At 72.5% G+C, this 57671-nt stretch carries 52 protein-coding genes, 2 tRNA genes and 1 pseudogene (2 of these 55 only partly in view); 35 read left to right on the forward strand and 20 right to left on the reverse strand.

The genetic code is table 11. The annotated features are described in order from the left end of the window. From ES689_RS10375 to ES689_RS10390, 4 genes are all read right to left on the reverse strand, one after another. Window positions 1-420: the 5' portion of a DUF2064 domain-containing protein gene (locus tag ES689_RS10375; protein WP_146903936.1), read on the reverse strand. It extends 252 nt beyond the left edge of the window; the window shows 420 of its 672 coding nt (coding positions 1-420); the start codon lies at window positions 418-420; its stop codon lies beyond the left edge, outside the window. Continuing rightward, window positions 417-1085 carry a glycosyltransferase family 2 protein gene (locus ES689_RS10380; RefSeq protein ID WP_146903939.1) on the reverse strand — a complete coding sequence of 223 codons (669 nt, stop codon included), beginning with the start codon at window positions 1083-1085 and terminating at the stop codon, window positions 417-419. Before ES689_RS10380 ends, ES689_RS10375 begins: the two co-directional genes overlap by 4 nt. 181 nt (window positions 1086-1266) lie before the next feature. Continuing rightward, complete coding sequence (locus ES689_RS10385) at window positions 1267-2322, reverse strand: NAD(P)-dependent oxidoreductase (protein WP_146904857.1); 1056 nt, start codon at window positions 2320-2322, stop codon at window positions 1267-1269. A gap of 68 nt (window positions 2323-2390) precedes the next feature. Continuing rightward, window positions 2391-3278: an MTAP family purine nucleoside phosphorylase gene (locus ES689_RS10390; RefSeq protein WP_146903941.1), complete on the reverse strand. Its 888-nt coding sequence runs from the start codon at window positions 3276-3278 to the stop codon at window positions 2391-2393. 38 nt (window positions 3279-3316) lie between these two features. On the opposite strand from ES689_RS10390, the gene glp reads away from it, so the two are divergent. The 5 genes from glp (at window position 3317) to ES689_RS10415 (ending at window position 7914) form a co-directional block, all read left to right on the forward strand. Then, complete coding sequence (glp, locus tag ES689_RS10395; RefSeq protein WP_146903944.1) at window positions 3317-4567, forward strand: gephyrin-like molybdotransferase Glp; 1251 nt, start codon at window positions 3317-3319, stop codon at window positions 4565-4567. After that, entirely contained in the window at window positions 4560-5090 is a 531-nt protein-coding gene (moaC, locus tag ES689_RS10400) for a cyclic pyranopterin monophosphate synthase MoaC (protein WP_146903947.1), read from the forward strand. Before glp ends, moaC begins: the two co-directional genes overlap by 8 nt. Continuing rightward, complete coding sequence (locus tag ES689_RS10405) at window positions 5087-5578, forward strand: molybdenum cofactor biosynthesis protein B (protein ID WP_146903949.1); 492 nt, start codon at window positions 5087-5089, stop codon at window positions 5576-5578. Before moaC ends, ES689_RS10405 begins: the two co-directional genes overlap by 4 nt. Beyond that, window positions 5571-6035 carry a molybdenum cofactor biosynthesis protein MoaE gene (locus ES689_RS10410; protein ID WP_146903952.1) on the forward strand — a complete coding sequence of 155 codons (465 nt, stop codon included), beginning with the start codon at window positions 5571-5573 and terminating at the stop codon, window positions 6033-6035. The genes ES689_RS10405 and ES689_RS10410 overlap by 8 nt, the downstream gene beginning before the upstream one ends. A 64-nt stretch (window positions 6036-6099) precedes the next feature. After that, the gene (locus ES689_RS10415) at window positions 6100-7914 is read left to right on the forward strand and encodes an ABC-F family ATP-binding cassette domain-containing protein (protein WP_146903955.1); all 1815 of its coding nucleotides are present in this window, start codon (window positions 6100-6102) and stop codon (window positions 7912-7914) included. Window positions 7915-8010: 96 nt separating this feature from the next. On the opposite strand, the gene ES689_RS10420 is transcribed toward ES689_RS10415, so the two are convergent. After that, a complete protein-coding gene (locus tag ES689_RS10420) occupies window positions 8011-8550 on the reverse strand; it encodes a MarR family winged helix-turn-helix transcriptional regulator (RefSeq protein ID WP_146903958.1) in 540 nt (179 codons plus the stop codon). 205 nt (window positions 8551-8755) lie between these two features. Here ES689_RS10420 and ES689_RS10425 point away from each other — a divergent pair. From ES689_RS10425 to ES689_RS15895, 5 genes and pseudogenes are all read left to right on the forward strand, one after another. Then, window positions 8756-8827 (forward strand) — tRNA-Gln (locus tag ES689_RS10425). A gap of 69 nt (window positions 8828-8896) precedes the next feature. Further along, window positions 8897-9391 (forward strand): DUF4126 domain-containing protein, encoded by a 495-nt coding sequence (locus tag ES689_RS10430; RefSeq protein ID WP_146903960.1) that lies wholly within the window; start codon window positions 8897-8899, stop codon window positions 9389-9391. A 127-nt stretch (window positions 9392-9518) separates the two neighbouring features. Next, window positions 9519-10952 (forward strand): bifunctional UDP-N-acetylglucosamine diphosphorylase/glucosamine-1-phosphate N-acetyltransferase GlmU, encoded by a 1434-nt coding sequence (glmU, locus tag ES689_RS10435; RefSeq protein WP_146903963.1) that lies wholly within the window; start codon window positions 9519-9521, stop codon window positions 10950-10952. Window positions 10953-10994: 42 nt separating this feature from the next. Then, window positions 10995-11972: a ribose-phosphate diphosphokinase gene (locus tag ES689_RS10440; protein ID WP_146903966.1), complete on the forward strand. Its 978-nt coding sequence runs from the start codon at window positions 10995-10997 to the stop codon at window positions 11970-11972. Window positions 11973-12024: 52 nt separating this feature from the next. After that, window positions 12025-12132, forward strand: a pseudogene (locus ES689_RS15895) (SRPBCC family protein); the annotation flags it as partial. 129 nt (window positions 12133-12261) lie between these two features. On the opposite strand, the gene gndA reads toward ES689_RS15895, so the two are convergent. Beyond that, window positions 12262-13665 carry an NADP-dependent phosphogluconate dehydrogenase gene (gene gndA / locus ES689_RS10450; RefSeq protein ID WP_370512364.1) on the reverse strand — a complete coding sequence of 468 codons (1404 nt, stop codon included), beginning with the start codon at window positions 13663-13665 and terminating at the stop codon, window positions 12262-12264. A 220-nt stretch (window positions 13666-13885) separates the two neighbouring features. On the opposite strand from gndA, the gene ES689_RS10455 reads away from it, so the two are divergent. The 12 genes from ES689_RS10455 to ES689_RS10510 all read left to right on the forward strand — a co-directional run bounded on the left by ES689_RS10455 (window position 13886) and on the right by ES689_RS10510 (window position 28005). Beyond that, a complete protein-coding gene (locus tag ES689_RS10455; protein ID WP_223269535.1) occupies window positions 13886-14419 on the forward strand; it encodes a gluconokinase in 534 nt (177 codons plus the stop codon). Between the two features lie 262 nt (window positions 14420-14681). Continuing rightward, the gene (locus tag ES689_RS10460) at window positions 14682-15317 is read left to right on the forward strand and encodes a 50S ribosomal protein L25/general stress protein Ctc (RefSeq protein WP_146903971.1); all 636 of its coding nucleotides are present in this window, start codon (window positions 14682-14684) and stop codon (window positions 15315-15317) included. Window positions 15318-15453: 136 nt separating this feature from the next. After that, window positions 15454-16041: an aminoacyl-tRNA hydrolase gene (gene pth, locus ES689_RS10465; protein WP_146903974.1), complete on the forward strand. Its 588-nt coding sequence runs from the start codon at window positions 15454-15456 to the stop codon at window positions 16039-16041. 95 nt (window positions 16042-16136) lie between these two features. After that, entirely contained in the window at window positions 16137-19784 is a 3648-nt protein-coding gene (gene mfd, locus ES689_RS10470; RefSeq protein ID WP_146903977.1) for a transcription-repair coupling factor, read from the forward strand. Window positions 19785-19847: 63 nt separating this feature from the next. Then, complete coding sequence (locus tag ES689_RS10475; protein WP_146903980.1) at window positions 19848-20555, forward strand: MazG nucleotide pyrophosphohydrolase domain-containing protein; 708 nt, start codon at window positions 19848-19850, stop codon at window positions 20553-20555. A gap of 523 nt (window positions 20556-21078) precedes the next feature. After that, window positions 21079-22323 carry a histidine--tRNA ligase gene (hisS, locus tag ES689_RS10480; protein WP_146903983.1) on the forward strand — a complete coding sequence of 415 codons (1245 nt, stop codon included), beginning with the start codon at window positions 21079-21081 and terminating at the stop codon, window positions 22321-22323. Between the two features lie 112 nt (window positions 22324-22435). Further along, the gene (eno, locus tag ES689_RS10485; protein ID WP_146903986.1) at window positions 22436-23716 is read left to right on the forward strand and encodes a phosphopyruvate hydratase; all 1281 of its coding nucleotides are present in this window, start codon (window positions 22436-22438) and stop codon (window positions 23714-23716) included. Window positions 23717-23850: 134 nt separating this feature from the next. Then, window positions 23851-24387, forward strand: a complete 537-nt coding sequence (locus ES689_RS10490; RefSeq protein ID WP_146903989.1) for a septum formation initiator family protein — start codon at window positions 23851-23853, stop codon at window positions 24385-24387. Then, complete coding sequence (locus ES689_RS10495) at window positions 24384-24971, forward strand: DUF501 domain-containing protein (protein WP_146903992.1); 588 nt, start codon at window positions 24384-24386, stop codon at window positions 24969-24971. The genes ES689_RS10490 and ES689_RS10495 overlap by 4 nt, the downstream gene beginning before the upstream one ends. Window positions 24972-24976: 5 nt before the next feature. Beyond that, a complete protein-coding gene (locus ES689_RS10500) occupies window positions 24977-26251 on the forward strand; it encodes a S8 family serine peptidase (protein WP_146903995.1) in 1275 nt (424 codons plus the stop codon). Window positions 26252-26291: 40 nt separating this feature from the next. Next, window positions 26292-27845: an NAD(P)/FAD-dependent oxidoreductase gene (locus ES689_RS10505; RefSeq protein WP_146904863.1), complete on the forward strand. Its 1554-nt coding sequence runs from the start codon at window positions 26292-26294 to the stop codon at window positions 27843-27845. Between the two features lie 86 nt (window positions 27846-27931). Further along, a tRNA-Leu gene (locus ES689_RS10510) sits at window positions 27932-28005 on the forward strand. A 104-nt stretch (window positions 28006-28109) separates the two neighbouring features. Here ES689_RS10510 and ES689_RS10515 read toward each other — a convergent pair. Further along, on the reverse strand, window positions 28110-30374 hold the full coding sequence (locus tag ES689_RS10515) for a hypothetical protein (protein WP_146903998.1): 2265 nt from the start codon (window positions 30372-30374) through the stop codon (window positions 28110-28112). Window positions 30375-30624: 250 nt separating this feature from the next. Here ES689_RS10515 and ES689_RS10520 point away from each other — a divergent pair, with 250 nt between their 5' ends. Beyond that, a complete protein-coding gene (locus ES689_RS10520; RefSeq protein WP_197980644.1) occupies window positions 30625-31206 on the forward strand; it encodes a LemA family protein in 582 nt (193 codons plus the stop codon). Between the two features lie 27 nt (window positions 31207-31233). Continuing rightward, window positions 31234-32142, forward strand: coding sequence for a M48 family metalloprotease (locus ES689_RS10525; protein WP_146904001.1), 909 nt, complete (start codon window positions 31234-31236; stop codon window positions 32140-32142). Here ES689_RS10525 and ES689_RS10530 read toward each other — a convergent pair. After that, window positions 32139-33395: a winged helix-turn-helix domain-containing protein gene (locus tag ES689_RS10530; protein ID WP_146904004.1), complete on the reverse strand. Its 1257-nt coding sequence runs from the start codon at window positions 33393-33395 to the stop codon at window positions 32139-32141. The two genes, ES689_RS10525 and ES689_RS10530, sit on opposite strands and share 4 nt — an antisense overlap. Before the next feature lie 127 nt (window positions 33396-33522). On the opposite strand from ES689_RS10530, the gene ES689_RS10535 reads away from it, so the two are divergent. Together ES689_RS10535 and ilvA are read left to right on the forward strand one after the other, a co-directional pair. Continuing rightward, a complete protein-coding gene (locus ES689_RS10535; RefSeq protein ID WP_146904007.1) occupies window positions 33523-34701 on the forward strand; it encodes an AI-2E family transporter in 1179 nt (392 codons plus the stop codon). Beyond that, window positions 34694-35932: a threonine ammonia-lyase gene (gene ilvA / locus ES689_RS10540; RefSeq protein ID WP_146904010.1), complete on the forward strand. Its 1239-nt coding sequence runs from the start codon at window positions 34694-34696 to the stop codon at window positions 35930-35932. Before ES689_RS10535 ends, ilvA begins: the two co-directional genes overlap by 8 nt. Window positions 35933-36033: 101 nt before the next feature. On the opposite strand, the gene greA is transcribed toward ilvA, so the two are convergent. Together greA and ES689_RS10550 are read right to left on the reverse strand one after the other, a co-directional pair. Further along, the gene (gene greA, locus ES689_RS10545; RefSeq protein WP_146904013.1) at window positions 36034-36528 is read right to left on the reverse strand and encodes a transcription elongation factor GreA; all 495 of its coding nucleotides are present in this window, start codon (window positions 36526-36528) and stop codon (window positions 36034-36036) included. A 136-nt stretch (window positions 36529-36664) separates the two neighbouring features. Next, window positions 36665-37135: a DUF4307 domain-containing protein gene (locus tag ES689_RS10550; protein ID WP_146904016.1), complete on the reverse strand. Its 471-nt coding sequence runs from the start codon at window positions 37133-37135 to the stop codon at window positions 36665-36667. Between the two features lie 78 nt (window positions 37136-37213). Here ES689_RS10550 and mca point away from each other — a divergent pair, with 78 nt between their 5' ends. Both mca and ES689_RS15630 read left to right on the forward strand, forming a co-directional pair. Next, entirely contained in the window at window positions 37214-38107 is an 894-nt protein-coding gene (gene mca / locus ES689_RS10555) for a mycothiol conjugate amidase Mca (RefSeq protein ID WP_191330362.1), read from the forward strand. Continuing rightward, window positions 38104-38454, forward strand: a complete 351-nt coding sequence (locus ES689_RS15630) for a hypothetical protein (protein WP_191330364.1) — start codon at window positions 38104-38106, stop codon at window positions 38452-38454. The genes mca and ES689_RS15630 overlap by 4 nt, the downstream gene beginning before the upstream one ends. Window positions 38455-38514: 60 nt before the next feature. Here ES689_RS15630 and ES689_RS10565 read toward each other — a convergent pair whose 3' ends face one another. Next, the gene (locus ES689_RS10565) at window positions 38515-39252 is read right to left on the reverse strand and encodes a hemolysin III family protein (RefSeq protein WP_146904019.1); all 738 of its coding nucleotides are present in this window, start codon (window positions 39250-39252) and stop codon (window positions 38515-38517) included. 66 nt (window positions 39253-39318) lie between these two features. On the opposite strand from ES689_RS10565, the gene ES689_RS10570 reads away from it, so the two are divergent. The 4 genes from ES689_RS10570 to ES689_RS10585 all read left to right on the forward strand — a co-directional run bounded on the left by ES689_RS10570 (window position 39319) and on the right by ES689_RS10585 (window position 43815). Continuing rightward, entirely contained in the window at window positions 39319-40107 is a 789-nt protein-coding gene (locus tag ES689_RS10570) for an isoprenyl transferase (RefSeq protein WP_223269536.1), read from the forward strand. An 80-nt stretch (window positions 40108-40187) separates the two neighbouring features. Beyond that, entirely contained in the window at window positions 40188-41315 is a 1128-nt protein-coding gene (locus tag ES689_RS10575; protein ID WP_146904022.1) for an aminotransferase class V-fold PLP-dependent enzyme, read from the forward strand. 227 nt (window positions 41316-41542) lie between these two features. Then, window positions 41543-42907, forward strand: a complete 1365-nt coding sequence (locus ES689_RS10580; RefSeq protein WP_146904025.1) for a PhoH family protein — start codon at window positions 41543-41545, stop codon at window positions 42905-42907. A 119-nt stretch (window positions 42908-43026) separates the two neighbouring features. After that, entirely contained in the window at window positions 43027-43815 is a 789-nt protein-coding gene (locus tag ES689_RS10585) for a prepilin peptidase (RefSeq protein WP_146904028.1), read from the forward strand. Between the two features lie 150 nt (window positions 43816-43965). Here the strand turns inward: ES689_RS10585 and ES689_RS10590 are convergent, their stop codons facing one another. The 5 genes from ES689_RS10590 to xseA form a co-directional block, all read right to left on the reverse strand. Continuing rightward, the gene (locus tag ES689_RS10590; RefSeq protein WP_191330366.1) at window positions 43966-45360 is read right to left on the reverse strand and encodes a class II fumarate hydratase; all 1395 of its coding nucleotides are present in this window, start codon (window positions 45358-45360) and stop codon (window positions 43966-43968) included. Between the two features lie 66 nt (window positions 45361-45426). Next, entirely contained in the window at window positions 45427-46056 is a 630-nt protein-coding gene (locus ES689_RS10595) for a carbonic anhydrase (protein WP_305038354.1), read from the reverse strand. Next, a complete protein-coding gene (locus tag ES689_RS10600) occupies window positions 46053-46748 on the reverse strand; it encodes a DUF4245 domain-containing protein (protein ID WP_146904032.1) in 696 nt (231 codons plus the stop codon). The genes ES689_RS10595 and ES689_RS10600 overlap by 4 nt, the downstream gene beginning before the upstream one ends. Then, window positions 46745-46990 carry an exodeoxyribonuclease VII small subunit gene (locus ES689_RS10605; RefSeq protein ID WP_146904035.1) on the reverse strand — a complete coding sequence of 82 codons (246 nt, stop codon included), beginning with the start codon at window positions 46988-46990 and terminating at the stop codon, window positions 46745-46747. Before ES689_RS10605 ends, ES689_RS10600 begins: the two co-directional genes overlap by 4 nt. Before the next feature lie 9 nt (window positions 46991-46999). After that, window positions 47000-48289, reverse strand: coding sequence for an exodeoxyribonuclease VII large subunit (gene xseA, locus ES689_RS10610; protein ID WP_146904038.1), 1290 nt, complete (start codon window positions 48287-48289; stop codon window positions 47000-47002). A 105-nt stretch (window positions 48290-48394) separates the two neighbouring features. On the opposite strand from xseA, the gene ES689_RS10615 reads away from it, so the two are divergent. Then, window positions 48395-49471 (forward strand): 4-hydroxy-3-methylbut-2-enyl diphosphate reductase, encoded by a 1077-nt coding sequence (locus tag ES689_RS10615; protein WP_191330368.1) that lies wholly within the window; start codon window positions 48395-48397, stop codon window positions 49469-49471. Further along, complete coding sequence (locus ES689_RS10620; RefSeq protein ID WP_146904041.1) at window positions 49468-50181, forward strand: DUF6264 family protein; 714 nt, start codon at window positions 49468-49470, stop codon at window positions 50179-50181. The genes ES689_RS10615 and ES689_RS10620 overlap by 4 nt, the downstream gene beginning before the upstream one ends. 99 nt (window positions 50182-50280) lie before the next feature. On the opposite strand, the gene fbaA is transcribed toward ES689_RS10620, so the two are convergent. Both fbaA and ES689_RS10630 read right to left on the reverse strand, forming a co-directional pair. Then, window positions 50281-51309 (reverse strand): class II fructose-bisphosphate aldolase, encoded by a 1029-nt coding sequence (fbaA, locus tag ES689_RS10625; RefSeq protein ID WP_146904044.1) that lies wholly within the window; start codon window positions 51307-51309, stop codon window positions 50281-50283. A 128-nt stretch (window positions 51310-51437) separates the two neighbouring features. Then, a complete protein-coding gene (locus tag ES689_RS10630; RefSeq protein WP_146904047.1) occupies window positions 51438-54806 on the reverse strand; it encodes an SdrD B-like domain-containing protein in 3369 nt (1122 codons plus the stop codon). Window positions 54807-54900: 94 nt separating this feature from the next. Between ES689_RS10630 and glpX the strand changes: the two genes are divergently transcribed. Next, on the forward strand, window positions 54901-55899 hold the full coding sequence (gene glpX / locus ES689_RS10635) for a class II fructose-bisphosphatase (RefSeq protein ID WP_146904050.1): 999 nt from the start codon (window positions 54901-54903) through the stop codon (window positions 55897-55899). A gap of 6 nt (window positions 55900-55905) precedes the next feature. On the opposite strand, the gene ES689_RS10640 is transcribed toward glpX, so the two are convergent. Further along, window positions 55906-57234, reverse strand: a complete 1329-nt coding sequence (locus ES689_RS10640; protein ID WP_146904053.1) for a DNA recombination protein RmuC — start codon at window positions 57232-57234, stop codon at window positions 55906-55908. 203 nt (window positions 57235-57437) lie between these two features. Continuing rightward, window positions 57438-57671: the 3' end of an exonuclease domain-containing protein gene (locus ES689_RS10645; RefSeq protein ID WP_146904055.1), read on the reverse strand. 399 nt of this gene lie beyond the right edge of the window; the window shows 234 of its 633 coding nt (coding positions 400-633); the start codon falls outside the window, past its right edge — the gene reads right to left on this strand; its stop codon occupies window positions 57438-57440.

Below are 57671 nucleotides of genomic sequence, written 5' to 3' on the forward strand. Positions count from 1 at the left end.
CGTGGGTCGCTCGAGTCCCAGAGCCCAGAAGCCCCCGTCGTTGGCCGGGCCGAACCAGGCGTCGACGTCGTCGGAAGGGTCGTCGAAGGCCGGGGCGAGGTCGGCGACGGTGAGCTGGGGCGTGTCCATGCCGACGAGCACGGTGCGCCCGTCGACCTCGTCGAAGAGGGCTCCGAGCCGTGCGTCGAGGCCGCCGCCGATCTGGTGGATCACATCGAAGTCTTCGGAGCCGGGGGGCGTTCGGTTGCCGTCGAAGAGCAGGACGCGTCGGCTCGCGGGCAGCTGCCGCACCACGGCGAGGGTGTCCTGGATCGCCGCGGCCGCAACCTCGGCGGCCTGCTCGAGGGTCAGGGGAGGGTGCAGGCGCGTCTTGACCTTGCCCGGCAGGGTCTCCTTGCAGATCACCACGACGGTCGTCATCGGCCTGCCTCCCTGAGCAGGCGCGACATGTCCTCGACGGCCCGTGCGGTGCCGCGGATCGTGCCGGTCACCTTGCTGCGGCCGACGCGCGGCGAGTACGGCACGTCGAGCTCGTGGATGCGCCAGCCCGCCTCGGAGGCGCGCAGCACCATCTCGAGCGGGTAGCCGCTGCGTCGGTCGAGGAGGCCGAGGCCGAGCAGCCCCTCGCGGCTGGCGACGCGCATCGGGCCGAGGTCGTGCAGGGCGACGCCGGAGGCGCGGCGCATCAGGTGCGCGAGCACGCGGTTCGCGACGCGGGCGTGGAACGGCCAGGCCCCTCGGACGGTGGGTCGTCGGCGGCCCAGCACCAGCTCCGCCTCGCCCGCGAGCACGGGTCCGGCGAGCGTCGGCAGGTCGGCGGGGTCCATCGACGCGTCGGCGTCGCAGAAGGCCACGAACGGTGCCGTGGCGGCCTCGAGACCGGCATGGGCGGCTGCTCCGAAGCCACGACGCGCCTCCTCGACGACCAGGGCGCCGTGCTGACGGGCGACGTCGGCCGAGCCGTCGGTCGAGCCGTTGTCGACGACGATGGCTCGCCAGCCCTCGGGCAGTCGTCCGAGCACCCAGGGCAGCGCCCCGGCCTCGTCGAGACAGGGGAGCACGACGTCGACCTGGGAACTGCTCATCCTGGTGATATTACGGTCCCGCCCCTGGGAGGGGCCAGGGTCGGCCCGGACGGGGGGTCGTCGGCCCTGCTCGGTCTGCCCGGGCAGGGAACTCGGGCGGGTCCGTCCAGCACGGTCCGTGTCGCCGGACCGTCGGCGACGAACTGGACCGTGCTGCCCCTCAGGATCTGCAGGTGCGGCCTCAGCCGCCGACGGCAGCCCTCAGCGGCGCAGTCGCGAACTCGCGCATGCCCGCCTCGAACGACACAGCCGGTCTCCAGCCCAGCTCGTCGCGCAGCCGGGCTGACGAAGCGGTGACGTGGCGCACGTCGCCCGCGCGGTACTGGCCGGTGACCACGGGAGCGGGCCCGCCGGCCTCGCGGGCCAGCGCCTCCGCCATCTCGCCGATCGTGTGCACGGTGCCGCTGCCGACGTTGAACGCCCGGAACGAGTCGGGCTCCTGCTCGCCCGTCCAGTCGAGCGCCGCCAGGTTGGCGGACGCGATGTCGCGCACGTGCACGAAGTCGCGCCGCTGGGCGCCGTCCTCGTAGACGCGGGGCGCCTCGCCGCGCTCGAGCGCGGAGCGGAACAGCGACGCCACCCCGGCGTAGGGGGTGTTCTGCGGCATGCCCGGCCCGTAGACGTTGTGGTAGCGCAGGGCGGCGGCGCGGCCGCCGGTGCTGCGGGCCCACGAGGTCGACAGGTGCTCCTGCGTGAGCTTCGTGATCGCGTACACGTTGCGGGGGTCGAGGGGGGCGTCCTCCGCGATCAGCTGCGGCTCGAGGAGCTCGCCCTCGGCGTCGCGCGGGTCGAAGACGCCGGCGTCGAGGTCGGCGATGCGACGGGGGGCCGGCCGCTCGGTCTCGCCCGCGCTCGTGCGGTAGCTGCCCTCGCCGTAGACGACCATCGACGAGGCGACGACGAGCCGGTCGATCCCCGCCCTGTCCATCGCGGCGAGCAGCACGGCCGTGCCGTGCTCGTTGCTGTCGACGTAGTCAGGCGCGTCCTGGAAGTCGACGCCGAGGCCGACCTTGGCCGCCTGGTGACAGACTGCGTCGACGCCCGCGAGCGCCGCGTCGACGACCGCCGCGTCGCGCACGTCGCCGTGGACGAAGTCGACCCGCGGGTCGAGCGTCGGGGGGCCGCCGTGCACGTCGGGTCGCAGCGAGTCGAGCACGCGCACGGACCAGCCACGGCCCAGCGCCTGCTCGACGACGGCCGAGCCGATGAAGCCGGCGCCGCCCGTCACGAGCAGCAGCCCGGGCGACGAGGAGGCGCGGGCTGCGTCGGCGGGGCCCGTCGCGGAGGAGGCGCCCGTCGTGTCGGTCACGAGGTCGCCGACCGCACGGGGCGCGCGAGCACCGCCGCCGTCGCCGCCGACGAGACGAGCTCGCGCGGCGCGTAGTCCGCAGGCAGCCCCGCGACGATCGCCTCGATGGCGGCGACGATGCGCGGCTGGGCCGCGGCGAGGCGGTCCATCACGAGCTGGTGGCTGACGGCGTCGTCGTCGGTGCCTGCCTGGCCCTCCTCGGGGGCGAGGCCTGCGTCGCTGTCCGTGACGAACGAGATGTTCACGGCGCCCATGCCGAGCTCGAGCGTGAGGGGCACCTCCGGGTACATCGTCATGTTGATCGTGTGCGCACCGGCGGCGCGGAACCAGAGCGACTCGGCCCGGGTCGAGAACCGGGGGCCCTGGATGACGACGCAGGTGCCGGTCGGGGCGAACGGCTCGCCCTGGGCCTCGAGGGCCGAGACGGCGGCGGCCCGCAGCACCGGGTCGAACGGGTCGGCGGCGACGAGGTGCTGCACCCCGCCCTCGACGTCGAAGAAGGTGTCGGGGCGGCCCCAGGTGCGGTCGATGAACTGGTCGGTGACGACCATGGTGCCCGGCGGGTACTCGGGGCTGACCCCGCCCACGGCGGACGACGAGACGACCGCCTTCGCGCCGAGCGAGGCGAGCGCCCAGACGTTCGCGCGGAAGTCGATGCGGTGCGGCGGCACGGAGTGGCCCTTGCCGTGCCGGGTGAGGAACGCGACGGTCTTGCCGCCCATCTCGCCGATCGTCACCTCGCTCGACGTCGGCCCGTAGGGCGTCTCGACGACGTGGCTCGTCGCCGTGCCGGGTGCGAAGAGGGAGTACAGGCCGGAGCCGCCGATGACGGCGACGTCGACGCGGGGGAGGGCGGGGGACGAGGAGGAGGAGGTGTCGGTCACGCTCGCTACGCTATCGACGACCGCCGTGAGAGGAACCCGTGCGCACAGTCGAGCAGCACCAGATCGCCGTCCGGGCGCTGGTGGAGGAGGCGTTGGCGCGGCGTCCTGTGGAGGCCCTCCTCGTCGACCCGGTCCGCATCGCGGCCGAGCCCGACCGGCACCGCCGCCGGGTGCTCGCGGCCGACGTCGTCGCGCCGCTCGACCTCCCTCCCTTCGCCAACTCGCAGATGGACGGCTACGCCCTGACCGCTGCCGACGCCGCGCGCGACGGCGGAGTCGACCTGGTGGTCGTCGACCCGATCCCGGCCGGCCACGTGGGCCCGGCGCTCCGACAGGGCACCGCCGCGCCGATCATGACGGGTGCAGCGGTCCCGGCGGGCGCCGTCGCGGTCGTGCCGATCGAGCGCGCCGCCCCGCCCGCGTTCCCCGTCGCGGGCGCCGACGCCCGTGTCGTCCTCCCCGGCCCCGTGGCCGAGGGCACCTTCGTCCGCGCCGCCGGCAGCGACGTCTCCGCAGGCAGCGTCCTGCTGCGCGCCGGCACGGTGCTCACCCCGGCGCGCTGGGGGGTGCTGGCCGCCTCCGGGCTCGTGACCGTCGAGGTCGTCCGCCGCCCGCGCCTCCTGCTGGTCTCGACCGGGGAGGAGCTGAGCGCCCCCGGTGCCGCCCTCGCCCCCGGCCTCATCCACGACGCCAACGGCTCGGGCCTCGCTGCGGCCCTCGTCGACGTCGGCGTCGACGTGGTCGTCGAGCGCGTCCCCGACGACGCGGACGCACTGCTCGGCGTCGTGGCCCGGCACGCCGGGTCGGTCGACCTCGTGCTCACCACGGGGGGCGTCAGCGCCGGTGCCTACGAGGTGGTCCGCGACGCTTTCGAGACGGCGGGCGTCGTCTTCGGGCACGTGGCGATGCAGCCCGGCGGGCCGCAGGGCTGGGGCTCCCTCACCGTGCACGACCGCCGGCTGCCCGTCGTCTGCTTCCCGGGGAACCCGGTCAGCGCGCTCGTCTCGTTCGAGGCGTTCCTGCGGCCTGTGCTGCACGACGCGACGGGCGTCGGCACGCCTCGCCTGCACCGCACGGTGCCGATGGGCGAGGCGGCCGACTCTCCCGTGGGCAAGCACCAGCTGCGACGCGGACGCCTCGACGTCGACGGGCGGGTCGTGCTCGTCGGCGGCCCGAGCTCGCACCTCCTGGCCTCGTACGCCGAGGCGACCGTGCTCGTGCACGTCCCGGTCGGCGTCGACCGGCTCGACGACGGCGACGAGGTCGTAGTCTGGACGCTCGATGAGTGACGACGCGCACGGCGCCCCGCCCGCGTCGGCCGGGCAGCAGCCGGTCGGCGACCTGACCCACGTCCGGCCCGACGGGTCGGCCCACATGGTCGACGTGACGGGCAAGGCCGAGACGAGCCGCGAGGCCGCCGCCCAGGCGGTGCTCACGACCCGGCCCGACGTGGTCGCCCGGCTCGTCGACGGCACCCTGCCCAAGGGCGAGGCGCTCGGCACAGCCCGGATCGCCGGCATCATGGCCGCGAAGCAGACCCCGGCCCTCATCCCGCTCTGCCACCCCCTGCCGCTCGGCGCGATCACGGTCGACTTCGAGACCCACACCGGCGCCGAGGAGGCGTCGGTCACCGTCGTCGCCCGCGTCCGGACCCGAGGCGTCACGGGCGTCGAGATGGAGGCGCTGACCGCGGCGACCGTCGCGGCGCTCACCCTCTTCGACATGATCAAGGCCGTCGACCACCTCGCCGTGATCGGCGACGTCAAGGTGCTCGAGAAGAGCGGCGGCAAGAGCGGGGAGTGGGCGAGATGACGACGTCACCTGCCGCCCGGCGCGCGGTCGTGGTCGTCGCCTCCACCCGAGCCGCGGCCGGGACGTCGCCCGACCTCACCGGCCCGGTGATCCGCGACTGGTTCACGGCACGCGGCTGGCTCGCCGGCGAGCCGGTCGTGGTCGCCGACGGTGCCCCCGTGGGCGAGGCGCTCGCCGCGGCCCTGGCGCAGGGCGTCGACGTCGTGCTCACCACCGGCGGCACCGGCCTCACGCCGACCGACCGCACTCCGGAGCAGACCGCTCCGCTGCTCGAGCGCGAGATCCCCGGCATCGCCGAGGAGCTGAGGAGGCGCGGCGCGGCCGCCGTCCCCACGGCCGTGCTCTCGAGGGGGCTGGCGGGAGTCGCGGGCCGCACCGTCGTCGTCAACCTGCCCGGCTCCCGCGGGGGAGTGCGCGACGGCCTCGCCGTCCTCGACCCCCTGATCGACCACCTGCTCGACCAGCTCTCCGGAGGCGCTCATGACTGACGACGACGACGTGGCCCGGGCGAGCGGCCCCAGCGGGCGCGTGCTTTTGGCCGAGGTGGTCGAGACCGTGCTGTCGGCGGCCGAGTGCTCCGTGATCGTGGCGAGCCGCGCCTCCGGGGCGGTCGTGACGTTCGAGGGGGTCGTGCGCGACCACGACGAAGGGCGCGACGTCGTCGCGCTGCACTACGAGCAGCACCCGTCGGCCGGCGACGTCATGGGCTCCGTGGCCGAGCAGATCGCGGCGGAGCACCCCGCGGTCACGATCGCGGTGCAGCACCGTGTCGGCGACCTCGAGATCGGCGACGTGGCGCTCGCCTGCGCCGTCGCCTCGCCCCACCGTGCCGAGGCCTTCGCCGCCTGCTCGGCGCTCGTCGACCTCGTCAAGCAGAGGCTGCCGATCTGGAAGCGCCAGGCGTTCACGGACGGCCCCGACGAGTGGACGGCGTCGCTGGGCTGAGCGCAGCCGGGCGGCGCCGCGGATGCGGTCCGCTCGGTCAGCCGCCGTCGCCTACCCTTCTGAGGTGGCACATCTCCTCGGCGCAGAAAACCTGAAGCTCGAATTCCCGACCAAGGTCGTCCTCGACGGGGTGACCCTCGGCATCGACGAGGGCTCCCGCATCGGCGTCGTCGGCCGCAACGGCGACGGCAAGTCGACCCTCATGTCCGTGCTCGCCGGTCGCCTCGAGCCCGACGACGGCCGGGTCACCACCCGTCGCGGCCTCACGATCGGCATGCTCGACCAGCGCGACGTGCTGCCCGACGACGACACGGTCGGCCGCATGATCGTCGGTGACCGCGACGAGCACGAGTGGGCAGGCGACGCCCGCATCCGCGACGTCATCTCCGGCCTCGCGACCGACATCCCGTGGGAGGCGCGGCTCGGCGACCTGTCGGGCGGCCAGCGCCGTCGGGTGGCCCTCGCGCGCCTCCTCGTCGGCGACTGGGACGTGCTGTTCCTCGACGAGCCCACCAACCACCTCGACGTCGAGGGCGTGGCCTGGCTGGCCGAGCACCTCCGTCGCCGCTGGTCGCCCTCGTCGGGCGCGCTCGTCGTCGTGACCCACGACCGGTGGTTCCTCGACGAGGTCTCGACCGACACGTGGGAGGTGCACGACGGCATCGTCGAGCCCTTCGAGGGCGGCTACGCGGCCTACGTGCTGCAGCGCGTCGAGCGCGACCGCTCGGCCGCGGCGTCCGAGTCGAAGCGCCAGAACCTGATGCGCAAGGAGCTGGCGTGGCTGCGTCGCGGCGCCCCGGCGCGGTCGACCAAGCCCAAGTTCCGCATCGACGCGGCGAACGAGCTGATCGCCGACGAGCCGCCCGCCCGCGACACCGTCGCGCTGTCGCAGATGGCCACCGCGCGGCTCGGCAAGGACGTCGTCGACCTCGTCGAGGTCGGCGTCACGTTCGGCGACAAGCGCGTGCTGCACGGCGTCGAGTGGCGCATCGCCCCCGGCGAGCGCACCGGCGTGCTGGGCGTCAACGGGGCCGGCAAGTCGACGCTGCTCAAGGTCGTCACGGGCGAGCTGCAGCCGACGGAGGGGCGGGTCAAGCAGGGCAAGACGGTCAAGTTCGCCATCCTCGACCAGCAGCTCGCTGACCTGCACGAGGTCGCGAACGAGAAGGTGAACGACCTGATCGGCCGGCAGCGCACCTCCTACGTCACGGCCGGCAAGGAGATGACGCCCGGGCAGCTGCTCGAGCGCCTCGGCTTCACCAGCGCGCAGCTGCAGACGCCGATCAAGGACCTGTCGGGCGGGCAGAAGCGCCGCCTGCAGTTCTTGCTCATCCTCCTGAACGAGCCGAACGTGCTCATCCTCGACGAGCCCACGAACGACCTCGACACCGACATGCTCGCCGCCATGGAGGACCTGCTCGACGGCTGGCCCGGCACCCTGCTCGTCGTCTCGCACGACCGGTACCTGCTCGAGCGCGTCACCGACCAGCAGTACGCGGTGCTCGAGGGGCAGTTCCGTCACCTGCCGGGCGGCGTCGACCAGTACCTCGCACTGCGCAAGCAGGCCACCGACACCCAGGGCGGGGCGACCGACCGGCCGACCGCGGTGCAGGGCGCCCAGTCGTCCGTCGCCGCCGCCGCGGCCGCGTCGGGCCTGTCGGGCGCGGAGAAGCGCAACGCCGAGAAGGAGCTGGGCTCGATCGACCGCAAGCTCGCCAAGTCGGCGACCGAGCGCAGCAGCCTGCTCGAGCAGTTCGCGGGCTTCGACCAGACCGACCTCGACGGCCTCGCGGCGCTCCAGGCGAAGCTGACCGCGCTCGACCACAAGACGGCCGAGCTCGAGGTGCGCTGGCTCGAGCTCAGCGAGCTGCTCGCCTAGCGCGCTGGCTGGGGGTCTGGCCGGCCGAGTGGTCAGGTCCGGTCCCTCGCGAGGCGCGGAACGACAGGAACCGACCACTCGTCGCCGGGGGCAGGGTCAGTCGCCGAGGGTGAGGCTGAGGCGGCGCAGCAGGTCGCCGAGACGCTGCTCGTCGACCGGACCCAGGTCGGCGAGGAGGCGGCGCTCGGCAGCGAGGAGGCGCTCGATGGCCGCGTCGACCGCGTCGCCCCCTGCCTGGGTCAGCCGTGCCCGCACGCCGCGGCCGTCGTTCGGGTCGGTGCGACGCTCGACGAGGCCGCGCGCGACGAGCCGGTCGATGCGGTTGGTCATGGCGCCGCTCGAGACGAGCGTCTGCTGCAGCAGGGCCTTCGGGCTCAGCTCGTAGGGGCCGCCGGCGCGGCGCAGCGCGGAGAGGACGTCGAACTCCCACTGCTCGAGGTCGCTGGCGACGAAGGCGTCGCGGCGGGCACGGTCGAGGTGCTTCGCGAGGCGGCCGACGCGTGAGAGGACGTGCAACGGCGCGAAGTCGAGGTCGGGCCGCTCGTAAGACCACGCCGCGACGATCCGGTCGACCTCGTCGCGCGGCGCGGTCCCGCCCTGCGGCTCGCGCTCGTCGTGCTGATCGGCCTCGGGCATCTGCACATCATGGCAGCGCGCCCGTCCCGAGTCCGTCGACGGCGGGCTTTCCGGGTCGAGGGCGGGTCAGCGTGGCCGAGGGCGGGTTCGCATCGACCCGCCCTCGATGACGATGACCCGCCCTCGAGCAGAAGAGGGGCGACAGCGGGCGGCAGCGACGACGGAGGCGGCGTCTGACAGAATCGACCCTGCGCCGAGAGCGCGGTCCGCCATGGTGTAACGGCAGCACGACAGCCTTTGGAGCTGTTAGGTCCAGGTTCGAATCCTGGTGGCGGAGCCGAGAGCAGCCGAGGAGGCGCTGGTCCCGATCCGGACCGGCGGCCGCCGCCCTCGATAGCCTGCGGCCATGTCGACCACCACGCTCTCCCCGCTCGCCCGTGCCGCCCTGCTCGGCGTCCTCACCGGCTCCCGCTCGGCTACCCCGCTCGCGGCGCTCGCCCTCAGCCGCGACAGCCGCACCCTCACGGGCAGCTGGCAGGAGTGGGCGGTCTTCCGCTCGCCGATCGGCCGTGCCGTCTTCGTGGCCGCCGGCGCGGGCGAGCTCGTCGGCGACAAGCTGCCCTCGACGCCCAGCCGCATCTCGGGCGGCGCGATCTCCGGACGCATCGCCGCCGGTGCCGTCGTCGGCTTCGCCATGGGCACCACCGATCTGCGTGCCGACCGCGGGGTGCAGGGCGCCCTGCTCGGCGCCGCCGGGGCGGTCGTCGGCAGCTTCGCGGGCTACCTCGGCCGCAAGGTCCTCGTCGAGAAGACCGGCCTGCCCGACGTGCTCGTCGCCCTGCTCGAGGACGCCGTCGCAGTCGGCGGCACCGCCGCCGTGGTGCGCGCCGCCCGCAGCTGACGTCTCCCCTCCACCGCCACCGCCCCGCTCGCCCGCGGCAGCGGACACGCGGGGCCCACCGGCGGCTGCTCCGACGCCCGTGGGAGGATCGCCGGTGATCGCCGCACGCCCCACCTCTAGGAGTCCCATGCCCGAACGCAGCCTCGCCGTCGTCGTCCTCGCCGCAGGACAGGGCACGCGCATGAAGTCCTCGACGCCCAAGGTCCTGCACCGCCTGGCCGGCCTGCCGCTGGTCCAGCACGTGCTCGAGACCGCGGGGGCGCTGCAGCCAGAGCACCTCGTCGCCGTCGTGCGCCACGAGCGCGACCTGGTCGTGACGAGCATCGTCGAGACGACGCCCGGCGCGGTGATCGTCGACCAGGACGAGGTGCCGGGCACGGGCCGGGCCGTCGAGCAGGCCGTCGAGGCGCTGCCCGCCGACTTCGACGGCGACGTCGTCGTCGTGAGCGCCGACGTGCCGTTCCTCGACCACGTGACCCTCACGGCTCTCCTCGCCCAGCACCGCGAGGAGGCGGCGGCGGCGACGCTGCTGTCGGCCGTCCTCCCCGACGCCCACGGCTACGGCCGCGTGGTGCGGCGCTCGTCGGGCGACGTCGACCGCATCGTCGAGCACAAGGACGCCACCGAGGAGGAGCGGCAGCTGCGCGAGATCAACTCCGGCACCTACGCGTTCACCGTCGCCGCCCTGCGGACCCACCTGCCCCGCGTCGGCTCGGCCAACGCACAGAACGAGAAGTACGTCACCGACGTCGTCGGGCTGCTCACCGCCGCCGGCGAGCGCGTCTCCGCCCGCGCGGTCGACGAGACGTGGCGTCTCGAGGGCATCAACGACCGTGTGCAGCTCGCTGCTGCGGCGCGCCGCCTGAACGACCGGATCGTCGAGCACTGGCAGCGCGAGGGCGTGAGCATCGTCGACCCGCAGACCACCTGGATCGACCGCGACGTCGCGCTCAGCCCCGACGTCGAGCTGCTTCCCGGCACGCAGCTGAAGGGCGCCACGTACGTCGCGGCGGGTGCCGTTGTCGGTCCCGACACGACGCTCGTCGACACCGAGGTCGGAGAAAGGGCGGTCGTGAAGCGCACCGACGCGACCCTCGCCGTCATCGGTGCCCGCGCCTCCGTGGGGCCGTTCTCGTACCTGCGTCCCGGCACCGTGCTCGGCGAGGGCGGCAAGATCGGCACCTTCGTCGAGACGAAGAACGCCGAGATCGGCGCGGGCTCGAAGGTGCCCCACCTCAGCTACATCGGCGACACGGAGGTCGGCACCGACAGCAACATCGGCGCCGGCACCATCACGGCGAACTACGACGGGGTGCACAAGCACCGCACCGAGGTCGGGTCGAACGTGCGCACCGGGTCGCACAACGTCTTCGTCGCCCCCGTTAGGATTGGCGACGGAGCGTACTCAGGCGCAGGGACGGTCGTCCGCAAGGACGTGCCGGCCGGCGCGCTGGCGCTGAGCATCGCCCCACAGCGCAATGCGAGCGGATGGGTCGAGGCGAACCGCCCCGGCTCAGCGGCGGCCGAGGCCGCCGCCCGCGCCGAACGAACGACCGACTGACCCCCTGTCGGGTTGGCCCTCCGGGGCCGGAGAGCGAGTGACGTGTCCGGAATCAAGATCACCGGCGAGAACCGACTCGTTCTGGTCTCGGGGCGTGCGCACCCCGAGCTGGCGAACCAGATCGCGTCGGAGCTCGGCTCCGAGCTGATCCCGACCGACGCCCGCACCTTCGCCAACGGCGAGCTGTACGCCCGGTACGACGAGAGCGTGCGCGGCGCCGACGCGTTCGTCATCCAGTCGCACTCGGCCCCGATCAACGAGTGGCTCATGGAGCAGCTGATCATGGTCGACGCCCTCAAGCGCGCCTCGGCGAAGCGCATCACGGTGGTCGCACCGTTCTACCCTTACGCCCGCCAGGACAAGAAGGGGCGCGGTCGCGAGCCGATCTCGGCCCGTCTCGTCGCCGACCTGTTCAAGGCCGCGGGCGCGCACCGCATCATGAGCGTCGATCTGCACGCCCCGCAGATCCAGGGCTTCTTCGACGGCCCGGTCGACCACCTCTTCGCCATGCCGGTGCTGCTCGAGCACTTCCGCACCAAGCTCGACAACAGCACCCTGACCGTGGTCTCGCCCGACATGGGCCGCGTCCGCGTCGCCGACATCTGGAGCGAGAAGCTCGACGCGCCCCTCGCCATCATCCACAAGCGCCGCGACCCGCTGGTGCCGAACCAGGTCACGGTGCACGAGATCGTCGGCGAGGTCGAGGGCCGCGTCTGCCTGCTGGTCGACGACCTGATCGACACGGGCCGCACCATCGTCAAGGCCGCTGAGGCGCTCAAGGCGGCCGGTGCGATCGGCGTCGTCGTCGCGGCCACCCACGCGGTCTTCAGCGACCCGGCGCCCGAGATCCTCAGCAGCGATTTCATCGACTCGGTCGTCGTCACGGACACCCTGCCGCTGACCGACCACCAGAAGTTCGACAAGCTCGAGATCCTGCCGATCGCCCCCCTCATCGCCCGCGCGATCCACGAGGTCTTCGACAACGGCTCGGTCACGTCGATGTTCGACGGCGCGGCGTAGCGGAGTCGGCGAACCCGTCGGCGCTGCCGACGCCCGGCGTAGGCAGCATCTCGTGCCCGTCGTCGAGTCCCGCTGCGTCGTCCCCGTCAGCCCCGAGCTCGCCTTCGCCGTGTCGCAGACGACGGGAGAGGCGCGCCTCCGCTGGGACCCGTTCATCCGGCCCCGCACCGGCAGCGCCTGCAACGCCGGCCGCTCCGACAGCGAGAAGGGACGAGGCAGGCGCGGGACCGCGCCTGCCTCGTCCCTTCTCGCCTGCGACACCGCGACCCGGCGTCGAGTCGCGCCGACGTCAGTGCGTCGACGGCTCCGTCTCGATCTCCGAGCGGTCGCCCGACCACAGCGTGTGGAACACGCCGTCCTCGCCGACCCGCTCGTAGGTGTGCGCGCCGAAGAAGTCACGCTGGCCCTGGATGAGGGCGGCCGGGAGGCGCTCCGACGCGAGCGAGTCGTAGTACGACAGCGCCGACGCGAACCCGGGCACGGGGATGCCCGACAGGGCCGCCTTGGCGACGATGCGGCGCCAGGCCTGCTCGCCGTCGCGGACGGCTGCGGCGAAGTAGTCGTCCTCGAGCAGCGTCGCGATGGTCGAGTCCTTCTCGTACGCCTCGACGATGCGGTTGAGGAACTGCGCGCGGATGATGCAGCCGCCGCGCCAGATCTTCGCCACGGCGCCCTTGTCGATGTCCCAGTCGTACTCGAGCGCGCCCGCGATGATCGCGTCGAAGCCCTGGGCGTAGGCCACGATCTTCGAGGCGTAGAGCGCCTTCTGCACGTCGTCCTCGAAGCCGTCGCCCGCCTCGTGCACCTCGGGCCGTCCCTGCAGGGTCGCCTGCACCGCGGCGCGCTGGTCGGGCTTCGACGAGACGGCCCGGGCGAAGACGGCCTCGGCGATGCCGCCGACGGGGACGCCGAGGCCGACGCTGTTCTGCACGGTCCAGACGCCGGTGCCCTTCGATCCTGCCGCGTCGACGATCGAGTCGACCAGCGGCCCGCCGGTCTTGGCGTCGACCTGGCGCAGCACCTCGGCGGTGATCTCGATCAGGTACGACTCCAGCTCCCCCTTGTTCCACTCCTCGAACACGGCGGCGATGTCGGCCGGCTCGTGGCCGCCGACGCGGCGGAGCAGGTCGTACGACTCGGCGATGAGCTGCATGTCGGCGTACTCGATGCCGTTGTGGATCATCTTCACGAAGTGGCCCGCGCCGTCGGAGCCGATGTGCGTGACGCAGGGCTCGCCCTCGGCGACCGCAGCGATCGACGCCAGGATCGGCCCGAGGGTCTCGTACGCCTCCTTCGAGCCGCCGGGCATGATCGACGGGCCCTTGAGGGCGCCCTCCTCGCCGCCGGAGATGCCGGCGCCGACGAAGTTGAGGCCACGCTCCTTGAGGGCCGCCTCGCGCCTCCTCGTGTCCTGGAAGTTCGCGTTGCCGCCGTCGACGATGATGTCGCCCTCCTCGAAGAGGTCGGCGAGCTGGTCGATGACGGCGTCGGTGCCCTTGCCGGCCTGCACCATGATGATCGCGGTGCGGGGCTTCTGCAGCGACGCGGCGAAGTCCTCGATCGACCCCGAGGCGACGAAGCCGGCGTCGCCGTGCTCGTCCATCAGGGTGTCGGTGCGCCCGGGGGAGCGGTTGTAGACGGCGACGGTGTTGCCCTCGCGGCTGGCGAGGTTGCGGGCGAGGTTCGAACCCATGACGGCCAGGCCGACGACTCCGATGTTCGCCTGGGCGGTGGGGGTGGACTGTTCTCCGTGCTCGGTCACGGTGCCTCCTTGCGGTCGATGACCCCCGCACACTATTCCTCCGTCCTGCGCCCCTGACAGGCACCGTCAGTGCCCTCCGGGGCGCGGACGACACGAGGAGGCGCGTCTACGCTGGTCGGGACGCCGCCGTCCCCGACACCGAGAGGTCCCCGTGCCTGAGACCCCGATGCCCGCTCCGTTCCCCTCCTCGATCCCGCCCGTCGTCGTGATGGGGGTGTCCGGCTCCGGCAAGTCCACGGTCGGCGAGCTCCTCGCCCGCACGGCGGGCGTCCCCTTCGTCGACGCCGACGACCTGCACCCGAAGACCAACCGCGACAAGATGGCCGCCGGCCACGCGCTGGACGACGACGACCGGGCGCCGTGGCTCGAGATCGTCGCGGACCGCATCCGCGACGCGGGAGAAGACGGCGTCGTCGTCGCCTGCTCGGCCCTGAAGCGCCGCTACAGGGACGTGCTCCGCGGCGGCGACCCGCGCCTCCTGTTCGTGCACCTCACCGGTGTCCGTGAGCTCGTGGCCGAGAGGCAGAAGGCACGCAAGGGCCACTTCATGCCTCCCGGGCTGATGGACTCGCAGTTCGCGACCCTCGAGCCGCTCGGCGACGACGAGCCCGGCTTCGGCGTCGACGTGTCCGCGGGTCCGGACGAGATCGTCGCGGAGGCGCTGGCCCGTCTCGACGGACGCTGACGTCCGTCTTCACGGGGCGCCCACGACCCGTGACGCCGACACGGGACGCCGACACGGGTTGGCGACACGCCCGGGTGGCCTGTAGCCTGGGTGTCGACTTCGGCGAGGGGCGCTCCGGCACCCGTTATCGACGCGGTAGGCAGGCACTCGGTCTCGTGACATCGTCCCCACGGCTGCGAGGTCCCTCCTCACGCGATCTGCGTTCGAGTTGACATCGACCCACACATCCCGGGCCGCCAGGCCCGCAGAAACGGAGACATCCATGGCTGACGACAACACCCTTTCCGCTCTCGTCCGCACCAGCTTCGGCAAGGGCGCGGCCCGCAAGATCCGCGCGAACGACCAGATCCCCGCCGTCATCTACGGCCACGGAACCGACCCCCAGCACGTCACGCTGCCCGGCCACGAGACGATGCTCATCACGCGTCGCTCGAACGCGCTCATCACGCTCGACATCGAGGGCACCCAGCAGCTCGCCCTCGTCAAGGACATCCAGCGCGACCCGGTCAAGCAGGTCATCGAGCACATCGACCTCATCGTCGTCCGTCAGGGCGAGAAGGTCGAGGTCGACGTCCCCGTCCACATCGAGGGCGAGTCCGCTCCCGGCACGATCCACGTCGTCGAGCTCAACGCCATCACCCTCGAGGTCTCGGCCACCGCGATCCCGCAGTCGGTCGTCGTCTCGATCGAGGGCCTCGAGGACGGCGCGCAGGTGCACGCCTCCGACGTCGTCCTCCCCGAGGGCGCCTCGCTCGTCACCGACGCCGAGGTGCTCATCACGAGCGTCTCCGTCCCGCAGCTCGACCTCACCACCGACGCCGTCGACGACGAGTCGGGCGAGGCCGCCGAGGCCGAGGGCGACGTGCCCTCGATCGAGGACGAAGAGCGCTCCGAGTAAGACCGCATCACCGCATCACCGCATCACCGCATCACCGCATCACCGCATCACCGCATCACCGCACCACCGCACCACGGCGTCGTCCGCGACGCCGACCGCCTGACAGCCCCGCGTGTCTCCCGAGGAGGACCATCCCGTGGACGACTCGCAGTGGCTCGTGGTCGGGCTCGGCAACCCCGGGCCCGACTACGCAGGCACCCGGCACAACGTCGGACAGATGGTGCTCGCCGAGCTGGCGCACCGCCTGTCGGCGAGCTTCAAGAACCACCGCACCAACGCGAGCGTCGCGGAGGGCCGCCCCCAGCCGGGCGGCCCCCGCTTCGTCCTCGCCGCCCCCCGCAGCTTCATGAACCTGTCGGGCGGGCCCGTGGCCGCGCTGCTCAAGTACTACGACCTGGACGTGTCACGGCTGATCGTGGTGCACGACGAGCTCGACATCGACTTCGACTCGATCAAGCTCAAGCAGGGCGGCGGCCACGGCGGCCACAACGGGCTGCGCGACATCATCGCCGCCACCGGCTCGAACGAGTTCCTGCGCGTCCGCGTCGGCATCGGTCGTCCGCCCGGCAGGCAGCCCGCCGCCGACTACGTGCTCAAGGCCTTCTCGTCGACCGAGCGCAAGGAGCTCCCGCTGCTGCTCGGCGACGCGGCCGACGCGGTCGAGATGATCGTCTCCGACGGCCTCACCGCGGCGCAGCTCAAGTTCCACACCGCGAAGGCCTGATCGGGGCCCTGCCCAGCCGCGACCTGCTGCCAGCTCCCACCGGGCGGGGCATCGCCGACCGGCGCACTGTCGGCGGTGCCGAGTAGCCTTGTCCGGTGATACTCGCGGGCTTGATCAAGGCGCTGTCGCGCGCCTCCACGTATTCCTCCGCCCTCGACCGGGCCGAGCGCAGCACCGACTTCTCGGTGGTCGACGGCCTGCGCGTGCCGCTCCTCGCGGGGCTGCTCGCGCGCCGCGCCGGGCCCCAGGCCATGCTCGTGGTCACCGCCACCGGTCGCGAGTCCGAGGCCGTCCGCCTGTCCCTCGCCAGCTACGTACCGGGCGCCGAGGTGATCGAGTTCCCCGCGTGGGAGACCCTGCCGCACGAGCGCCTCAGCCCGAGCGCCGAGACCGTGGGCAAGCGCATCCACGCGCTCCGTCGCCTCGCCGCCTGGTCGGCCGAGGCGGAGGCGGCGACGATCGCCACGGCCGCCGGCAGCACGGGCCCCGCGAGCGACGTGCGTCCCCTCGTCGTCGTCGCGGGCGTGCGGGCCGCCCTCCAGCCCGTCTCCGACAACCTCGCCGACATCGACCCGGTCGTGCTGACCATCGGCGACCGGGGCCACGACCTCTCCGCGATCGCCCTGCGGCTCGTCGACCTCGCGTACGCGCGCGTCGACATGGTCACCCGGCGCGGCGAGTTCGCGGTGCGCGGCGGCATCCTCGACGTGTTCCCGCCGACGGCCGAGCACCCGGTGCGCGTCGACTTCTTCGGCGACGAGGTCGACCAGCTCCGCACCTTCTCCGTCGCCGACCAGCGCAGTCTCGAGGGCGTCGTGAGCACGGTGGAGCTTCCGCCGAGCCGCGAGATGCTGCTGACCGCCCCGGTCCGACAGCGTGCTCGCGAGATGCAGCACGAGTTCCCCGGCCTCGCCCAGATGCTGGCCAAGATCGCCGAGGGCATCCCCGTCGAGGGGATGGAGTCCCTGGCCCCCGCCCTGGTCGACCGCCTCGTGCCGCTCACGCACTACTTGCCGGCGGGCGCCTCCGTCGCCGTGCTCTCGCCCGAGCGCGTGCAGTCGCGCGCGAAGAGCCTCGCCGAGACGAACCGCGAGTTCCTGTCCGCGGCCTGGAACGCCGCGACGGCCGGGGCCGCCGCCCCGATCGACCTCGACGCCGGCGACTTCCTCGCTCTCCGTGACCTGCGGGCCGCGGCCGGCGACCGAGCCTGGTTCACCTTCAGCGGCTTCGACTCCGGCGAGGTCCTCACCGACGACGAGGCGGCACAGGCGGCGGGCGACTACGTGCGCGTCGAGGCGGCGCCCGTCCCGAGCTTCAGCGGGCACGCCGAGGGCGCGCTCGACCATGTCGTCGGCCGAGTGCAAGACGGGTGGAGCGTCGTCGTGACGGCGCGGGGCACCGGTCTCGTCGAGCGGGCCCGCGACGTGCTGTCCGAGCAGGGGGTGGCCGCCCGCCTCGTCGAGGCACTGCCCGACGACCTCGAACAGGGCGTCGTGCACCTCGTCGCCGGGGGAGTGGAGGCCGGCTTCGAGCTGCCCTCGGCCAAGATCGCCGTCCTCGGCGAGAGCGACTTCTACGGCCGGTCGGCCAACTACGACTCCCGTCAGGTCAAGAAGCTCGCGAGCCGCCGCAAGAACGTCGTCGACCCGCTCCAGCTCAAGCCGGGCGACGTGGTCGTCCACCAGACCCACGGCATCGGCAAGTTCCTCGAGCTCACCAGCCGCGAGGTCTCGTCCGGCGGCCGGAACGCCGTCAAGAACAGCCGCGAGTACCTCGTGCTCGAGTACGCGCCGTCGAAGCGCGGCTACCCGGGCGACAAGCTCTACGTGCCCACCGACCAGCTCGACCTGCTCAGCCGCTACGTCGGCGGCGAGGCGCCGTCGCTGAGCAAGATGGGCGGCAGCGACTGGGCCTCGGCGAAGAGCAAGGCCCGCCGGGCCGTCCGCGACATCGCGGTCGAGCTCGTCAAGCTGTACTCGGCGCGGATGGCGTCGAAGGGGCACGCGTTCCCGCCCGACACCCCGTGGCAGCGCGAGCTGGAGGAGGCGTTCCCGTTCGCCGAGACGCCCGACCAGCTCACGACGATCGACGAGATCAAGGCCGACATGGAACGGCCGATCCCGATGGACCGCCTGCTGTCGGGCGACGTCGGCTACGGCAAGACCGAGGTCGCCGTGCGCGCCGCCTTCAAGGCGATCCAGGACGGCAAGCAGGTCGTGATGCTCGTGCCGACGACCCTGCTCGTCAAGCAGCACTTCGACACCTTCAGCGAGCGCTTCGCCGGGTTCCCCGTGCACCTGCGGAGCCTCAGCCGGTTCCAGTCCGCGAAGGAGAGCAAGGAGACCATCAAGGGGCTCGGCGACGGCACGGTCGACATGGTCATCGGCACGCACCGCCTTCTCAGCGAGGGCATCGCCTACAAAGACGTGGGGCTGGTGATCATCGACGAGGAGCAGCGGTTCGGCGTCGAGCACAAGGACGCCCTGAAGAAGCTCAAGACGAACGTCGACATCCTGGCGATGTCGGCGACGCCCATCCCGCGTTCGCTCGAGATGGCGGTGACCGGCATCCGCGAGATGTCGACGCTCGCGACGCCTCCAGAAGACCGCCACCCAATCCTCACCTTCGTCGGGCCGGAGGGCGAGCGGCAGAAAGCGGCCGCGATCCGACGAGAGCTGCTGCGCGAGGGCCAGGTGTTCTACGTGCACAACCGCGTGTCGAGCATCAACCGCGTCGCCGCCGAGATCGCCGAGCTCGTGCCGGAGGCGCGGGTCGCGGTCGCGCACGGCCAGATGGCCGAGTCCACCCTCGAGCAGGTCATGGTCGACTTCTGGGAGCGCAAGTTCGACGTGCTCGTCTCGACGACCATCATCGAGACCGGCCTCGACATCGCCAACGCGAACACCCTGATCATCGACCGGGCCGACAAGTACGGCCTGAGCCAGCTCCACCAGCTGCGCGGCCGCGTCGGCCGAGGTCGGGAGCGCGGCTACGCCTACTTCCTCTACGACCCGGACAAGCCGCTCAGCGAGACCGCGCAAGACCGGCTGGAGACCATCGCGGCGAACAACGAGCTCGGCGCCGGCATGCAGGTGGCCCTGAAGGACTTGGAGATCCGCGGCGCCGGCAACCTGCTCGGCGGCGAGCAGTCCGGCCACATCGCGGGCGTCGGCTTCGACCTCTACCTCCGCATGATCGGCGAGGCGGTCGGCGCGTTCCGCGGCGACGTGGCCGAGGGCCAGACCGAGCTGCGGCTCGAGCTGCCCGTCGACGCGCACATCCCGGACGAGTACGTCGAGAGCGAGCGCCTCCGCCTCGAGGCCTACCAGAAGCTCTCGACCGCCAGTGCTCCGACGTCGAGCGACGACCAGATCGACTCCGTGCTCGACGAGCTCACCGACCGCTACGGGACCCCGCCGGCGTCCGTGCTGGCTCTGATCGAGGTCTCCCGTCTCCGGCGTGCGGCGCAGAAGGCCGGTCTCAGCGAAGTCGTCGTCATGGGCAGCAACCTGCGCGTGGCCGGGGCCGACCTGGCCGACAGCGTCCAGGTCCGCCTGCAGCGCCTCTACCCCGGCGCCCGCTGGTTCGGCCAGACGAACTCGGTCAGCGTGCCCCTGCCCGTCCGACACGGGGAGGGCCTGGCCGACGCCGAGCTCATCCTCTGGGTCGAGCAGCTGATGACCGCCATCTACGGTGCCGACGTGCCGCGGCCTGCCGTCGGCGGCGCTGCCCCCACGGCCTGACCCGACGGGCGGCCTCTCGGCGGCCCGTCCACGACGGCCCCGGCGGCCAGACGAGGAGGCGCGGTGCGCGACGACAGAGGGCTCGAGGCCGAGGTCAGGGAGCTGTCCGACGTGGTCGCGGCGCTGCTGGCAGACCAGGGCGGCTGCGAGTGGAACCGCGCTCAGACGCACGAGTCGCTCGTCACCTACCTCGTGGAGGAGTGCGCAGAGCTGGTGGAGGCGGTCGAGGACGGCACCGCAGCTGATCGGCGTGAGGAGCTGGGCGACGTGCTCTACCAGGTGGTCTTGCACTCCGCGATCGCGGCACGCGCCTCCGGGGACGCCTTCGACCTGGCCGACGTCGTGCGCGACGTCCGGCTGAAGACCGTACGGAGGCACCCGCACGTCTTCGGCGGCGCGAGCGCGTCGGACGTCGACGACATCGTGCGTCTCTGGAGTGCCGCGAAGGCCGTCGAGAAGGCCAGCAGGTCGAGCGCGTACGACGGTGTGCCGCGTGGCCTGCCCGCGTTGTCCCGTGCCCAGAAGCTCGAGGGCAGGCGCCTCGCCGCCGGGGCCCCTCCGGCAGACGGAGGAGTCCAGGGCCGCGACGCGGGACTCGTCGAGGTCGGCGACGCCGGCGACGATGCCGAACTGCTCTGGGGACGCGACCTGCTCGCCGCAGTCGACGCGGCAGGTCGAGGCGGCATCGACGCCGAGCGTGCGCTGCGTCGGGCGGTGCGAGAACGAGAGGCCCTGCTGCGGGCCCGCGAGGAGCAAGCCCCACGCGCCTAGTCCGGTGGGGTCAGCCGAAGGCCGGAGGCGAAGGTGGGCGCCCCCCTGACCCGAACAGGGAGGCGCCCGCGCGTGGTCTTGTCGGAACGCGAAGCTCACGTGCCTGGGGAGACACGGGCGTCTCGCAGTGAATCGACGACAGACCACACCATCGTCACGGCGCTCGATTCTGGGGATCACACCAGAACGGGCACTGTGACGATGGTCTGAATGTAGCCCGTGTCGGTTGACATGTCAAGTGACACTCACCAGCCGCTGCCGGCAGACGTTCTCTGGAGACGTTCTCTGGAGACGCTCTCTGGGGACGCTGTTGCTGGGCGCTGCCTCGAGACGCTGGCGGGTGGATGACGGACCGGGCAGAACGCCCGGCCCGTCGCGGCGCCCGGCCGCAGGGAAGGCGGGCGCCAGGTCGGCGATGCGCAACCCGATTCGCGTCGCCGACACCTCGACAGTACAAGCAATGTGAAATATGGGCAAGCGGTGATCGGAATCGTGTGGTCGACCGCTCTGGGATGATGGTCCGATGCCCTCACACGTGACCCCGCCGCGCGGGATGAGAGACTTCCTGCCCGCCGACAAGCGCCGCCGTGAGCGGGTCCTCTCCGTGGTCCGGGACGTCTACAGGGCGCACGGCTTCGACGAGATCGAGACCCCGGTCGTCGAGTCGAGCGAGTACCTCTTCTCGGGCCTGGGCGGCGACAACGAGAAGCAGGTCTTCGCGGTGCTGCGCCGGGGCCTCGACGACGAGGCGCTGCGGTCCGCAGCGTCCCCGCTCGAGCTCGCCGACCTCGGCCTCCGCTTCGACCTGACGGTGCCGTTGGCGCGCTTCTACGCGTCCCACCGCGCCGAGCTGCCGACGGTCTTCCGCAGTGTCCAGATCGCTCCCGTCTGGCGTGCCGAGAAACCGCAGAAGGGCCGCTACCGGCAGTTCGTGCAGTGCGACATCGACATCCTGGGCGAGCCGGGCCAGCTGGCGGAGATCGAGCTCATCTCCGCCACCACGGCCGTGCTCGGCGCCCTCGGGCTCGACGGCACGACCATCCGCGTCAACGACAGACGCGTCCTCATCGGCGTGCTGTCGCACTGGGGCGTGCCTGCCGACCTGCACGACCGCGCCCTGCTCGAGATCGACAAGCTCGACAAGATCGGCGTCGAGGGCGTCGCGGCCCAGCTCGTCTCGATCGGCGTGGAGGCACCCGGCCTGGCCGACCAGCTGGCCCAGCTCGGCGACGCGACCTGGGACTCGGCGACCGCCTCCCCGCCTCCTGCGTGGCTCGACCAGGACGCCTTCGGCGACCTGCTCGCCCTCCGCGCCGCGCTGCCTGAGGTCGCTCTCGTCTTCGACCCGACGCTCGTGCGGGGAATGGGCTACTACACGGGCACGATCTTCGAGGTGGCGCACCCCGACTTCTCGTACTCGCTCGGCGGCGGTGGCCGGTACGACGGCATGATCGGCCGGTTCCTCGGCACCGACGTGCCGGCCGCCGGCTTCTCGCTCGGCTTCGAGCGGATCGTCGACCTCGTCGAGCTCGACGACGCCGACGACGACGGCCTCGTCGTCCTCTACGACAAGGCGGTCGCCCCGGTCGAGCTGCTGGCCCTGCAGAAGGCGCTGGTGTCCCGGGGGGAGGCGCGGGTCCGGCTGCAGAAGCGCGCCAAGAACGTCGGCGGCCAGCTCGACGCCCTCGCGGCCGCCGGGTTCCGGCGCTTCGTCGCGGTGCGCGGGGGAGAAGCACCGGACGACCTCGAGGTGCGGCCGCTGGGCTGACGCGCGTCCCGCCCGGCGTGGGTCCAGGCGGCCCGCTCGGCGTCGGCCCGCGCGGCTAGGATCGAGATGACCGCGTGCCCCGCACGCACATCGACGACTAAGGAGTTCATCCGTGGCAGAAATCGACGCAGTAGGCGCACGCGAGATCCTCGACTCGCGGGGCAACCCCACGGTCGAGGTCGAGGTCCTGCTCGACGACGGGACCGTGTCGCGCGCGGCCGTCCCCTCGGGCGCATCGACCGGGGCCTTCGAGGCCTACGAGCTGCGCGACGGCGACGCGGGCCGCTACCTCGGCAAGGGCGTCCTCAAGGCCGTCGCCGCCGTGATCGACGAGATCGGCCCCGAGGTCGAGGGCATGGACGCGACCGACCAGCGCCTCGTCGACGCCGCCATGATCGAGCTCGACGGCACCGAGAACAAGTCGCGCCTCGGCGCGAACGCCATCCTCGGCGTCTCGCTCGCCGTGGCCCGTGCCGCCGCCGACTCGGCCGACCTGCCGCTCTTCCGCTACCTGGGCGGCCCGAACGCGCACACCCTGCCCGTGCCGATGCTCAACGTCATCAACGGCGGCTCGCACGCCGACAGCAACGTCGACATCCAGGAGTTCATGATCCTGCCGATCGGCGCGACGTCGTTCGCGGACGCCCTCCGCTGGGGCGCCGAGACCTACCACGCGCTCAAGAGCGAGCTGAAGTCCAAGGGCCTGTCGACGGGCCTCGGCGACGAGGGCGGCTTCGCGCCGAACCTCGAGAGCAACCGTGCCGCGCTCGACCTGCTGGTCGAGGCGATCACCAATGCCGGCTTCACCCCCGGCAAGGACATCGCGCTCGGCCTCGACGTCGCCTCGAGCGAGTTCTACGCCGACGGCTCGTACACGTTCGAGGGCGAGAAGCGCGACTCCGCGTTCCTCGCCGGCTACTACGCCGACCTCGTGTCGGCCTACCCGCTCGTCACCATCGAGGATCCTCTCGACGAGGACGACTGGGAGGGCTGGGCCCACCTGACGAGCGAGATCGGCTCGAAGACGCAGATCGTCGGCGACGACCTGTTCGTCACGAATCCCGAGCGCCTCGCCCGCGGCATCGCCGCCGGCGCCGCGAACTCGATCCTCGTCAAGGTGAACCAGATCGGCACGCTGACCGAGTCGCTCGACGCCGTCTCGCTCGCGCAGCGCAGCGGCTACACGACGGTGCTGTCGCACCGCTCCGGCGAGACCGAGGACACGACGATCGCCGACCTCGCCGTCGCGACCGACGCCGGCCAGATCAAGACGGGCGCCCCCGCCCGCAGCGAGCGGGTCGCGAAGTACAACCAGCTGCTCCGCATCGAGGAGGAGCTGGGCGACGCGGCCCGGTACGCCGGCTACTCGGCGTTCCCGCGCTTCTCGGCCTAGCGCCACAGAGCAGTGCCCGACGGGGCCCACGTCCTCGACGTGGTCCCCGCACCGAGGCCCGTTCCCCCTCGGGGGAGCGGGCCTCTCGGCGTTCCGTGACCCTGCCCCCTCGAGGGTCGTCTACCCTCGGGTGCATGCCCCGTGAGACCCCGACCCGACGTGTGCCCGTCGCCTTCGCGTCGCGCGAGACCGCTGCGGGCGGCTGGCTCCGCAGCATCCGTTTCTCCGGCTTCAGCCTGCTGATGCTCGTCATCCTCGTGCTGTTCGTGGTCGTGCTCGCGCCCTCGCTCCGCACGCTGGTCCAGCAGCAGCAGCAGATCGCGACCCTCCAGCAGGACGTGCGCGACCAGCGGGACGACGTGGACGACCTCCAGGGGGACGTCGCGCGCTGGAGCGACCCGGCGTACATCGAGGCGCAGGCCCGAGACCGGCTGCTCTACGTCTACCCCGGCGAGTACAGCTACCTCGTGATGGGTGCGGACGCCGACGCGGCGACGCCGTCGCAGGCACCCATCAGCGACACCCTGCAGACCCCCCAGGTCGACTGGGTCGCCGCGATGATGTCGTCCGTGATCGACGCGGGCCTCAGCGACGAACCCGCGACCGAGCTGGTCGCGCCCGACATCGGCGGGGCGCCCCTGCCGTCCTCCACGACAGGCGGCACCCCGTGACGACCCCTCCCTTCGAGCCCGTCAGCGACCGCGACGTCGAGCTCGTCACCGCCATGCTGGGACGCCCCGCGCGCGACGTGATCGGCATCCCCGCGCGCTGCGTCTGCGGCAACCCGACCGTGGTCGCGACGAAGCCGCGCCTCGGCGACGGCACGCCGTTCCCGACTCTCTACTACCTCTGCCACCCCGGCGCGACGGCGGCGATCTCGACCCTCGAGGCCAACGGCGTCATGGCCGAGATGACCGAGCTGCTGGCCTCGGACGACGACCTCAGGAGGCGGTACCACGACGCGCACGACGCCTACCTGGCCGACCGCGAGGGCATCGAGCACGTGGCCGAGATCGCGCACGTGACGGCCGGCGGCATGCCCGAGCGCGTCAAGTGCCTGCACGCCCTCGCCGGGCACGCCCTGTCGGCGGGTCCCGGCGTCAACCCGCTGGGCGACCTCGCCGTCGAGCGCTCGAGCTGGAGCCCCGACGTGTGCCGCTGCGGCGACTACCTGGGCGAGGCCGCCGGCGACGACGCAGCGACCGGCGCGCCCGGCGAGACCGCCGCCTCCTCCGCTCCGCTCGAGGCAGGCTGAGGCAGGTGCGCCGCACCGGGGCGCGCGCGGCGACCAAGGCGCTGTCGGCGAGCCTGCTCGTGGTCGTGACCGCCGTCGGCCTCGTGCTCGTGCCCGCCGCGACCGCGTCGGCCGACAGCATCCGCGATGCCGAGTACTGGCTGTCCGACTACGGCGTGCGGGAGGCCTGGCAGACGACGCGCGGCGCGGGCGTCACGGTCGCCGTGATCGACACGGGCGTCGACGGCTCCGTCCGCGAGCTGCAAGGTGTCGTCGTCGGGGGCACGGACATGTCCGGGCAGGGCTCCGCCGACGGTCAGAGCCCGGTCGGCTCCGACGACCCTGCCCACGGGACCCTCGTCGGCTCCCTCCTCGCAGGACGAGGCACGGCGACCGGCGACGGCGTGATCGGCGTCGCGCCCGAGGCCGACCTCCTCTCGATCTCGGTGGGCTTCGGCGCCGGCGCGGTCGACTCCGACCAGCAGATCGCCGACGCCGTCACCTGGGCCGTCGACCACGGCGCCGACGTCATCAACATGTCCCTGACCCGCAACACCCTCGACTGGCCCACGAGCTGGGACGAGGCGTTCCTGCACGCGCAGGAGGAGGACGTCGTCGTGGTCGCGGCGGCCGGCAACCGCGGCAGCGGCACGACCGAGGTCGGCGCGCCCGCCACGATGCCGGGCGTCCTCACCGTCGCCGGCGTCGACCGGTCGGGCGCGGCGAGCTTCGACGCCTCCAGCCAGGGCATCACCATCGGCGTCTCGGCCCCCAGTGAGAAGCTCGTCGGCGTGGGCCCCGGCGACGTGCACTACAGCTGGAGCGGCACCAGCGGCGCGACGCCCCTCGTGGCGGGCATGGTCGCGCTCGTGCGGAGCGCCCACCCTGAGCTGGGCGCGGCTGACGTCATCAACCGACTGGTGTCGACGGCGGATCCCCGGGGCAGCTCGCTCCCCGATCCGTTGTACGGCTACGGGCTCGTCGACGCGGCCGCCGCCGTCCGGAGGACGGTCGCGCCCGTCTCGGCGAACCCCATGGGCGACCTGGCGGAGTGGATCCGCGTGCACCGACGGGCCGACGCGCCGACGCCCTCGGCCGGGGCCGTCGCCCCCGTCGAGCCGGCTCCGGTGCCGACGCCGCAGAGCGACGGCGACCACCCCCTCCGTGCGCTGCTCCCGACGGTCGAGTCGATGCGCTCGACCGGGCTGCCGCTGATCGTCTTCGCGGTCTTCGGCGCGGCCCTCGTCGCCGTCGCCGCGGGAGCGGCCCGCCAGTTCAGGCGACGACACGAGCAGGAGTAAAGTCGTCGTGCCACCCCACCACCTCGAGGAGTTCACCCCTGTGCCCAAGATCCTGATCGTCGGCGGCGGCTACGCCGGTTTCTACACAGCCTGGAAGCTCGAGAAGTGGCTGCGCGCCGGGGAGGCGGAGGTCACGATCGTGGATCCGCTGCCGTACATGACCTACCAGCCGTTCCTCCCGGAGGTGGCCGCCGGCTCCATCGAGCCGCGCCACGCAGTCGTCTCCCTGCGTCGTCACCTCAAGAAGACCACCGTCGTCACGGCGAAGGTCACGAAGGTCGACCACGCCACCAAGACGGCCACCATCACGCCGGAGGTCGGCGACCCGTGGACGGTCGACTACGACCAGGTCGTCATGACCGCGGGCGCCGTGTCGCGCACGTTCCCGATCCCGGGCGTCGCCGACGAGGCCATCGGCCTCAAGACCATCGAGGAGGCGGCGGCTATCCGCGACAAGCTCCTCACCAACTTCGCGGCGGCCGCGAACCTGCCCGCCGGTGCCGCACGCGACCGCCTCCTGACCGTCACGGTCGTCGGTGGCGGCTTCGCCGGCATCGAGGTGTTCGCCGAGCTGCGCAGCTTCGCCAGCGACCTGCTCAAGAAGTACCCGCAGCTCACCATCGACGACACGCACTTCCACCTCGTCGAGGCCATGGGCCGCATCATGCCCGAGGTGTCGCTCGAGACGAGCCACTGGGTGCTCAAGAACCTCGCCGAGCGCGCCGCGACCGTGCACCTCGACACGCAGCTGAAGTCCGCGGTCGGAGGCGTCATCGAGCTCTCGACGGGCGAGTCGTTCGAGTCCGACCTGATCGTCTGGACGGCCGGCGTCATGGCCAACCCGATGGTGCGCAGCACCGACCTCCCCCTCGAGGAGCGAGGGCGCATCACCGTCAAGGCCGACCTCCGCGTCGTCGACGGCGAGACGATCGTGCCCGACGCGTGGGCGTGCGGCGACGTCGCGGCGACCCCCGACCTGACCGGCAAGGGCGTCGGCGGCTTCTGCGTGCCGAACGCCCAGCACGCCGTCCGGATGGGCAAGCACCTCGCCAAGAACATCACCGCGTCGCTGCGCGGCGAGGGCGTGGCCGACTACCGTCACGACAACCTCGGTGCGGTCGCCGGGCTCGGCGTCGGCGTGGGCGTCTTCCAGAGCGGCAAGTTCGTGCTCAAGGGCCTGCCCGCCTGGGCCGCGCACCGGGGCTACCACGGTCTCGCCATGCCCTCGTTCGAGCGCAAGTTCCGCGTCGCGACCGGTTGGTGGAACAACATGTGGCTCGGCCGTGACATCGTCTCGCTCGACAACCGCGAGCGTCCCCGTGCTGCGTTCGAGGAGTTCGCGTCACGTCCGAAGGCCGAGGCCGCAGCTCCGGCAGCCCCGGCGACGCCCGAGCTCGGCAAGGTCGCCGGCGAGCCCGGCCCGGCCTACGCCAACCCGGCCGACGAGAAGGGCGCGCCCGCCGAGGGGGAGCCCGCGAAGGCCGCTCGCAAGACACCTGCCCGCAAGCCTGCCGCCAAGAAGTCGGCCACGGCGAAGGACGCCGACGCAGCACCCGTCGACGCCGGGCGCGGCTCGCTGTCGACCAGCGACTGAGCCGACCTGCTCGCCACGACGCCCGCCCGCTGACCCCAGCGCGGCGGGCGTCGTCGTCCCCGCCGCGGATCGTAGGCTGGGTCCACGCCCTCGTAGCCCAACGGTCAGAGGCAGGCGACTTAAAATCGCTTCAGTCAGGGTTCGAATCCCTGCGGGGGCACCCTCGTTCCTCCCTCCGCCACGGCTGTGGCGAACCGTCACGAAGGCCCGTCGCGCGCCTCCCAGGGAGTACTTCGTGACGGTTCACACACCCTCAGGGAGGGGCTAGAGAGCGCGGCGGGCCGGCTCGACCCACGTGGTCCAGAGCCAGGCGGCGACCGCGAGCAGCGCGGCGACCAGGCTCGTCACCAGGAGTGCCGGCAGGGGGAACGACGAGGAGGGTGCGCCGACGAAGACGGCGGCGGCGACGGACACCCCGACGACGGCCAGCACGCCGTAGATGGTCTTCGACCAGGCCCAGACGTGGCGACCCGGCAGCGAGCCGACCGGGAGCAGGTGGACGACTAGCGAGCCGAGGCCGGCCAGGCAGACGGTCGCGAGGGACTCGCGGCCGAGCTGTGGCCAGGCTCCCGCGGCGTCGACGAGCCCGTGCAGCACCCAGGCGGTCGCGGGGACGACGACGCCCGCCGAGAGCTGCGCCGCCGAAAGGACTCCGCGGTCACGTCCGCTCGGGGTGCGTCCCGTACCCACGGCGTGGTGGCCCCCGGGGCGGACGGCTCCCAGCGTCGTGACGAGGAGGACGCCCAGGACGAGCGGGGGATCGAGCGAGAAGAGCCGGGTGGCGCCGCAGGCCACGACGGCGGCCAGCAGGAGACCTGGCGACATGCGGACGCGGAGTGAGAGGCCGAGGCGCCGTGCGACGAGCACAGCGGGAAGGAGGACCACGAGGCCGTTCAGCGCCACGAGCCCCACGACGATCCCGGCGAGGAGGCGCGCGTACTGGACCTGGCCGTCCACGCCGGCGGCCACGGCGATGGCGACGGCACCGGCGGCCAGCGCGAGACCGGACGCGACACGGGGGTCGACGGCACCGCGGTTGAACGAGGTGGGGAGCTCGGACGACCGGTTCCGGCCGGTCAGACGTGCTGCGCGAGGACGGAATCTGCCCCGGGCCGAGGCCGCGGCGAGCCGGGACGGCCCGGCGACGAGGACGAGGAAGAGCAGGGCCACCGCGACGCCCAGCGGCCAGACCGGGCCGCCGAGCGTCTGGGCGAGGGTGGGCAGGTCCGCTCCGAACGTCGTCGCGGTGGCCCACGTGCCGGTCTGCGTCCCCTCGTCGGTGCCGGGGGCCGTGTTGCCCGGAGTTCCGCCGTCGTCGGGTCCGACCGGAGAACCCGGGGCCCCGGCACCGTCGTCGGAGGGCCCTGTGGGCGCCGTGGGCGGCGGGACCGCACCGGGCGAGGGCGTCGCGGTCGGCCCGGGACGGGGCGTCGCCGTGGCGCCGGACGACGGCGGAGCGCTCGCCAGCACCCCGATCGTGACGCGGACCGCAGCGCTCGGCGGGCCGTAGTTGCCGGCCTGGTCGACGAGGGCCGCCTGCACGACACGGTCACCGTCCCCCAGCTCGCTGCCCCCGGCGCTGCACGACCAGGTGCCGCCGCCCGAGACGGTGGCCTGGCAGACGGGCGTGCTGTCGACGTAGACCGTCGCCAGCGCCCCGGCCTCGCCCGTCCCGGACACCGCGAGGGGCAGGGCCGCGACGCGCTGGCCGGACGTGGGGCTCGTCACGACCGGGGCCACGGGGGCGTCGCGGTCGACGACGACGCTCGACGCCGGCGAGGAGGCGGAGACCGGGACGTCCGGCACGGCAGCCGACGACTGGACGGCACGGACGGCGTGCCGACCGGACGGGAAGCCCGCCGCGGGCAGCACCGCGACCCAGCTGCCGTCCGCCGACGTGGTCGCCGTGGCGGCGGATCCCGACTCCGAGGTCACGGTCACCATGGCGCCCGGGAAGGCCGCCCCGCCGATCTTGGCGCCGACGAGCAGGCCGGAGCCGACGGTCGGAGCCGTGAGGACCGAGAAGGAGGGGGACGTCGCCTGGTCGAGGTCGGTGTGGTCGAGGTCGGTCACGACGGCCGTCCAGCCCGCTCCGCTCGGGACCGAGGCGGAGCAGCTCCAGGCGCCGGTCGTCGTCGTCGTCACCGAGGGGCAGAGGTCGCGGTAGGCCCCGTTGCCCGTGAGAGCCACCTTGACCCTGGCCGCCGGCGTCGCCTCGCCCTGCACCAGCACCGTGCCGGTGGCGCTGTCGTCGACGGGCCGCACGGTCGGCGCCGTGGGGGTCGCGGGCGGCGTGGTGGGGTCGGGGGTCGGGGTGGGCGCCCCGAGCTGGGGTGCGGGCGACTCCGTGGGAGCTCCCGCCGCCTCCGCAGGTCCGATCGGCCCGATCGTCGCGGACAGGCCGACGAGGAGGGTGCCGACCGCGAGGACCCAGGCGAGGCGGGCCCGCCGGCCGCGTCGGCGGTCACCGAGCTCGCGTCCGGCGACGGAGGCGGGACGCGGCGAGGGGAGGATCGTGGAGTCGAGCACTGCTCCCCATTCAGCACGCTGCCGGGGGACCTGTCAATCGGTCGCCAGGACCAGTTCGCGCCCGCGCCGCGGCCCTCGGGCCCTCATGCGACAGGTGATGTCGAGAGTTCCCCCCGAAGACGCCCCGTCCACGGGGAGCCCCCATCCGGTCCATTTATAGTGGCCCACGCATCGACGTGACCCTCGACCGGCATCCTGAGGACGACCGCGACGCGTCCACCCGAGCCGTATCCCCAAGGAGTCACCACCCATGCAACCGGCCCTCATCGCCACCCTGGTCGCCGTCGGGATCATCGTCCTGCTCGTCGTGATCGCCGGCATCTACCTCTGGTCGACCTACAACAGCCTGGTCACGCTCAAGGTCCGAGTCGACGAGGCGTGGAGCGACATCACGATCCAGCTGAAGCGCCGGGCCGACCTGATCCCGAACATCATCGAGTCGGTCAAGGGCTACGCGTCGCACGAGGCGAAGGTGTTCCAGAACGTCACGGAGGCGCGGGCCGAGACCCTGGGGGCACAGACGCCCGCAGAGGCGTCCGCCGCCGAGGGCCACATGCAGACGGCGCTCAAGAGCATCTTCGCCGTGTCGGAGGCCTACCCGCAGCTGCAGGCGAGCCAGAACTTCCTGCAGCTGCAATCGGAGCTCGTCGACACCGAGGACAAGATCCAGGCCGCGCGCCGGTTCTACAACGGCGGTGTCCGCGAGTTCAACACCAAGACACGCACGTTCCCGAACACCCTCTTCGTGAAGCGCCTCGGCTTCACCGAGCGCGACTTCTTCGAGGTGGCCGAGCCGTCGGCCATCGCCGAGCCGCCGCGCGTCCAGTTCTAGCGCCGCGGCTCCGCCAGGGCTCCTGCCATGTACTCGGCCATCGCGCGGAACAAGCGCAACACGGTCTTCATCGTCCTGATCTTCCTGCTCATCGTGGGCGCGCTGGGCTTCGCTGCCTCTGCCCTCTGGAACAGCCCCTCCATCGGCTTCGTCGTCCTCGTCGGCGCCGCCGTCTACGCGCTGATCCAGTACTTCGCCGCCGGGCGGCAGGCGCTCTCGATGAGCGGCGCGCAGGAGGTCGACGGGACGACGGCGCCGAGGCTCTGGCGCACGGTCGAGAACCTCTCGATCACCATGGGCATGCCGATGCCGAAGGTGTACGTCGTCGTCGACCCTGCCCCCAACGCGTTCGCGACCGGACGTGACCCCGACCACGCGGTCGTGGCGGCCACGACGGGCCTGCTCGCGCTGATGGACGACGCTGAGCTGCAGGGCGTCATGGCGCACGAGATGGGCCACGTCAAGAACTACGACATCCGCGTGTCGACCATGGTCTTCGGGCTGGTCGTCGCGGTCGGCTTCCTCGCCGACGTCCTGATGCGCATGTCGTTCCTCAGCGCGCTCACCGGGGGGCGCAACAACAACAACGGCAACGGAGGCGGCGGCGGCTCGAACCCGGTGTTCCTCGTGCTGGGCCTCGTCGCGATGATCATCGCGCCGCTCGCCGCCGCGGGCGTGCAGGCCGCCGTCTCCCGTCAGCGCGAGTACCTCGCCGACGCGACCGGGGCGCTCACCACCCGCCACCCCGAGGGGCTCGCCAGCGCGCTCGAGAAGCTCGGCGCCTATGGCCGCCCCATGCAGCAACAGAGCACGTCCATGTCGCACCTGTGGATCAGCGACCCGATGAAGCCGGGCCTCATGGACCGTCTCTTCAGCACGCACCCGCCCCTCGCCGACCGGGTCGCGCGGCTGCGCGAGAACGCCGAGCGCTTCTAGCCCGCCTCGCCGCGGTCCGTCGCGGCCAGACCGGCCGCCACGACGGCTTGCCGCAGCTCGGCGGCCAGGTCGCCTCGCGGAACGACCTCGACGCCGTCGAGCCCTTGCCAGGCGGCGGCCCGGCCCAGCAGCGCCGCGAGGCGTCCGACGTCGACCGGCAGGTCGCGCTCACGCCACGACGCCTGCACGCGGAGGACGCCCGCCTGTCGGTCGCTCTTGAGGTCGACGCGGGCGACGAGCTGGTCGTCCTGCAGCACGGGCAGCACGTAGTAGCCGTGCACCCGCTTCGCCTGCGGCGTGTAGATCTCGATCCGGTACCGGAAGCCGAAGAGCCGCTCGGCCCGGGGGCGGTGCCACACCACGGGGTCGAAGGGCGACAGCAGGGCGTCCGCCTCGAGTCGGCGAGGCAGCCGCGCCTCGGCGTGCAGCCACGCGGACGACGCCCAGCCGTCGACCGACACGGGCTGCACGACGCCCGCGTCGTGCAGCTCACGGAGCGCGGGCACGACGTCGGCCGCCTTCAGCCGCCAGTAGTCGGCCAGGTCGGAGGCGGTGGCGACGCCGGAGGCGCGGGCCGCGTGGGCGACCAGCTGGCGGTGCGCCTCGCCCCGGTCGACCTCGACGCCCAGCACCGCTGCCGGCAGGACCTGCTCGGGCAGCGCGTACACGCGCTCGAAGCGACGGCGACCCGCGCTCACCAGCGAGCCCACGCGGAAGAGGGCCTCGAGTCCGCGCTTCACGTCGCCCCACCCCCACCACGGGCCGGTGCGGGTCGGCGACGGGAACAGGTCGGCGTCGTGCTCGACGAGGCTGGCGGGCAGCGGGCCCTTCTCCCGGATCTCGTCGAGCAACCAGCGCGCCATCTGCGGCTTCGTCGAGAGCCACGAGTTCTCGTCTGCCCGCCAACGGCCGTCGTAGTCGCTCATGCGCCAGCGCATGAGCGGCCAGCTCGCGACGGGGAGGATCGCCGCCTCGTGCGCCCAGTACTCGACGAACCGGCCCCGAGGCGCGAACACGAGCCGATCGAGCGCGTCTCGGTCGTAGTGGCCCAGTCGGGCGAAGACCGGGAGGTGGTGGCTGCGCTCGAAGACGTTCACCGAGTCGATCTGCAGCAGGCCGAGCCGGTCGACGAGGCTGGTGAGCTGGCGCGTGCCCACGGCCGTCGAGCCCGGGGCGGCCGCCGGCCGGCCGAGGCCCTGCGCCGCCAGGGCGACGCGGCGGGCGAGGGCAGGGGAGAGGCGGTCACGGGGCACGGTGCGAGGCTAGCCGTGACCTCCGACACGAGACCGGCCCGGCGCCTCCTCCCGCCCCCTCGGTGCATGCCGAGCGGGGCATGGACGACGGGGCGGAACACCACCGGGCCCGCCCTACACTGAGCGCATGATGCGCCGCAGCAGGCTCCCGCGGGGAGCGGCCGAGAAGGTGACCGACCCGAGCGCCCCCTCGGGGTGGGCGCCCGACCCGTCGGTGCCGCGAGGCATGGTCATCGCCGGCGCGTGGTCCTGGCGGGTCCTGCTCGTGGTGGCGGTGGTGGCCGTGTTCGTCTGGCTGGTGATCCAGCTCCGCATCATCGTCATCCCGTTCCTGGTCGCCCTGCTCGTCTCGGCCCTGCTCGTCCCCTTCTCGGGGTGGCTGCAGCGTCACCGCTGGCCGAAGTGGGTCGCGGTCGTCGTGAGCCTCGTCGGCTTCCTGGTCGTCGTCGCGGGGCTCTTCACCCTCGTCGTCCTGCAGATCGTCGACGGCTGGCCGGCGCTGCGCGACCGGTCCGTCGCCTCCTACGGCGAGCTCAAGGACTTCCTGCTCGCGTCGCCCCTCCACCTCACCGAGGGGCAGCTCAACGGCTACGTGAGCGATGCGGTCGCCGCGCTGCAGCAGGACAGCCAGCCCCTGCTGCGGGGCGCCCTGTCGATCGGCTCGACGGCGGGCCACGTCGGCGCGGGGCTCGTGCTCATGCTCTTCACGACGATCTTCCTGCTCGTCGGCGGCGGCGAGATCTGGCGCTGGGTGGTCAGGCTGTTCCCGCGCGCCGCGCGCGAGGCCGTCGACGGGGCGGGCCGGGCAGGCTGGCTGACGCTGACGAACTTCGTCAAGGTGCAGATCTTCGTGGCGTTCGTCGACGCCGTCGGCATCGGGCTCGGCGCGCTCCTCCTCGGGCTGCCGCTCGTCGCGCCGATCGCGATCGCCGTGTTCCTCGGGTCGTTCGTGCCCGTCGTCGGCGCCGTCGCCACCGGGGCGATCGCGGTCGTGATCGCGCTCGTCTACAACGGCTGGGTGGTCGCGCTGCTGATGCTCGCCGTCGTGATCCTGGTCCAGCAGATCGAGGGGCACCTCCTGCAGCCCTTCGTCATGGGCAGCGCGGTCAAGGTGCACCCGCTGGCCGTCGTCTTCGCCGTGGCGGCCGGCGCCCTCCTCGCCGGCATCCCCGGAGCGCTCTTCGCGGTGCCCGTCATTGCCGTCCTCAACGTCATGATCGGCTACGTCGCGAGGGGCTCGTGGCGCACGACCCCCCGACCGACGTCCGCCGACGTCACCTCGCCCGGAAAGGCCACGGATGTCTGACCTCACGATCGCCGGTCCCACGCTGCTCGAGATCGAGGAGGCGCGCGAGCGCGTCTCGCGCGTCGCCCGCGTCACGCCGATGGAGAGCTCGCGGTTCCTGGCCGAGCTGCTCGGGTCGCCGGTGCACCTCAAGTGCGAGAACCTCCAGCGCACCGGCTCGTACAAGATCCGGGGCGCCTACAACCGCCTGACGCAGCTGACGGACGAGGAGAAGTCGCGGGGCGTCGTTGCGGCGTCGGCGGGCAACCACGCCCAGGGCGTCGCCTTCGCCGCCCGCGAGCTGGGCATCGCCGCGACGATCTTCATGCCCGTCGGGGTCGCCCTGCCCAAGCTGCAGGCGACGAGGGAGTACGGCGCCGACGTCGTGCTCAGCGGCCACGACGTCGAGCAGGCGCTGCGCGCGGCCGCCGAGTTCGCCGCGAGCACCGGCGCGGCCCTCATCCCGCCCTTCGACCACCCCGACGTCGTCGCCGGCCAGGGCACCCTCGGCCTGGAGATCCTCGAGCAGGTCCCCGACGTCGACACGATCATCGTGCCCATCGGCGGAGGCGGCCTCATCGCCGGCGTGGCCAGCGCGGTCGCGCAGCAGACGGCCCGGACGGGCCGCTCGGTCCGTGTCATCGGCGTGCAGGCGGCCAACGCGGCTCCCTACGCCGTGTCGATGGCGAGCGGCGTCCGCACGGACATCACGGCCCTGCCGACCATCGCCGACGGCATCGCGGTGGCCCGCCCCGGCGTGCTGAACTTCGAGATCGTGCGCCAGACCGTCGACCAGGTCGTCACGGTGGGCGACGACGACACGGCAAGGGCGATGCTCGTGCTGCTCGAGCGAGCCAAGCTCGTCGTCGAGGCAGCCGGCGCGGTGGGCGTCGCAGCCGTGATGACCGAGCAGGTGCGTGACCTGGGGACCACCGTGATCGTGCTCAGCGGCGGCAACATCGACCCCTTGATGATGGAGCGCGTCATCAGCCGCGGCCTCGCCGCCGCCGAGCGCTACCTCAAGCTGCGGGTCGGCCTGCCCGACCGGCCGGGCCAGCTGACCCGCGTCTCGCAGATCCTGTCCGACGCGAACGCCAACGTGGTCGAGGTGCTGCACACCCGCCACCAGCGGGGCCTGCAGATCAGCGAGGTCGAACTCGAGCTGAGCGTCGAGACGCGCGGGCCGGACCACGTCGAGGACGTCCTGCGGCGGCTCCGCGACGCCGGCTTCGACCCGAACGTCGACTTCTAGGCGGCAGCGCGCCGTCGCGGCCGGCGGACGCACGACGGGGGCCCCTGCTCGGCTGAGCAGGGGCCCCCGTCGTGGTCGAGTCCGGTCAGGGACCGTACCGATCAGGGCACGTAGGTCTCGACCGCGGTGACCGAGACCGTGATCTCCTTGCCGTTCGGCGCCGTGTAGCTGGTCGTCGTGCCGACCTTCTGGCCGTTGATGGCCTGGCCGAGCGGGCTCGTCTCGCTGTAGACCGAGAGGTCGCTGCCGGGCGCGATGATCTCGCGGTTCCCGAGCAGGAACGTGCTGGGGTCGCCGGCGATCGTCGCGGTCACGACGGTGCCGGGGCCGACGATGCCGTCGGCGGCCGTCGACTCGCCGACCGTGGCGTGCTTCAGCAGGTTGATCAGGGTGCGGATGCGCGCCTCGATCTTGCCCTGCTCGTCCTTCGCGGCGTGGTAGCCGCCGTTCTCCTTGAGGTCGCCCTCTTCGCGAGCGGCCTCGATGCGGCCCACGATCTCGGCTCGGCCCTCGCCGCTCAGCGTCTCGAGCTCGGCCTGGAGGCGGTCGCGGGCGTCGGGCGTCAGCCAGGTGGTGGCGTCGTTGTCTTGGCTCATGGTGTCTCCGTCCGTGCGGCGGCCAGCGCGTGCGGCGGCCCTGTCCGCGGGAGCGGGGGCCGCGCGCCCGGGCGGGGCACGCCCACCGAAAAAAGGAGACCGGCCGAGTGGCCGGTCTCGTGGGTGTCCGCGCAGTCTACGGAAGCCAGCACTCGTAGATCAAGCCTGTCACGGCGCGTTCGCTGGTCGCGAGCGACGTCGTGTAGGTGGTCGAGTACGTGCTCGAGGCCGGCAGGTGCACGACCTTCCAGCCCACGATGCTGAACTTCTGGTTCTGTGCCTGCACGGCGCAGCTCACCTCGCTGCCCGGCTGGGTGCTGATCGTGTACTGCACGTCGACCGCGCGGTCGTCGAGCACGGAGTAGCCCACGTCGGTGCTCTCGAGCTTCGAGCCGTCGCCGTCGAACGCGGCGAAGACGACCCACGCGGCGAACACCACGACGAAGGAGGCGGCGACCGCGATCGCGATCCAGCGACCGCGCCGCCGGGTGCCGGTGCTGCGCCCGTAGCGGGCGTCCAGCCTGGCCGTCTCGCCGTCGGGTCGACCGTCGGAGGCGCCGCCGACGGGCTGCTCGGGCGCAGCGGCCGGTGAGGGTGCGGGGGGCATGGACGCCACGGGAACTCCGTCCGATTATCCTTGTCCCGAGGGTAGCAACGTCTGCCCTGCACGAATTGTGAGGAACCCGTGACCCTGCGCCTCTTGGCCGTCCACGCCCATCCCGACGACGAGTCCAGCAAGGGCTCGGCGACCTACGCCTACTACCGCAGCCTCGGTGCCGAGGTGCTCGTGGTCAGCTGCACCGGGGGCGAGCAGGGCTCGATCCTCAACGAGCAGCTCGAGGCGCGGGCGCACGCCGAACGCGACATCGCGGGCCTGCGGGTGCACGAGATGCGAGCCGCCCAGGAGGCGATGGGCATCGACCACGTCTGGCTCGGCTACGCCGACTCCGGGCTGCCCGCCGAGGGCGAGCCCGTCGCGGTCAACTCGTTCGCGACCATCCCGCTCGAGATCAGCGCCGAGCCCCTCGTCTCCGTCATCCGGCGCTTCCGGCCCCAGGTCCTCGTCACGTACGACGAGATCGGCGGCTACCCGCACCCGGACCACATCCGCACCCACGAGATCTCGATGGAGGCGTTCCGTGCCGCCTCCGACGCCTCGCGCTACCCGGCCGCGGGCGAGCCCTGGCAGATCGACAAGGTCTACTACGACCGCATGTTCAGCGCCGGCCGCGTCGGCGCGATGATCACGCACCTGAAAGCCGAGGATCCCGAGTCGCCGCTGATCGAGCGCCTCACCGAGATGCTCGAGCGCTTCAGCGACCGGCCGGGCCTCGCCACGACGCACGTCCCGGTGTCGGAGTTCTTCCCCGTCCGCGACGCGGCCCTCCGCGCGCACGCCAGCCAGGTGCCGCTCGACAGCGCCTTCTTCTTCTGGCCGCACGACCTCCAGGTCGCCGCCTGGCCCACCGAGGACTTCCAGCTGGTCGAGTCGCGCGTCGACTCGCCGGTGCCCGAGACCGACCTCTTCGCCGGCGTCGCCGACCCGGACACCGGACTCGTGGGGGTGCAGGCCCGATGAGCGCGACAGGCGACCTCGTGCTGACGGCGGCCGTGCGCCTCCTCGCGCAGCCGTCGACCCCCGACGCGACCCTGCCGCCGTCGACGGTGCCCGACGTCGACGTCACGCCCGGCGTGTGGGGCTTCGTCGCCATCGCGTTCGTCGCCGTGGCGACGGTGCTGATCATCGTCGACATGACGCGTCGCGTCCGTCGCACCCGGTACCGCGGCGAGGTCCGAGAGAAGATCGAGGCCGAGCGGGCCGAGGCGGACGCCGCCGCCGCGGAGCTGGACGACGAGCCGCGCCCCCGCTCCGACGACGATCGTCGCGACGGGTCGGGGCTGCCGGACGGGCCCGACCGGCGCTAGGTCCGGCCGAGGCGGTCCGGCCGGCTCGTCCGGCGCCTCCTGCGTGTCGGCGTGTCGGCGTCAGACGAAGACGGGCGCGTTCAGCGCCAGGACCAGGATGCCCGTCCAGTGGCACAGGTAGGCCAGCACGGTGCAGGCGTGGAAGAGCTCGTGGAACCCGAACCGGCCAGGCGCCGGGTTCGGCCGCTTGAGCGCGTAGAAGACGGCGCCGACGATGTACAGCAGCCCGCCGACGAGCACGAGGACGGTCATCGGCACGGACGCCGCGACGAGGTCGGGCAGGAACCCCAGGGCGCCCACGCCCATCAAGATGTACAGCGGCACGTAGAGCCAGCGCGGCGCGTGGATGAAGAACACCCGGAACGCGATGCCGAACGCCGCGGCCGTCCAGACGAGCGTCAGCAGCAGGGCCGACCTGCCGGGCGGCAGGGCGATCGCCGCGATGGGCGTGTACGTGCCGGCGATCAGCAGGAAGATGTTCGAGTGATCCAGCCGCTTGAGGAACATCTTCGCGCGGGGGCTCCACGGGAACCGGTGGTACGTCGCCGAGATGCCGAAGAGCAGCAGCGACGTCGTCATGAACACCGCGCAGGCCCAGGTCGCGGCGGCGCCGTCGGCGAGCACGACGAGCACGATGCCCGTCGCGATCGCGACCGGGAAGGTGCCCGCGTGGATCCAGCCGCGCCAGGTGGGCTTGCGCTCGATCGACGAGTAGGCGAGGGCGTCGTCGAGCAGCGGGATGTTCGGCAGCTCCGCACCGCCGTCGTCGGCGACCGGAGAGGGCGAGGAGGTGCTCATGGGGGCGAGCGTAGGGGAGGCGGCCCGGCGACCGCTGTGACCGCGCGGGTGGGTTAACCTGGGCACGTGAAGAGTCCTGGACGGCCTCCCGTGGCCGGCGGCCTGCTGTACGGCCTGTACCAGCGTCGTCTGCGCCGTGAGCTCGACGGGGCCGAGCTGCCGCACCACGTCGCCATGATCGTTGACGGCAACCGTCGCTGGGCCAAGGCCCGCATGCTCGAGACGGCCGCGCACGGGCACCGTGCCGGCGCCGCGAAGATCAGCGAGTTCCTCACCTGGTGCGACGACCTCGGCATCCGCGTCGTCACCCTCTACCTGCTCTCGGCCGACAACCTCGGCAACCGCGCCTCCGACGAGCTCACGGAGCTCTTCGGCATCATCGGCGACGTCGCCGACGAGCTGTCCCACCAGCGCGACTGGAAGGTGCAGCACGTCGGCGCGACCGACGACCTGCCCGCCGGACTCTGCTCGTCGCTCTCCGCGGCCGAGGAACGCACGCGCGACCACGGCGGCCTGCACGTCAACCTCGCCGTCGGCTACGGCGGCCGGCGCGAGATCGCGGACGCCATGCGCAGCATCGTCCGGGCCCACGACGCGGCGGGCGGCACCCTCGACGCCCTCGCCGAGGTGCTGACGCCCGAGCTCATCGCCGATCACCTCTACACCGGCGGCCAGCCCGACCCCGACCTCGTCATCCGCACCTCGGGCGAGCAGCGGCTCAGCGACTTCATGCTCTGGCAGAGCGCCCACAGCGAGTTCTACTTCGTCGAGGCGCTCTACCCCGACCTCCGCGAGGTCGACTTCCTCCGCGCCGTGCGCGACTTCGCCCTGCGCCACCGCCGCTTCGGCAGCTGACACCGGCGGCCGTCGGCTGCTCGGTCCCTCGACGCCCGGGGCCGGGTACGGTGGAGGACCCCGATCCGAGGAGCACCACCGTGACCACCATCGACGACTTCGCCGCCGGCTTCGCCGACGAGGCGGGCTGGTTCGACTTCGCCTCGTTCGGCCCGATGGGCACGGGCGTCGTGCAGGAGGCGCGGGCGCTGACCGAGCTCCAGTCGCGGTCCCGGCACGGCTCGGTCGTCGCCCTCGACGAGCAGTCCGGACGTGCCCGCCGGGCCGTCGCCGCCCTCACGGGCTTCCCGACCGACCACGTGGTGTTCCAGCCGAGCACGAGCCAGGGCATGATGCACACGCTGTTCGGGCTGACGGGTGCGCTCGCGCTGTCTCCGCGGGAGTACCCGACGACCCCGCTCGCCGCGACCCGCGCCTCCTCGGCCCTGCGCGTGCTCGACACCGTCTGGCTCGACGTGCCGGACGACGCGGTGACGCCCGCGGTGCTGCGCGAGCACCTGACGCCGTCGGTGACGGCCGTCGCCGTCAGCGTCGTCGACTACCGCACGGGCTACCTCGCCGATCTCGAAGGCATCCGCCAGGTGATCGGCGACCGGCTGCTGATCGTCGACGGGATCCAGGGCTTCGGCGTCGTCGACGCGCCCTGGGCCGTCGCCGACGTGCTGGTCACGGGCGGCCAGAAGTGGCTGCGCGCGGGCTGGGGCACCGGCTTCATGGCGCTCAGCGACCGCGCCCTGACCGATCTCACTCCCGTGTTCAGCGGCGTCCACGGCTCGGAGATCACCCTCGGCGGCTCGTACGAGCGCGGTGCCGAGCCGGTCCCCGGTGCGGCCGCGTTCCAGCTCTCCCGCCCCGACCCCATCGCGGAGGCGCGCCTCGCGACCTCGCTGGAGGAGGTCGCGGACGTCGGCATCCGTCCGGTCGCCGCGGCCGTCGCCGACCGGGCGACCCGCCTCATCGACCTCGCCGACGAGTTCGCCGTGCCGGTGACCTCGTCCCGCGTGGAGTCGGAGCGGGCCGGGATCGTCGTGCTCGAGCCGGAGCCGCAGCACCTGACGGCGCTGACCGCCTCGCTGCTGAACCACGGGGTGAGCGTGACGGTGCGGAGCACGAGCGTCCGTCTCAGCACCCACGTGTCCAACGGCGAGGACTCGTTCGGGCTGCTCCGCGAGGCGCTGATGTCGTACGGGAGCGCGATCTCGTACTGAGGTCCCACCACGCGGCCTGCAGACCCTCGACCAGCACCTGAGGGTCGTTCACCTGATCGTCACACGACACGGCGTGCCGTGCTGGACCCGTGTCGGAGGCACGACGTAGGTTCGGCTCATCGGGCAAGTAGCCCGGTCGAGACGGCCACGAAAGTTCGCCTCGCGACTGCTCCGCGGCCGTCCTGCCGAAGGTACCGAGTGCCTCGTCGCTCGGAGATGGAGTCGTCGTGACCGTCAACACCCGGGCCGACCAGCAGAGCACCTCAGCAGACCGTCGTGCGGGCACGCCCCGAGCTGCGGTCGACCAGCGCACCTACGTCCTCGACACGTCCGTCCTGCTGAGCGATCCGCAGGCGATCTTCCGGTTCGCCGAACACGACGTGGTGCTGCCCGTCGTCGTCGTCAGCGAGCTCGAGGGCAAGCGCCACGATCCTGAGCTGGGCTACTTCGCGCGACAGGCGCTCCGCCTCCTCGACGGTCTGCGCGTGGCGCACGACCGCCTCGATTTCCCGGTCGAGGTCGGGTCGGGCGGCTCGTTCCGGGTCGAGCTCAACCACTCGAACATGTCGGTGCTGCCGTCGGGCCTCCAGCTCGGCGACAACGACTCGCGCATCCTCGCGGTGGCGTCGAACCTGGCGAACGACGGGCTGGCCGTGACGGTCGTCTCGAAGGACCTCCCGCTGCGCGTCAAGGCGGCCTCCATCGGACTCGCGGCGGAGGAGTACCGCGCCGAGCAGGTCGTCGACAGCGGCTACACCGGCCTGAGCGAGCTCGACGTCTCGAGCGACCAGATGGCGTCGTTCTGGGAGAAGGAGACGATCAGCTCTCGTGCCCTCGCCGACGTCCCCGTGAACACCGGGCTCGTCGTGCACTCCGACCGCGGGTCGGCGCTCGGTCGGGTCACCGCCCGAGGCGAGGCCCGTCTCGTGCGCGGGGACCGCGACGTGTTCGGGCTGCACGGCCGCTCGGCCGAGCAGCGGCTCGCCATCGACCTTCTGCTCGATCCCGAGGTCGGCATCGTGTCGCTCGGCGGCAGCGCGGGCACGGGCAAGTCGGCGCTCGCCCTGTGTGCCGGGCTCGAGGCCGTGCTCGAGAAGCAGCAGCACAAGAAGATCATGGTGTTCCGGCCGCTGTACGCGGTCGGCGGGCAAGACCTCGGCTTCCTGCCCGGCGACGCCGCCGAGAAGATGAACCCCTGGGGGCAGGCGGTCTTCGACACCCTGGGCGCCATCGTCTCGCAGAACGTGCTCGACGAGGTCGTCGAGCGCGGGCTGCTCGAGGTGCTCCCGCTGACGCACATCCGCGGCCGCTCGCTGCACGACGCGTTCGTGATCGTCGACGAGGCCCAGTCGCTCGAGCGCAACGTGCTGCTCACCGTGCTCAGTCGGATCGGGCAGAACAGCCGGGTCGTCCTGACCCACGACGTGGCTCAGCGCGACAACCTCCGGGTGGGGCGCCACGACGGCGTCGCGTCGGTGATCGAGACGCTCAAGGGGCACCCGCTCTTCGGGCACGTGACGCTGACGCGCTCGGAGCGCTCGGCCATCGCCGCGCTCGTGACCGAGCTGCTCGAGTCGAACGAGCTCGCCTAGGGCCGCCGGCGTGTGGACGGGGGCGGGTCCTTGCTCCACCGGGGCGACCTGCGCGAAGTCGTCCACACACGCGGGTCGACCGCAGGAGGCGGCGGAGACGGGGGCGTCAGGGTCGCCTCATGACGACCACAGAGCACGAGCACAGCCACGGCCACGGTGAGCACGGCCGACACGAGCACCGTGGAGGCGGTGACGAGCACGGCCGCGACGAGCCGCACGGCCGCGGAGAGCTCGGTCGAGACCGCCACGGCGACGGAGAACTCGGCCGCGACGAGTGCGGTCGCGGCGGTGACGAGCGCGAAGGCGACCGTGACGGGGACGGCTCGGCCCCGTTTCCGTCTCCGCGCCCGGGGCGGAGCCGGAGGCCGACCGGGATCGACGTCGTCACGGGGCTCGCGCTGCTCGGCCTCGTCGCGGCGCTCGACCTCTCCGTGCCGGGGGCGCTGGCGGCGTCGGCACTCGCGGTCATGACCGGTCCACTCGTCCGCGTCGACGTCGCCGAGCGACGCCTCCCGAACGCCCTCGTGCTGGTGGCCCTGGTCGGCGCGGCGTCCGCTGTGGTCCTCGCCGTGACCACGGGCGGCGGAGTCCCGGCGGCGTGGGCGTGCCTCCTCGGCCTCACGGTGCTCGCGGCGTGCGTCCCGCTCGTGCACGGCGGCGGCCTCGGGGCCGGCGACGCCAAGCTCGCGAGCGTCGGCGCCGTGGCCGCAGCTCTGGCATCGCCGTCGGCGCCGCTCGCCTGGCTCCTGGCGGTGGCGCTGCTCGGGGGTGTGCACGGCACCGCCGCGGTCGCCGTCCGACGACGGGGCGCCTCGCCGACCAGGGTTGCCATCCCGTTCGGGCCGGTGCTGCTCGTCGGCTGGTGGCTCGCGGTCGCCGTGGCGTCGACGGTCCTCGACGCGTCGTAGCGTCCGCGAGTGCCCGAGAAGGGACGAAGTGCCGCCGGGCCGGGCGGTACTTCGTCCCCTCTCGCGTAGGTCCCGCGGCCTGGCCTGCCTGGCCGGCCGGGCCGGCCTGACCGGCGGGCCGGCCGGCCGGGCGGCGCTGCGCGCGGCGGCTCAGCCCGGGCGGGTCATGCTCAGCACGTCGAGTGCCGAGTCGAGCTGCGCCTCGGTGACCTCGCCGCGCTCGACGAAGCCGAGGTCGACGACGGCCTCGCGCACCGTGATCTTCTGCGCCACGGCGTGCTTCGCGACCTTCGCTGCCGCCTCGTACCCGATCACGCGGTTCAGCGGGGTGACGATCGACGGCGACGACTCGGCCATGGCACGGGCTCTCTCGACGTCGGCCTCGAGGCCGTCGACGGTCTTGTCGGCGAGCACCCGGGTCGCGTTCGACAGAAGTCGGATCGACTCGAGCAACGCGGTGCCCATCACCGGGATGGCGACGTTGAGCTCGAACGACCCGGAGGCGCCGGCCCAGGCGATCGTGGCGTCGTTCCCGATCACGCGTGCCGAGACCATCAGCACGGCCTCGGGCACCACGGGGTTGACCTTGCCGGGCATGATCGACGAGCCGGGCTGCAGGTCGGGGACGTGCAGCTCGCCGAGGCCCGCGTTGGGGCCCGAGCCCATCCAGCGGATGTCGTTGTTGATCTTCGTGAGGCTGACCGCGAGCACGCGGAGCGCGCCGGACGCCTCGACGAGGCCGTCACGGGCGCCCTGCGCCTCGAAGTGGTCGAGAGCCTCGGTCACGGGCAGTCCGCTGTCGTCGGCGAGCACGGAGATGACCTCCTGCGGGAAGCCGACCGGCGTGTTGATGCCCGTTCCCGTCGCGGTGCCTCCGAGCGGCACCTCGGCCACGCGGGGGAGCGTCGCCTGCACGCGCTCGACGCCGAGCCGGATCTGGCGGGCGTAGCCGCCGAACTCCTGGCCGAGCGTCACCGGGGTCGCGTCCATGAGGTGGGTGCGGCCCGCCTTGACGACGCCGGCCCACTCGGCGGCCTTGCGCTCCAGCGACTCGGCGAGGTGCTCGAGGGCCGGCACGAGGTCGTGGAGCAGGGCTCCCGTCACGGCCACGTGGACGGAGGTCGGGAACACGTCGTTCGACGACTGCGACGCGTTGACGTGGTCGTTGGGGTGCACGTCGACGCCGTCGACGGTCCCGGCGAGGCTGGCCAGCACTTCGTTCATGTTCATGTTCGACGAGGTCCCGCTGCCGGTCTGGTAGACGTCCACGGGGAACTGGTCGTGGTGCTGCCCGCCGATGATCGTGTCGGCCGCGGCGACGATCGCGTCGGCGACGCCCTCGGGGACGATTCCCCGTCGGCCGTTCACGACGGCGGCCGCCCGCTTGATGCGCGCCAGGGCCACGATCTGCGCGGCCTCGAGGCCGGCTCCCGAGATGGGGAAGTTCTCGACGGCCCGCTGGGTCTGCGCCCGCCACAGGGCGGACGCGGGGACCCGCACCTCGCCCATCGTGTCGTGCTCGATGCGGTACTCGGTTGTGGTCACGACGTCATCGTCCTTTCCTTCGGCCCTCGTGGGGCGGTGTCACGGGGGCCGGTCGCCCCCGCGGCGTCAGAGTCGACCGATGATGATCGACGGGTCGACGCGGCCGTCGGCGAGCGCGTAGTTCGCCCCGACCACGGTCAACCTACCCTCGGCGACGGCGGCCGAGATGAGCGCGCTCCGGCCCACCAGCGACTCGACCGAGGCCTGGATGTGCAGCGCGCCGACCGCGCGCGGGTCGAGCACCGCGCCCGGCTCGAGGGCGATCGTCGCGCGCCGGACACTGGGCACGATCATGTCGACGAGGTCGCCGAGGAACCGCGACCCGGGAGGCGCGTCGCTCGTGAGCGAGTCGATGGCCGTCGCGACCGCGCCGCAGCTGTCGTGGCCGAGCACGACGATGAGCGGCACCCCGAGCACGGAGACCGCGTACTCGAGCGACGCGATCACGGTGTCGCCGACGACCTGGCCGGCGTTCCGCACGACGAAGAGGTCGCCGAGGCCCACGTCGAAGATGATCTCGGCGGCGAGACGCGAGTCGGCGCAGCCGAAGAGGGCCGCCACGGGCTCTTGCCCGCCGGCGAGCAGGGCACGCCGGTCGCTGTCCTGGTGGGGGTGCTGCGGCGCGCCCGTCACGAAGCGCTCGTTGCCGGCCTTCATCCGCTCCCACGCACGGCCCGGGGTCGGTGAGTCGGTCACGACTGGTCTCCTGTCTGGTCGGCCAGCTGCTCGGCCAGCGCGGTGGCTAGCTGCTCGAACTCGACGTCGCCGGCCGTGCCGTGCAGCACGTACGAGCTGCGGTCGACCGTCGTCGTCATCGAGTAGGCGAAGTTGCCGGGGCTCTCGCCGTCGCGGCGGTCGTACACCTGCCAGTCGAGGCCCGCGATCGTCGTCGCACCCGTGGCCGGTCGCGCCTGCACCGCGTTCGCGACCCAGGTCGCGTTGGCGTCGACGCCCTGCTCGAGGGCGATGAACTGCTCGGTGGGCGTGATGAGCCCGACGTACCAGGTGGCGACGCCGTCAGCCGTGCCGGTGGAGATGTCGGCACGGTTCGACGTCCAGCCGCTCGGCAGGTCGGGAGCGGCCAGCGGCACGTCGACGTTGCTCTCGGCGTTCTGCGCCACCGACCGGTAGTCGATCTCCTCCCGGTTGACCGTGCCGCCGGGGCGCACGACGACCAGCACCAGGAAGAGCACGACCGCGAGCGACGCCACGATGGACAACGTCAGGTTGACCGCGGTCTGGTTGGCGTAGTGCTTGCGCGTGTTCTCCGCCTTGCGACGCGCCGTCTCGTCCGGGGTCTCGGGACGCCCCAGCTCGGCCACGATGCGCGGCTCCCTGCTGCGAGAGCCGCGAGCGCCCCGAGGCTCGGGCGTGCCGGGCTCGGTCATTCGGCGGGCGCCTGTCGACGCGCGGCCTCGAGGCGCTCCCGGGCGCCGAGCAGCCACTCTTCGCAGCGGCGGGCGAGCGCCTCGCCTCGCTCCCACAGGGCGAGCGACCGCTCGAGGGTCGACGCCCCCTGCTCGAGCTCGGACACGACCGTCACGAGTTCGTCGCGCGCCTCTTCGTAGCTGAGGGACGCCACGTCGGCGGGAGCGGACGCGGAAGGGGCGGGGGAGGAGGACTGTGCCACGGGTCGATCCTAACGAGAGGTGCTGGCAGGGGAGGCGGCGTCGCTCGACGGCGAGGAGGACGTGGAGGAGGCGGGGCCTGGGGAGGAGGCGCCGGTGCTGACGGCCTGGAGCGCGCCTCCTTCGAGGGTGAGGACGAGCTCGGTCGCGTCCGGGGCGTCCGCCGGGTCGCGGAGGACGGCGCCGCCCGGCAGCTGCACGATCGAGTAGCCCCGTCGCAGGGTGCCCTGGGGCGACAGCGCCCGCAGCTGCGCGGTCAGCTCGGAGACGCGGGTGTGCGCCCGCTCGACCGCACGGGCGAGCAGCTCTTCGCCGCGGGACACGGCTCGGACGATCTCGTCGGCGCGCACGTCGACCAGGGTCTGGGGCGAGGCGAGCACCGGGCGGCTGCGCACCTGCTCGAGCCGGTCGATCTCGGTCGACACGATCTGGTTCAGCCGCACCCCGATGCGCGACCTGGCCTGCTGCACCCGCGACAGCTCTTCGCCGACGTCGGGCACCACGCGCTTGGCGGCGTCGGTCGGGGTGGACGCACGGAGATCGGCGACGTCGTCGAGCAGGGGGCGGTCGGCCTCGTGGCCGATGGCGCTGACGACCGGGGTGCTGCAGGCGGCCACGGCCCGGACGAGCGACTCGTCGCTGAAGCCGAGCAGGTTCTGGAAGTCGCCGCCGCCACGGGCGACGATGATGACGTCGACCTCGGGGTCGGCGTCGAGCTGCTGGACGGCGGCCGTCACCTCGCCCACCGAGCGGTCGCCCTGCACGGCCGCGTGCACGACGCGGAACGAGACCGATGGCCAGCGCAGCTGGGCGTTGCGCAGGACGTCTTTCTCGGCGTCGCTGTCGCGGCCGGTCACGAGGCCGATGCACTGCGGCAGGAAGGGCAGCCGCTTCTTGCGGTCGGGCGAGAAGAGGCCCTCGGCGGTGAGCTGGGCCCGCAGTCGCTCGAGCCGCTCGAGCAGGTCGCCGAGCCCGACGTGGCGCATGTCGAAGACCTGCATGGTCAGCGAGCCGCCCTTGACCCAGTAGTTCGGCTTGACCGCCGCGACCACGCGGTCGCCCTGCTTGAGGTCGGCGGGCACCCTCGACTTCACGCTCGACCAGATCGAGAACGACACGGTGACGTCTTGCTCGAGGTCGCGCAGCTTGCCGTAGACGTTGCCGCCGGAGACGTTCCACTGGGTGATCTGCCCCTCGACCCACGCCGTGCCGAGTCGGTCGATCCAGTCGCGCACCTTGCCCGCGAGCAGGCCGACCGGCCAGGGCGCGTCGGCGGTGGGCGGCGGGGTGACGATCGTCATGCAGGGTGTCCTCAGGTCGGAGCGCGGACGGGGGCAGGAGCGCGGGCGGGACACGGAGGCGGGGCCTCCCAGAACGCGACCAGTCGTCACGCCTATCATCGACGGGTGGCACACATCACGAACGGCGCCATCGCCGTCGACCTCCCGACTCCGCGCGTCCCTGCGCTGCGCAACAGGCTACGGGACACCCCCGTCAACGGGACGAAGCGGGTGTTGCTCGCGGCCCCTCGCGGCTACTGCGCCGGCGTCGACCGTGCGGTCATCGCCGTCGAGAAGGCCCTCGAGCACTACGGCTCGCCCGTCTACGTCCGCAAGCAGATCGTGCACAACGTCCACGTCGTCTCGACGCTCGAGCGCCAGGGGGCGATCTTCGTCGACGAGGTCGAAGAGGTCCCCGAGGGCTCGCACGTGGTCTTCAGTGCCCACGGAGTCTCGCCGGCCGTCGTCCAGGGCGCCGCGGACCGCGGCCTCCAGGCGATCGACGCCACCTGCCCGCTCGTCACGAAGGTGCACCGCGAGGCCGTCCGCTTCGGCTCGCAGGGCCGCCACATCATCCTCATCGGCCACGCGGGCCACGAAGAGGTCGAGGGCACGATGGGCCACGCCGCCGATCGCACCACCCTCGTGCAGAACCCGGCCGAGGTCGACGACCTCGTCATCGACGACCCGGACAACCTCGTCTGGCTCTCGCAGACCACGCTGAGCGTCGACGAGACCATGGAGACGGTCCGCCGCCTCCGTGAGCGCTTCCCGAGTATCCAGAACCCCCCGAGCGACGACATCTGCTATGCCACGCAGAACCGCCAGGTCGCCATCAAGAAGGTCGCGGTCGACTCCGACCTCGTCATCGTCGTCGGCTCCGCGAACAGCTCGAACAGCGTCCGGCTGGTCGAGGTCGCCCTCGAGCACGGGGCCAAGGCCGCGTACCGCGTCGACTACTCGAGCGAGATCAAGCAGGAGTGGCTCGACGGCGTCGAGACCGTGGGCGTGACCTCCGGCGCCTCCGTGCCCGAGGTCCTCGTCAAGGAGGTCCTCGACGACCTCGCCGACGCCGGCTACGGCGACGTGTCCGAGGTCGTCACGGCCGAGGAGGACCTGATGTTCTCCCTCCCGAAGGAACTCCGCAAGGACCCCCAGGGCCAGACCGACACCCGCGCGCTCGGCGGACGCACCGCCCGATGAGCGACGACCGCGACCAGCGGGCCGGCCGCGAGCAGCGCGACGGCGGCCGCGAGCAGCGCGACGGCGGCCGCGACGGCGACGCGGCCGCACCGACCGGGCGCGATCCGCGACCGCGTCCCCGGTACGGCGAGTACGCGCCGGAGGGCTGGGTCAACCCGGTCCCGCCGGCCGACGTCGCGCCTCCTGCGGGCCAGGCGGGACCAGCACCCGACGGCGCCCAGCCGGCCCCGCCCTCGGCGTCGTGGTCGCAGCCGCAGCAGGGCCAGGGCGCAGGAGGCGCCCAGCCCTACCCGGGACCGCCCGCCACGCCGGCAGCTCTGAGCACCGGACGCCGCGTCGACCGCGTCGCCACGTTCGTGCTGCTCGGCCTCGCCGGCTACAACGTGATCACGAACATCGTGCTCGTCTCGGGGTTCTCGCGCACGCTGCTGTCGGCGTTCTCGGCGCAGGGCTACCCGGTCGACGACTTCTCCGGGCAGGCCGCTCTGCAGCAGGCCGGCGCGGCGATCGCGATCGTGTCGCTCGTCGTGTTCGTCCCGATGCTCGTGCTCACCCTCCGCCGGCTGCGTGCGGGCAAGCTGACCTTCTGGGTGCCCCTCGCCGCGGGCGCCGTCGTCACGATCGTGCAGATGGTGCTCGTGCTCTCGGTCTTCCTCGGCGACCCGGCGTTCGTGCAGTCCTTCCTCGACAGCGCACGCCCCGCCTCCTAGGCCCGTCGTCGCCCGCTTCGGCACCGATGGCGGTCACGACGACGAGAGGCCCCGCAGCTGGTCGCTGCGGGGCCTCTCTCGTGGACCAGGAGGCGCGGGTCAGCTGCCCGACTGGCCGAAGGAGCCGAGCTGCTTGGTCGCCTCGACCACGCGCGCTGCCATCGACGACTCGGCGACCTTGCCCCAGGCGCGGGGGTCGTACTGCTTCTTGTTGCCGACCTCGCCGTCGGCCTTGATGAAGCCGTCGTAGTTCTTCAGCACCGTGTCGGCGATCGAGCGGCTGAAGGCGTACTGGGTGTCGGTGTCGAGGTTCATCTTGACGACGCCGTTCGAGACGGCCTCGCGGATCTCGGCGTCGGACGAGCCCGACCCGCCGTGGAAGACGAGCTCGAGGGGCTTCTCGCCCGTGGTGAAGCGGTCCTGGATGCCCTGCTGGATCTCGCCGAGCAGCTCGGGGCGGAGCTTGACGTTGCCGGGCTTGTAGACGCCGTGGACGTTGCCGAAGGTGAGGGCGGCGATGTAGCGGCCGTTCTCGCCGAGGCCCAGGGCCTCGACGGCCTTGGTGACGTCGCCGACGGTCGTGTAGAGCGCCTCGTTGGAGCCCTCGTGCTGGACGCCGTCCTCCTCGCCGCCGACGACGCCGATCTCGACCTCGAGGATGGCGTTGATCGCCGCGGTGCGCTTCAGCATCTGCTGCGCGATCTCGAGGTTCTCGTCGAGGGGGATGGCCGAGCCGTCCCACATGTGCGACTGGAACAGCGGGTTGCGACCGGCCTTGACCTCTTCCTCGCTGGCGGCGATGAGGGGCAGCACGAAGCCGTCGAGGGCGTCCTTCGGGCAGTGGTCGGTGTGCAGCGCGACCGTGACGGGGTAGTTCTTGGCGACCTCGGTGGCGAACTTCGCGAACGCGATCGCGCCTGCGGCACGGTTCTTGACGGTCTGGCCGGCGAAGTAGTCCGCGCCGCCCGTGGTGACCTGGATGATCCCGTCGCTGCCGGCCTCGGTGAGGCCCTGCAGCACGGCGTTGATCGTCTGCGACGACGACACGTTGACCGCGGGGTAGGCGAACCCCTTGTTCTTCGCCTTGTCCAGCATCTCGGCGTACTGCTCGGGGGTGGCGACGGGCATGGAATCTCCTTCGATCACTGACTGGGGCTGCTCGGGTCAGCCTACCCAGCGGCCGTGGGCGGTCGTCCAGCACGCGACGAAGCCCCTCCCCGGACCTGGAGGGGCTTCGTCCCGTCGCTGAGGAGTCGTCACGCGTCGGCTGCGGCAGCCTCTGCTCCGCGACGCCGGCGACGGAGTCCTGCACCGATGCCCACGAGTGCCGTGGCGAGCGCGACGGCGCCGAGGGCATGACCGCCGGTGAAGGCGAGCGTCGGTCGCGCCTCGGCGCGGGTCGCCGGGTCGTCGGGGTCCCCGGCCCCGGAGGCGACGACGGGCGGCTCGATCACGGGCGGCTCGATCACGGGCGGCTCGACGACGGGCGGCTCGATCACGGGCGGCTCGACGTCGGGCGACGGCAGGGCACCTGCGTTGACGTGCCCTGCGCTCGAGACGCCGACGAGGCGTCCGTCTGCGTCGAGCTCCGTGACGAGCGAGGTGCGAGCAACGCCCGCCTGGTCGACGTCCGAGTCGAGAGCGGGCTCGTCCCCCACGAAGGGCGCGGTCCACTCGATCGAGGATGCGCCGAAGGCGACGGCGTACGCGCCGGGGCGCAGGCCGGTGAAGGCGTACTCCCCGTCGTCGGAGGTCGTGGCCGTGACAGCCACAGGGTCTCCGCGGTCGTCTGTGCCGGTCAGGTCGACCTGGTGCCCGAAGAGGCGGGACTCGTCCACGGATCGGACACCGTCGGCGTCGTCGTCGAGCCAGGCGAGGCCCGACACCGACCCTGCGACGGAGGTCGTCGTGACGACGGACGCGCGGGTCGTGTGGTCGAGGCCGAGCACGCGCAGGCCGAAGGTCGAGGCCCAGGTCTCAGCAGCGCCCTCCTGGTCGGCCGTGGCCAAGACGAGATCGTGATCGACGGCTCCGCCGCGCTCGACTGCGTCGAGGCGGTCGATCCGGACGGCCGTCACGTCGTCGAGTCCGAGCGGGCAGCCGGGCGATCCGAGAGCGTCGAGCGCGCACCACGTCGTCGAGCCGCCCGGCGCGTTCGAGGAGTGGGCCGGATCGTCGGAGACCCTGTCGGCCGTCGCAGACGTGTAGAGGACGGTCTCGCCCGGTGAGGCGGGCTCGACGGGCCGCACGAGACGCGGCCGCGCGGACTCGGACGTGCCCCGGCCGTCACCGCCGTGGGGAAGGACCGTGACGACGGTGCTCCCGGGGAGCGCCTCGGACCCGGCGTTTCGGTAGCTCAGTGTGAAGACGACGTCGTCGCCGACGACGTGGACCGGCGAGTCGACGGTCTCGTCGGCGTCGAAGCCACTGCCGGCGAGCACGTGCAGGGCCCGCTCTGTCGTGCGCCGTGCCTCGGGCGACACGTCGCGCGAGGCCTCGACGCTGGCCGAGTTGATCGCCTCCGCTCCCGCCGCGGCGCTCACGAAGCGGACCTCGAAGGTCACCGGCGCGATCGGCTCGTTCACCACGGCCTCGTCCGTCGTCCAGGTGAGTCGCTGACGGGCGACTCCCTCGACGTCGACCTCGTCGACGACGGGGGCGAGCGACGCGCTGCCGTCGACGTACTCTGCACCGGCGGGCAGCACGTCGCGGACCACGAGCGTCTCGGGGAGGCGGTCGTCGGAGGCGTTCGTGAGGGAGGGGCGCAGGACGTAGGTGACGCGACCGCCCGCGGTCACGTAGGTCGTCTCGTCCGGGGTGTCGCCGGCACCGTGCCCCGGGTCGACGACGGCGCTCGTGATCCGTGCGAGGTTGCCGGTGACGCTGAGGAAGTCGGCCCAGGCGCCGTTGGCCTGCGCCGGGTCGTTCCTGTCGTGCGTCCAGCCGCTCGTCGCGGTGCGTCGCACGCTGGAGAACGTGCGCATCCTGGCGTGGTTCTCGAGTCGGGGCTCCGCGGACACGTGGGTGTTGAAGGTGATGCTCGTCGTGCCGGGGTGGTCGTAGGTCCACCGGACGGCGCCGACGGCGTCCGGACCGCCGGGGACGTCCTCCGGGTCGTCGTGCCAGGCGAGGTCGTCGTCTCCACAGGTCGCGTCCCGAGCGACCGAGGGGTCGGACGCGTCGAACGCGGCGAACTCCGGCGCACCCGTCACCCCGGCACGGTTCGACGCCGCCCAGGACCCCGGGGTGTTCTCGCGCAGGGTGTGCTGGTCCGTGTCGAAGACCGTGCACGTGATCGTCCCTGCCCAGGCCGCCCGGCCGGAGTTCGTGATCGACGTGTTCGTGATCAGCGTCTGGGCGGGGGTCACGTAGGGCTCGTCGTACTTGCCGGACAGGGTGAAGGAGGTGCTCGTGCCGGTGTCCCATCCTCGGTAGCGCGTCGATCCCGAGACGCCGGCGCTGTCGAGGAGGTTGCGCGAGACGGTGTTGTCGTCGAGGGGCTCGCTCTCTCCGTCGTAGTTCGTCCGGCCGCTCACCGACTCCGCGGCGAAGTCGCGGTAGGTGTTGACGGCGGTCAGCGACTCGCCGAGAGGCGGGACGGGCACCCAGAGGCTGACGTAGGCCGAGACCACGGACGGGACGACCCCTCCTGCGATCTCGCCGCCCGACACGCTCTTGACGGGGATGCTCGCCAGGGACGTGTCGGCGCCGGTGATCTCGATGACGACGGGGTGGCCGGGACCGGCCTGCGTGCAGGTCACCGTGCCGGAGTCGACGACGGCGCCCTCGCCTCCGCCTGCCCCACCGGGCGCCGCACTGATCTGCCCCGTGTTGACGCCGCAGGCAGGGGCGCCGTCGACGGAGGCGAGGACGGCGGGGCTGGCCTCGCCCCCGTACATCCCGGAGACGTCGTCGACGATCGTCATGCGGCCGTCGAGCTGCTCGTAGCCGAGCAGGCCGCCGCCGTCGACGAGCCCCTCCCAGTGCACGCTCAACGGGTACACGATCCGGTACCCAGGGGTGATGCCGTCAGGCCCCGGGGTGGGCGTGAAGCTGGGCACAGCCCTGTTCATCGACAGGTCGAAACGAGGCACTGCGGACACCGTCACGGCCGGTACCTCGGCCGTCACCTCGGCCTGGCCGGCGGCGACGGCTGCGGCGACGGGCTGCACCGTCGAGCCGTGGTGCGCGGACGTGGAGACCGCCGCCGCGACGCTGATCGACCTGACGCCGCTCGTGATGGTGCCGAGGGCGCACGTCAGGGTGTCGCCCTGGATGCTCGAGCCGGGGCTCGAGCACTCGTCGGGCAGCCGCGACCACGCGAGGCCGGACGGCGCCGTCAGGGTGACGACCCCGTCCGCGGCGGAGCCGGAGGTCGTCGAGACCATCACGCCGTAGACGATCGCGTCGGCGGTGCGGACCAGACCGTTGCCCGGGCCGGAGTCACCGCCAGGGCGATCGTCGTCGCTGAAGCGGCCGAGGCCGTCGGAGGCGACAGCGACGGAGAGCTGCAGCGCGTCGTCGAGGACGTCGGACGCCCCCGCAGGCGTGGCGCTCGCAGCGACGACCAGCGTCGACAGGAGCGTGGCCACGAGCGGAGGTGCGATCCTCTTGGCGTTCTTCATCAACTACCTTCCTGGAGGGCATAGAAGCCTTGATCCGTATAGAACATATCTCATGTCGATCTGCCTCGAAGACCGTTCCGGATAGGATCGGGGCATGGCCGACTCATCCTCCGGGAACCTCTACTCGCACCCCGATCGCAACCTCGGCATGGAGCTGGTGAGGGCCACCGAGGCAGCCGCGATCCGCAGTGCCCCCTACATCGGCAAGGGCGACAAGAACGCCGCCGACGGCGCCGCGGTCGACGCGATGCGCAAGTTCCTCGGCACCGTGGCCTTCGACGGCGTCGTCGTGATCGGCGAGGGCGAGAAGGACGAAGCGCCGATGCTTTTCAACGGCGAGCACGTGGGCAACGGCTTCGGCCCCGCCTGCGACATCGCCGTCGACCCGATCGACGGCACGAGCCTCACCGCGGCCGGCCGCATGAACGCCCTCTCGGTCATCGCGGTCAGCGACCGGGGCAGCATGTTCGACCCCAGCGCCGTGTTCTACATGGACAAGATCGTCACCGGCCCCGAGGGCATCGGCGTGATCGACCTCGACAAGCCGGTCGGCGACAACATCCGCGCCCTCGCCGACGCGAAGGGCCTCGCCGTCGAGGACATCCAGGTGGCCGTGCTCGACCGGCCGCGCCACGCCGACCTCATCCAGCAGATCCACGCCGCGGGCGCCGGCACCCGCCTGCTGCTCGACGGCGACGTCGCCGGCGGCATCAACGCCGCCCGTCCCGACTCGCGCATCGACATGTGCGTCGGCATCGGCGGCACCCCCGAGGGCATCATCACGGCCTGCGCCGTGAAGGCCCTCGGCGGCCTCATCCTCACCCGTCTCGCCCCGAAGGACGACGCGGAGCGCCAGAAGGCGATCGACGCCGGCCACGACCTCGACCGGGTGCTCGACCAGGACGACCTCGTCAAGGGCGACAACGCCTACTTCGTGGCCACCGGCGTCACCGACGGCGCCCTCGTCGCCGGCGTCAAGCGCAAGCAGGGCATGATCCGCACGTCGAGCATCGTGCTGCGCTCGCACTCGGGCACCATCCGCCGGGTCGAGGCCGACCACCTCGTCTCGAAGTGGTACGGCGAGAGCGCCTAGCTCGCCCTAGCTCGCTCGATCTGTCCAGGTCGCCCGGCTCGTCTCACGTTCGTCGGCCGCCGCCCTCGGTGCCTCGACCTCACGGTCGGCGTCGAGGGCGGTCGTCAATTCTGCCGCCGTGAGGTCTCGGGGCAGCTCCTCGACGACGGTCGGCGAGGTGAGCGACTTGGTCTCGTCGAGCATGCTGAGGCGGCGTGCCGACGGCAGCACGGTGCGCTCGAGGGAACCCACGAAGCGGTTGTAGTCGTTCACCGAGCCGCGCAGCGACCGGCCGAGCTTGTCCACGTGCCCGGCCATCGTCGCGAGCCTGCCGTACAGCTCGCGGCTGAGGTCGAAGAGCACCTTCGCCTCGTTCGTCACGACGTCCTGCTGCCAGCTGAACGCGACGGTCTTGAGCACGGACCAGAGGGTGACTGGCGACGCCAGCGCCACGCGCTTCTGGAACGCGTAGTCCATCAGCGAGGGGTCGGCCTCGAGGGCGCTCGACACGAGCGACTCGCTCGGGATGAAGGCGATGACGAGCTCGGGCGACGACTCGAGCCCCGCCCAGTAGGTCTTCGCCGAGAGAGCGTCGACGTGCGCACGCAGCGCCTTGACGTGCTGTCGGACGAGCACGTCTCGACGGGCGGCCTCCTCGCCGACGGCCGTGGCGGGGATCGCGCTCGCCTCGAGGAAGGCCGCGAACGGCACCTTGGCGTCGACGGCGATGTTCTTGCCGCCGGGCAGGTGCACCACCATGTCCGGTCGGCCGGCACCGGCATCGCTCGAGATGCTGCTCTGCAGGTCGAAGTCGACGCGCTCGACGAGACCGGCGGCCTGGACCACGTTGCGCAGCTGCGTCTCGCCCCAGACCCCTCGGGTGCTGTTCGACCGCAGCGCGGACGCCAGTGACTCGGCGGTGCTCCGCAGCCGCTCCTCAGAGGCGACGGCGCTGCGCAGCTGCTCGCTGAGCGTGCCGTACTGGTGCGCACGTTGCTCTTCGAGCTCGGCGACCTTCGCCTGGACGGCCGCGAGGCTCTGCGCGACCGGGCTGAGCGCCGTCATCACCTGGCCCTCGGAACGGGCCCGCTCGGCCTCGGCGATGCGAGCGTCGCGGAGCCTGTCCTGGAACTCGCGCAGCCTCGCCTCCTGCCCGGCGACCTCGCGTCGGTGCTGCTCGTCGAGGTCGATGAGCCGCTCGCGGTAGCCGTCGACGGTCGCGCGGGCGGCGGCGCCGTCTGCGGCGAGCCGTGCCGTGGCCTCGGCGGCCCGGGACCGGGACAGCAGCACGCCGAGGGCCGTGCCGACCACGAGCGCGACGACGACGAGGGCGACGAGGAGGAGCGGTGAGGTCATGCAGGGAGTGTCGCAGCAGCCGCCGACACGGGCCGCGAGCGCGCGCCGCGAGCGGCGCGCCCGGCGTGCGTGGCGCGCCCGGCGGCCGCGCCGACGAGGTCCCGACGCGAAAGCGACAAAGCGACGCGGGACCCCGTGTCGTTTCGTCGCTCCCGCGTCGGTTCGGCGCCTTGAGCCCAGCCGGGCGGCAGGGTGAAAGACCGCTAGCGGAAGACGACGCGGCGACGCGGGGCCGGGGCGGCCGCGCCGTCCGCCTCGGGCGGCGCGGCGGGCGTGAGCCGCTTCATGCTGACGCGCGCGGTGTCGGCGAGCTGCCGCAGGTCGTCGGCCCCGTGGAACTGCGCCGCGTGGACGACGATGGCGGCGCAGGCCTCGGCGTCGGCCAGGGCGTCGTGGTGCGAGAAGCCGGTGAACCCCGCGGCGGCGGCGGCGAGCGG

The organism is Frigoribacterium sp. ACAM 257, assembly GCF_007954365.1.
GTDB lineage: Bacteria > Actinomycetota > Actinomycetes > Actinomycetales > Microbacteriaceae > Frigoribacterium.

Excerpts from the sequence above, each read along its gene's own strand:
- glmU (WP_146903963.1), top strand. The coding sequence starts at position 9,519 with ATGCCCGAACGCAGCCTCGCCGTCGTCGTCCTCGCCGCAGGACAGGGC.
- ES689_RS10430 (WP_146903960.1), top strand. The coding sequence starts at position 8,897 with ATGTCGACCACCACGCTCTCCCCGCTCGCCCGTGCCGCCCTGCTCGGC.
- fbaA (WP_146904044.1), bottom strand. The coding sequence starts at position 51,309 with ATGCCCGTCGCCACCCCCGAGCAGTACGCCGAGATGCTGGACAAGGCG.
- gndA (WP_370512364.1), bottom strand. The coding sequence starts at position 13,665 with ATGGGTTCGAACCTCGCCCGCAACCTCGCCAGCCGCGAGGGCAACACC.
- ES689_RS10585 (WP_146904028.1), top strand. The coding sequence starts at position 43,027 with ATGACGACCACAGAGCACGAGCACAGCCACGGCCACGGTGAGCACGGC.
- ES689_RS10550 (WP_146904016.1), bottom strand. The coding sequence starts at position 37,135 with ATGCCCCCCGCACCCTCACCGGCCGCTGCGCCCGAGCAGCCCGTCGGC.
- ilvA (WP_146904010.1), top strand. The coding sequence starts at position 34,694 with ATGTCTGACCTCACGATCGCCGGTCCCACGCTGCTCGAGATCGAGGAG.
- ES689_RS10520 (WP_197980644.1), top strand. The coding sequence starts at position 30,625 with ATGCAACCGGCCCTCATCGCCACCCTGGTCGCCGTCGGGATCATCGTC.
- ES689_RS10420 (WP_146903958.1), bottom strand. The coding sequence starts at position 8,550 with ATGCCCGAGGCCGATCAGCACGACGAGCGCGAGCCGCAGGGCGGGACC.
- ES689_RS10565 (WP_146904019.1), bottom strand. The coding sequence starts at position 39,252 with ATGAGCACCTCCTCGCCCTCTCCGGTCGCCGACGACGGCGGTGCGGAG.
- xseA (WP_146904038.1), bottom strand. The coding sequence starts at position 48,289 with ATGACGATCGTCACCCCGCCGCCCACCGCCGACGCGCCCTGGCCGGTC.
- ES689_RS10630 (WP_146904047.1), bottom strand. The coding sequence starts at position 54,806 with ATGAAGAACGCCAAGAGGATCGCACCTCCGCTCGTGGCCACGCTCCTG.
- ES689_RS15630 (WP_191330364.1), top strand. The coding sequence starts at position 38,104 with ATGAGCGCGACAGGCGACCTCGTGCTGACGGCGGCCGTGCGCCTCCTC.
- moaC (WP_146903947.1), top strand. The coding sequence starts at position 4,560 with ATGAGTGACGACGCGCACGGCGCCCCGCCCGCGTCGGCCGGGCAGCAG.
- ES689_RS10490 (WP_146903989.1), top strand. The coding sequence starts at position 23,851 with ATGCCCCGTGAGACCCCGACCCGACGTGTGCCCGTCGCCTTCGCGTCG.
- hisS (WP_146903983.1), top strand. The coding sequence starts at position 21,079 with ATGCCCTCACACGTGACCCCGCCGCGCGGGATGAGAGACTTCCTGCCC.
- ES689_RS10600 (WP_146904032.1), bottom strand. The coding sequence starts at position 46,748 with ATGACCGAGCCCGGCACGCCCGAGCCTCGGGGCGCTCGCGGCTCTCGC.
- ES689_RS10525 (WP_146904001.1), top strand. The coding sequence starts at position 31,234 with ATGTACTCGGCCATCGCGCGGAACAAGCGCAACACGGTCTTCATCGTC.
- ES689_RS10640 (WP_146904053.1), bottom strand. The coding sequence starts at position 57,234 with ATGACCTCACCGCTCCTCCTCGTCGCCCTCGTCGTCGTCGCGCTCGTG.
- ES689_RS10620 (WP_146904041.1), top strand. The coding sequence starts at position 49,468 with ATGAGCGACGACCGCGACCAGCGGGCCGGCCGCGAGCAGCGCGACGGC.
- ES689_RS10535 (WP_146904007.1), top strand. The coding sequence starts at position 33,523 with ATGATGCGCCGCAGCAGGCTCCCGCGGGGAGCGGCCGAGAAGGTGACC.
- glpX (WP_146904050.1), top strand. The coding sequence starts at position 54,901 with ATGGCCGACTCATCCTCCGGGAACCTCTACTCGCACCCCGATCGCAAC.
- ES689_RS10380 (WP_146903939.1), bottom strand. The coding sequence starts at position 1,085 with ATGAGCAGTTCCCAGGTCGACGTCGTGCTCCCCTGTCTCGACGAGGCC.
- ES689_RS10460 (WP_146903971.1), top strand. The coding sequence starts at position 14,682 with ATGGCTGACGACAACACCCTTTCCGCTCTCGTCCGCACCAGCTTCGGC.
- ES689_RS10405 (WP_146903949.1), top strand. The coding sequence starts at position 5,087 with ATGACGACGTCACCTGCCGCCCGGCGCGCGGTCGTGGTCGTCGCCTCC.
- greA (WP_146904013.1), bottom strand. The coding sequence starts at position 36,528 with ATGAGCCAAGACAACGACGCCACCACCTGGCTGACGCCCGACGCCCGC.
- ES689_RS10410 (WP_146903952.1), top strand. The coding sequence starts at position 5,571 with ATGACTGACGACGACGACGTGGCCCGGGCGAGCGGCCCCAGCGGGCGC.